The organism is Streptomyces sp. NPDC090032 (genome assembly GCF_044748025.1).
GTDB lineage: Bacteria > Actinomycetota > Actinomycetes > Streptomycetales > Streptomycetaceae > Streptomyces.
The window spans coordinates 509,825-567,495 of sequence record NZ_JBIVFF010000004.1 but is presented as its reverse complement, the minus strand read 5'-3'; the positions used below and the strand labels follow the sequence as shown (position 1 = coordinate 567,495).

The window sequence follows — 57,671 nt, the reverse complement described above, 5'->3', positions numbered from 1 at the left end:
GGCCTCGGCGGGGGTCGCGTGGCCACCTGTCCAGACGTCGTGCGTGCCCTCGGGCCAGGCGGCGGGGACGATCCGGTCGACCAGGTCGTGCTCGGGCGCCAGGACCATGTACGTGGCGCCGAACAGGGTGTCCTGACGGGTCGTGAAGACGGTGATGGCCTCGTCGCCGACGGGGAAGTCGACGCGGGCGCCTTCGGAGCGGCCGATCCAGTTCCGCTGCTGCAGCTTGATGGCCTCGGGCCAGTCCAGGGCGTCCAGGTCGTCCAGCAGGCGGTCCGCGTAGGCGGTGATGCGCATGTTCCACTGGCGCAGCTTGGCCTTGAAGACGGGGTAGTTGCCGCGCTCGGAACGGCCGTCGGCGGTGACTTCCTCGTTGGCCAGGACGGTGCCCAGACCGGGGCACCAGTTGACGGGCGCCTCGGAGGCGTACGCCAGCCGGTACTCGCTCAGTACGTCGGCCCGCTCGGCCGCGGTCAGCTCGTGCCACGCGCGCGTGGAGTCCGGTACGGCGCGCTCGCCGCTCTCGAACTGCGCGATCAGCTGGTCGATCGGACGGGCCTTCTTGGCCTCGTCGTCATACCAGGCGTTGAAGATCTGGACGAAGATCCACTGGGTCCACTTGTAGTACTCGGGGTCGATCGTGGCGAACGACCGGCGCTTGTCGTGGCCCAGACCCAGCCGGCGCAGCTGGGACTTCATGTTGACCATGTTGGCTTCGGTGGACGTGCGCGGGTGGGTGCCCGTCTGCACGGCGTACTGCTCGGCGGGCAGGCCGAAGGCGTCGAAGCCCAGGGTGTGCAGGACGTTGTGCCCGTTCATGCGCTGGAAGCGGGCGAAGACGTCCGTGGCGATGTAGCCCAGCGGGTGGCCGACGTGCAGGCCCGCACCCGAGGGGTACGGGAACATGTCCATGACGAACTTCTTGGGCTTCGCGGCCAGTGCCCTGTCCGCCTCGGTGTCGCCCGCCAGGTCACCGCTCGGGTTCGGCGCCTCGTACGTGCCGTCGGCGTCCCAGAAGTCCTGCCAGCGCGCCTCGATGTCGGCGGCCATCGCCGCCGTGTAGCGGTGCGGCGCGGCCACCTCGGAAGCGGCAGCGGAATTCGTCTCGCTCATGATCCTCAAAGCTCCATCGATCGTCTCTGCTTACGGAACTGACCGCGCTGGCCAAACAAAAATGCCCCTCGCACAGGAGGGGGCGCCGCGCCGATTCCGATCCGCGAATCCTCAGCGGTCGGGACTGATCAGCGCGGCTCACTAAGCAGAAGGCGTACGGCACGCATGGCGTCAGGGTACCGCAGGGCCCGCAGGGGCCGCGACGGGCTTCCCGGGGAGGGCCGCGGGACGGCTTCGGGAGGACCGAAGGAGGCCTTCGGAAGGTGCATGGGCCAAGGGTTACTCCGCGTACCGACCCCTATCGGGGCAACACAAAGTCCACACCTCCGATAGATAACAACGAGATAACTCAAACCTCGTACTGGCCGGTATGGGCGGACCTAGAGTGCGGCAGCGGGACCACTTTGCCGAACCATTCGGAGTCGCCCCCATGAACCCTCCACCGAACTCCCCGTTGAACTCCCCGTTCAACTCCCCGACGAACGGGCAGCCGCTGAATCCGTTCCCCCAGCTTCGAAACACCCGGCGCCCCCGCCGCAGGATCCGCCCGTCCCCCGCTCCCAGCCGGACGACCCGAGGGGCCCTGTGCGCGGCGGCACTGCTGCTGATACCCCTCGTGGTCCTCGTCGGGAGCGACGCATTCCGCGCCGCGCTCGACTTCACCACCGGGGTGCTGTCCCTGGTCTCCCTGACGGCGTCCGTCGTCTGGGGCCTGGTCGCCTCCGACCGGCTGTTCCTGACCTCGCGCCAGCGCCTGCTCTCCCAGGGCGTGCACCGGGCCACGGCGGTCGCCTCGATCGGCTTCCTGCTGCTGCACGTCACCGTCAAGCTGGCCCTCGACCACGTGTCCGTGGTCGGCGCGCTGATCCCCTTCGGTCTCGGCGTGACCGGCAGCGCGGGCCTGATCGGCCTCGGCTCGCTCGCCGGGCTCCTGATGGTGACCACCGGCGTCACCGGCGCCCTGCGCAAGGCCTTCGCGTCGCCCGCCCAGATCGCCTCCCGCTGGCGCGCCCTGCACACGCTGGCCTACCCCGCCTGGTGCTCCGCGCTGATCCACGGCCTGTACGCGGGCCGGCAGCCGAAGACCTACGTGGTCGTCCTCTACTGCCTGTGCCTGATCGCGGTGGGCGGTGCGGTCGCCCTGCGCGCGGCGCCCGGACCGGTCAAGCGCAAGGTCGCCGCCCGCGTCCTCGCGCTCCTCGACGGCGACGGCAGAACGCAGGGCACCCGCCGCAGGGACGTCACCCAGTCCCCGCTGCCCGGCGGCTCCGGCCGCCCCGCACCGTCCGACGCCCGCTTCGACGTGAACCGCGAGCCCCCGCCGCGACCGCGCGACAACCCGCTCCCGATGCCGTCCCCCGACATGCCACCGCTGTACGAGGCTCCGGCGCGCCCCGCGTTCGAGCCTCGCCCCTCCTTCGAGCCGCGCCCCGCCACCGCCGGCATCGGCTTCTCGGCCGCCTACCGCGCGGTCTCGGCCCCGGTGGATCCCCTCTTCGGCGACCCGCCCACAGGGGAGCGGCTGACCCTCCTGGACCTCCAGCCCACCGAGGCCCTCCCGTTCGTCGACCCCGAGCCCCCCGAGCGCTGGCCGGCCCCGTCCCCGCCGCCCCCCGCTCCGGCACCCCCCTCGGCGTACGACCCCACGCTCGACACCCCCTACGGCGGCATTCCGAGCTTCGAGGAAGAGTCCGCCACCGATACGCTGCCCGGCCCGTTCCAGGCCCCCGCCGCGGGTGAGCCCTGGAACACGCCGCCCGGAGGCATTCAGTGAACACCGCGCTGCCCGACGTCCCCGAAGTCCGCGTCGTCGGTCTCCCCCAGCTCACCTCGGGCTTCGACCTGGTCGAGCGACTCGACCTCGACATGCATCTGAAAGTGCACGGCCCGCTCGAACCGATGGGCGGCGAGCAACTGGCCGCGCTGGCCGGGCAGATATCCCTGCGCGGCCGCGGCGGCGCCGGCTTCCCCTTCGCCAAGAAGCTGCGCGCCGTCGCCCAGTCCGCGATACGCCGCGGGGTGCGCCCCGTCGTCGTGGTCAACGGCAGCGAGGACGAACCCGCCTGCCGCAAGGACACGGTGCTGATCAACCGCGCCCCGCACCTCATCCTCGACGGCGCGCTCCTGGTCGCCGAGGCGCTCGGCGCGCGCACCCTCGTGGTGGGCGTGACCCGCGACTCCACCGAGGCGTCCATGCAGGCCGCGCTCCTCGAAAGGGGCCTGTCCAACCGCCGTGGCGCCCCGCTACGCGCGCGCGTGCAGCGCAACCCCGTACGCATGGTCACCGGGGAGTCCTCCGCCCTGATCCGCTCGGCGGACGGCGGGCCCCCGGTGCCCCCGGGCCGCAAGGTGCGCGCCTCCGACTCCGGGGTGGGCGGCGCGCCCACGCTGCTGTCGAACGCCGAGACGTTCGCCCAGCTCGCCGTCGCCGCCCGCACGGGGCCCGAGCGCTACTGCCGCACGGGCCTGCGCGACGAGCCCGGCACGATCCTGCTGACCCTCTCCGGAGCCGTCGCCCGCCCGATGGTCCTCGAAGTACCGGCCGGGGTGCCCCTGCGGTACGTGCTCCAGCTCGCGGGCGCCCCGCCGATGCCCCAAGGCGTGCTCACGGGCGGCTACCACGGGAAGTGGCTCGACGCCTTCGCGGCGCAGGAGGCAGTGGTCTCCCGCGCCTCCCTGGATGCCGCCGGGGGCGCGCTCGGCGCGGGCGCGATCCTGCCGATCGGCCCGGACACCTGCCCGCTCGGCGAGGCGCTCCGGGTGGCGCAGTGGCTGGCCTCGGAGAGCGCGGGCCAGTGCGGGCCCTGCTATCTGGGTCTGCCGGCGGCGGCCCGCGGCCTGGAGGACGTCCTGAACGGCGGCGGCCCCACCGCCCTCGAAGCCCTCCAGCAGGTCACCAGGGCGGTGAAGCGGCGCGGCGCGTGCAAGCACCCGGACGGGTCGGCGGCGTTCCTGGAGTCGACGATCTCGGCGTTCACGGACGATCTCGCCGCGCACGTCCTGGGCGGCGGCTGCGGGCGTCCGGTGCAGGGCGTGCTGCCGCTGCACACTCAGGCACCGCAGGGCGAGTCCCCCAGCGGCCGGCGGCTCGCGGTGGACTGGACGCTGTGCGAGGGCCACGGCCTGTGTGCGGACATCATCCCGGAACTGATCCAGCTGGGCCCCGACGGCTATCCCTCGGTGGCGGAGGCCCCGGTGGCGCGCTATTCGGAGGCGCGCGCCGTACGGGCCGTGCGCCGGTGCCCCGCGCTGGCGCTGCGTATCGAGGAGGACCCGGCGGCGGCTCCGGCCCGCCCGGCCCTGCCGCCCGCGCTCCCGCCGGGCCGCGGGCGCCGAGCGCTGGGCAGCGGGCGCGGCTGACGGCATACGAAGACGGGCCACCCTGTTCGGGTGGCCCGTCTTCATGTCCATCTACTGTGGAGCTAAGGAGAATTGAACTCCTGACCTCCTGCATGCCATGCAGGCGCTCTACCAACTGAGCTATAGCCCCGCGCGTCCATGCGATCGATCCGCATGTTCACCGTGTCGCCCGGTTTCCCCGGCGGCGACGCCAACATTACCGGGCACCCGGTGCATCACCAAATCGTTTCCACCCTGGTCCGATTTGCCCGAATTCACGCCAGGCTCAGGCCGTGGCGAACGAATAGAACCGCTTGAGCGTGCAGTGCTCGTCGAGGAGCCGGCCGTAGATCGGCTCGCCCTCCAGCTCCCGATACGTCTCGATCGGATCGCCCTTTATGATCAGCGCCCGCGCGCACTCCTCGCACCAGTACTGGTAGTCGGGGTTGGCCGGCTCCATGTCCCTGACGATGGGCGTGCCGCTGCCGCACCAGTCGCACTTCCTCCTGTGTGCACCCATCGATCAGCTCCAGCTGTGGCCGCAGGCCGTGCACACGTACGAGATCCCGCCGTTGTCGCCGAGCATCTGCGCGACGTGGAAGGAGCCGCAGGACGGACAGTCGAGGAAAGAGAAAGAAGACGGAGAAGAGGAGGGGGAAGGAACGTGCTGCCCAAAATGGGCTGCTTCGGCCGGTCTCACTGTCACGCCGAGGGGGCGGTCGGCCGCCTCGGTGATGCGCGCGGGCATCGCGTTCTCCCTCCCGTCGGGCCGTCTTCGTCGATCGGACGCGACCCTCTACCGGCCGTCCGATTCTGCCACGGCCGGAGCGTCACGGTCAGCGACGCATGCGTACCGGTCCGGACACGGCGCCGAGTCCGCCCGCTCCGGCCAGCAGTTACGCACACACCCACACACGAGGACCACATCCGCAGACCTATACGCCCCGGGACACCAAGCGCCTCAAGGCAGTTGGAAAAAGTGTGCCGGGTAACAAAAAATCCCGCCCTTACCCGGACGGGATCTTTGTGAAGCGGACGCTTCGACTGTGGAGCTAAGGAGAATTGAACTCCTGACCTCCTGCATGCCATGCAGGCGCTCTACCAACTGAGCTATAGCCCCTTGCGTTCTCCCCGCTCTGCGCGGCTGCGAACAAGAAGAACTTTAGCCTGCGACCTGCCGGAAAGTGAAATCCGGCCGTCCGGCCCCTGTCGGGGGCTCAGTCGTCGTCGCCGAGCACCGGCTCCGGGAGCGTGCCCGCGTTGTGCTCCAGCAGCCGCCAGCCGCGTGCCCCCTGGCCGAGGACGGACCAGCAGCAGTTGGAGAGGCCGCCCAGACTTTCCCAGTGGTGGGACTCGAGACCGAGGAGGCGCCCGATGGTGGTGCGGATCGTGCCGCCGTGGCTGACCACGACGAGCGTGCCGTCCTGCGGCAGCTTCTCCGCATGGCCCAACACGACGGGAGCGGCCCGGTCGGCGACCTCCGTCTCGAGCTCGCCACCCCCGCGGCGCACCGGCTCGCCGCGCTTCCACGCGGCGTACTGGTCGCCGTAACGGGCGATGATCTCGTCGTGGGTGAGGCCCTGCCACTTCCCGGCGTACGTCTCGCGCAGGCCCTCGTCGTGCGTGACGTCGAGGCCCGTGAGCGCGGCCAGTTCGGCGGCCGTGGCGGCGGCCCTGCTGAGGTCGGACGCGACGATGGCGTCCGGCTTCAGCGAGGCGAGCAGCCGGGCGGCCCTGCGGGCCTGGGCGACGCCGGTCTCGGTCAGGCCGATGTCCGTGGAGCCCTGGAAGCGGCGCTCCAGGTTCCAGGCGGTCTGGCCGTGGCGCCACAGGATGACGCGCTGTCCGCGGGCCGGTCCCCCCGCCGGACCGGTGCCGGCGCCCGCGGCGGTCAACGCAGCTCTCCGCCCAGCTCGCGAAGCTCCACGGCCTCCTCCGCGGCCTGCGTCGCCTGGGCGTGCTCCGCCGCCTTGCCGCGGGTGGCCTTGGCGTCCGCGGGAAGCTCCAGCTCGGGGCAGTCCTTCCACAGGCGCTCAAGGGCGTAGAAGACCCGCTCCTCGCTGTGCTGGACGTGGACGACGATGTCGACGTAGTCGAGGAGGATCCAGCGGGCGTCGCGGTCGCCCTCGCGGCGGACCGGCTTGGCGCCGAGCTCCTTGTTCAGGCGCTCCTCGATCTCGTCGACGATCGACTTGACCTGGCGGTCGTTGGGCGCGGAGGCCAGCAGGAAGGCGTCGGTGATCGACAGCACATCGCTGACGTCGTACGCGATGATGTCGTGCGCGAGCTTGTCGGCAGCCGCCTGTGCGGCGGTGGTGATGAGCTCGATGGAGCGGTCAGTGGCGGTCACTACAAGGCTTTCCGTCGGCGGGCAGTAATCCCTTGAAGGGATACCCCAAGGGTCTCACGGACCGCCGACGGCCCTTACTGGATTGCCCGGCCGGGCAGGCGCGCCCCCACGGCCGGGCGTGCGCCTACTGTCCGCCCGTGTAGTTCTGACCGAGGACCACGGACACGTCCGCGTTCGCCACAGTCTTCCCCTTGCGCACGGCGCTCGTCGGCAGGCCCAGGGTCTTGGCGACCTCGACGGCGTCCGGCTTGCGGCCGTCGTCCTGGTACGTGACCTGCGACGCCGCCTGGACCGCGGTGCCCGTCCCGGCGTCGACGAAGGTGTAGCCGCCGTTGACCAGCGTGACCCTCGCCTTCTCCGTGCGGGCCTTCACGCCGGTGGCGTTCTGGATGCCGACGCGTACGGAGGCGTCCTTTCCGGCGTTCTTCACCGTGCCGCCGAGGACGTCCTTGACGACGCTGCCGGTGGCTTGTTCGGACAGCGTGCCGTCCCGCTGCACGGGCAGGAGCGCGGTCTTGTAGTCGCCGCCCTTGGCCCGGTCGGCGAGCTTGGCGAGGAACGCGCCGAGGTCCTTCTCGCCCAGCGAGGGGTCGAGGATCTGGGCGAGGGACTGGACGGTGACGGTGGCGGCGTGCGGGTCGGACGACAGCTTGCGCAGCACGCCCTGCATGACCTGTCCGAACCGCATGAGCTGCGCCGTGTCGGACTCGCCGGGCGCGCGGTAGGTGGCGTACGCGACGGCCATAGGGCCGCTCAGCGTCTGCTGCTTGCCCTTCTTGACCAGCGGGGACGTCGCCTTCTTCGCGTCCTTCCCGTTCTTCCCGGACTTGGCGGCCGGGTCGGGGACGTCGGCGTTGGTGTCGATGTCGATGTTGCCGACGAGTTCGACGAGGTTGTTGAGGTACGGGGTGTCGAGCCGCCACGTGCCCTCGACGTCCGTGCCGAGGACGGTGTCGATGGCGTCGCGCGTGCCGGAGGACCCGTCGTCGTCGACGGACTTGCCGAGCGTCGTCGTGCTGCCCTCGTCGTCCGTCAGGGCAAGGGAGTTGGGGAGCAGGACGGTGGTGCCCTGGTTGGTCGTGGTGTTGTTGACGAGCAGCGCGGTGGAGGTGCCGCCGCCCTTGGTGTTGTGCAGATGGACGACGATCACGTCGCGGTTCTGGGGGCCCGCGGTGTCGGCGGCGCCCTTTCCGGAGTCCGCGGGACCGAAGCCGGGCAGCTTGCCCGCGTACCAGAGGTAGCCGACGCCGCCGGTCACGCAGAGCACGAGGACGACGACGAGGGCGACGATGCGGCTGCGGCCGCGGCGGCGGGCCTCCTCGCGGCGCTCGGTGCGCGACTCGGTGAACTTCAGCCAGTCGATGACGTCTTCGGAGTTCTCGTCCGGCTCCTCGACGAAGGAGAACTGCTCGGTCCGGTACTCGGGCGCCCCGTCGCGCTCACGCGCCGCGGGCTCGGTGCGGGGGGCGGACTGCGCCGGGATGTGGGCGGTCGCGGTCTGCTCCTCGACCCGCTGCTGCTGCCCCGTTCCCGCGGCGGCCCCGTAGGGGTCGTAGGAGGTGGGCTGTCCCTGCTGGGGTCCCTGTTGCGCGGGCGCACCCGTCCCGTAGGGGTCGTACGTGTCGTACGAGGGCACCGGCGGCTGCTGGCCGGTGGCGTAAGGGTCGTAGCCCTGGCCCCCCTGGCCTCCGTGGACCGGGGTCTGCCGCGGGTACTCGTACTGCGCAGGCTGCTGGGGCACCTGCCGGTACACGGGCTGCCCGTACTCGTCGTAGCCGACGAGCTCGTACTGGTCGGACGTGTTGGACGCGTCCCCCGAGTAACTGCCCGAGTAACCGTCGTATCGGTCGTTCACCGGTGCCCCTCTCGGCTCACTCGCCGCGGTACAGCTCGCGCTTGTCGATGTAGCGCACCACACCGTCCGGGACCATGTACCAGACGGGGTCTCCCTTGGCGACCCTCGCACGGCAGTCCGTGGACGAGATGGCGAGGGCCGGAACCTCGACGAGCGAGACACCGCCCTCCGGCAGACCGGGGTCGGTCAGCGGGTGGCCCGGCCGGGTGACCCCGATGAAGTGCGCCAGGGAGAACAGTTCTTCCGTGTACCGCCAGGTGAGGATCTGGCCCAGGGCGTCGGCGCCCGTGATGAAGAAGAGGTCCGTGTCGGGATTGAGCGCGCGCAGATCGCGCAGCGTGTCCGTGGTGTACGTCGGCCCGCCGCGGTCGATGTCGATACGGCTCACCGAGAACTGCGGGTTCTCGGCGGTCGCGATGACCGTCATCAGATAGCGGTCCTCGGCCGGAGTGACCGTGCGGTCCGCCTTCTGCCACGGCTGCCCGGTGGGCACGAACACGACCTCGTCGAGGTGGAACTGCGCGGCGACCTCGCTGGCCGCCACCAGGTGTCCGTGATGGATCGGGTCGAACGTTCCGCCCATGACGCCGAGACGCCGCTTGGCGGTGCTGACCCGGGCCCGGTCCGGGCCGCCGGCCGGGCCGTTGACCGGGCCGGTAGGCATGTCCTGCTCTCCCATGCGTGCAGAGCCTACTGGCCCGGTCGGGGTGCCTTCGCCGTCAGGGGTCAGCGGTCCCGGTTGAAGCGGGTGACGACCCACAGCATCAGCAGCAGGAAGAACAGGGCGCCGCCGCCGGTGAGGTAGGGGCTGAGGCTCGGGTGGTTGCCGCCGTGCTCGCCGCCCTCGGCGGCGAGGGTGGCCAGCTGGGCAGCGGTGCTGTGGAGGCTCATCGTCAGCAGGACCTATCCGGGTGAGACGGGATGGGGAGTCGGGATCTGGGTGGTGACATGAGGTCTGGATAAAGACTTCCCGCTCATCGTATGCGGGGGTGTCCTCGGCGATCACGCCGACTCTGCCGTACGCGCGTCCGTCCCGCAGCCGCGTCAGTCGTCGCGCTTGTAGCCGCGCAGCAGGAACCAGCCGAGGAAGACGCTGCCGAGGACACCCACGACGATGACGGTGCGCAGCAGATTGCCCGCACCCTGCTGGTCGGAGGCGGCGGCGCTGACGACCTGGGTGAGCCAGGCGGCGTCGGGTGTGTGCTCCATGGCGTTTCGCTCCTTCAGTGTGCTGCCCCGCCACGGTATCTCCGCCTACTGTGGAGACCTCCTCGGGGGCACAACCGAACACGACGGCACACGAACATGGGGGACGCATGCCCGACGTCAACGATGGCAACGACGACCGGCGCGAGCACGTACCGAGCAGGCAGCGCAGGCGCTTCGAGGGGATCTCCTCGCGGGCGTACGAGCACCCGGCGGACCGCTCGGCGCTGGTCGCGCTGCGCAGGCTCACCGGTTTCGACACGGTGTTCAAGGCGCTCAGCGGTCTGCTGCCCGAGCGCAGCCTGCGCCTGCTGTTCCTGTCGGACTCGGTGCGGGTCTCCGACGACCAGTTCGCGCACCTCAACGACATGCTGCGGGACGCCTGTTACATCCTGGACCTGGAGAAGGTCCCGCCGATGTACGTCAACCAGGACCCCCAGCCGAACGCGATGTGCATCGGCCTGGACGAGCCCATCATCGTCGTCACGACGGGCCTGGTGGAGCTGCTCGACGAGGAGGAGATGCGGGCCGTCGTCGGCCACGAGGTGGGCCACGCGCTGTCCGGCCACTCGGTCTACCGGACGATACTGCTGTTCCTGACCAGCCTCGCGCTCCGCGTCGCGTGGATCCCGCTCGGCAACCTCGCGATCATGGCGATCGTCACGGCGCTGCGCGAGTGGTTCCGCAAGTCGGAGCTGTCGGCGGACCGCGCCGGCCTGCTGGTCGGCCAGGACCTCCAGGCGTCGATGCGCGGACTGATGAAGATCGCGGGCGGTAACCATCTGCACGAGATGAACGTGGACGCGTTCCTCAAGCAGGCCGACGAGTACGAGGCGGGGGGCGACCTGCGCGACTCCGTGCTGAAGATCCTCAACGTGATGCCGCGTACGCACCCCTTCACCACGGTCCGCGCGGCCGAGCTGAAGAAGTGGGCCGCGACCCGCGACTACCAGCGGATCATGGACGGCCACTTCCCGCGCCGCACCGAGGACAAGGACGCCTCGGTCACCGACTCGTTCCGCCAGTCGGCCTCGCACTATGCGGACAACATGCGCAACTCCAAGGACCCGCTGATGAAGCTGGTCACGGACATCGCGGGCGGCGCGGGCGACCTGGGCGGCAAGCTGCGCGGGAAGTTCGGCGGCGGCGGCAACGGCGGCGCGAACACCGGCAACCACGGGACGCCGGAGGACGGCGACCCGATCCCGTAAATCCGGTAGATCCCGCAGGACCCGTAGGTCCCGCGGGGCTCAGAGCGAAGGCTGGGCGCTCGGCGCGAGGGCACCGCACAGCGACGCGGTGCCGCCCGTGGCATACGGGTCGGTGCCGGCCGGGCCGCCCTCCTTCGGCGCCTGCCCCGCGAGCAGCGGGTGCAGATGGGCGGCCGAGTCGACGGAGCAGGACAGCGGACCGGCCTGCACATAGCTGACGAGCACCTCTGCCTGGTGCATGCGCAGGTCGTCCCGGTCGAAGCGGAAGTGCAGCTCGCGGCGGACGGTGAACAGGGACGCCTTCGCGTCGGAGCCGGCGCCGGCCGGGCGCAGCGCGTAGACGAAGGTGTGGTCGGAGACGACCTCCAAGGTGTCCGCGTCGGACTCCGTGGCGCGCAGGGTGCCCTGGACACGGATCCCGGTGTCGGCGAGCTCGGTCTGCTTCGGGTCGAAGCGGACGAGCCAGCCGGTGGCCTCGTGCCGTCCGTCGGCGGCGGGCCGGTCGAAGCTCCGGTCGAACTGGTCGAGCTGCTGCGGGTCGAGCAGGATCCGCACGGGCCGCACGGCCTTCCCGGTGAGCACGTCGGGGTCGAGCGAGGACTCGACGAGATAGTCCTTGGCGGTGGTCAGGGCGGCGTAGACCTGACTCTCGGAGAAGTGCGAAGTGTGCTGATCCGGGGGCAGGTTGATACCTCCGGCGGCCGTCCTGAACTCGGCGGCGGGGCTGTGTTCGTAGAGCTCGGACACCGAGGCGGCGCCTGGCACCTTGCCCTGCGGCGAGAGCGGGATGACGGTCATCCGCAGCGGTTCGGGCCGCCGGGCGGCGGTGGCGCCCTGGTACGGGTTGCGCACGCCCATGTAGATCGCGGTGCCGAACGCGACGACGATCAGAATGACGAGGATGACGGCCTGCCGGGTGAGGCCGCGGTGCAGACCGGGGCGTCGGCGCACGGCGGGCGCGTGGTCGGTGATGCGCTCCTGAGCGGAGAACTCCTGGAGCCGGGCAGCGCGGATGAACGACTCGTCGAAGACGACGGATCGGTACTCGTCCTCGCCACCACCGCCGGGAGCGCTCTCGGGGGTCCCCTCCGGTGGGTCTCCTGGCTCGCCCATACCTTCAGAGTAGGTCTGCTGGGGGTCCGGTAAACGCCCTGGTACACGACAAGTTCCGACAGGTTCTCAACCCTGTGCTCACGGGGTGTACCCGTCCGTGGTCAGGGGGTGCGGGGGGTCGCGGGGACCGGTGGCTGGGAGTAGTCGGCCGAGGCGCTGGGGGCGGTCGGGAAGCCCTTTTCCAGCTCGGTCGTCGCGGGCGGCGGAACCCGGTCCTGGCGGCCGCCGGACGCGGCGCCGCGGTAGACGGCGGTGAAGGCGAGCGCGACCATGCCGACGCCCATGACGAGGGCGAGCAGCCAGGCGACGGGGCGGCGCCAGCGCACCTTCGCGGCACCGGGGCGCGGGTAGCCGTCCTCGTCGACATCGGGGTCGTAGAGATCGTCGGCGTCCGGGCCGTGGCCGTAGCCGCCTCGCGGGTCGGGGCCGTACCCGTCGTCGTAGAGGTCGTCGTCCACCCCGGAGCCACGCGTGCGGGCCCTTCGTGCCTCGGCTTCCTGGGCCTCGGCGCGCGCCTGCGCCGCGGCGAGCAGCCGCTCGACCGCGGAGGGTTCATGGACCTCGGCGGCCTTCACGAAGTCCTCGTCGAAGACCACGGAGGCGAACTCTTCGTCCGCACTTCCGCGGTCGCGGTCGTCGTCGGGCTCCCAGCCGTCAGGGAACGGCGTGCCCCCCACGTCCTCCGGCACGCGTCCAGAGTAGACCTGGGGGGTCGTTTTGGGCAGTCGGTGGGGGATTTCCCTTTGTTCCCGTCCGCATACCCGCGGCTACCGGGTGTGGCCGTCGCCCGTGACGATGTACTTGGTGCTCGTCAGCTCCGGAAGCCCCATGGGGCCCCGGGCGTGCAGCTTCTGGGTGGAGATGCCGATCTCGGCGCCGAAGCCGAACTGGCCGCCGTCCGTGAAGCGCGTCGAGGCGTTCACGGCGACCGTCGTGGAGTCGACCAGTTGGGTGAAGCGGCGGGCCGCCTGCTGCGAGGTGGTGACGATGGCCTCGGTGTGGCCGGACGACCAGAGGCGGATGTGCTCCACGGCGGCGTCCAGGGAGTGCACGACGGCGGCCGCGATGTCGTACGAGAGGTACTCGGTCTCCCAGTCCTCCGCGGTCGCCTCGACGACGGTGGCCTTGGAGCCCTCGGCGTACGCGAGGACACGCTCGTCGGCGTGCACGGTGACGCCGGCCTCGGCGAGGGCCGCGAGGGCGCGGGGCACGAAGGCGTCGGCGATGTCCTGGTGGACGAGGAGGGTCTCGGCGGCGTTGCAGACGCTGGGGCGCTGCGCCTTGGAGTTGATCAGGATGTCGACGGCCATGTCGAGGTCCGCGTGGGCGTCGACGTAGACGTGGCAGTTGCCGGTGCCGGTCTCGATGACGGGGACGATCGAGTTCTCGACGACGTTCTTGATGAGCGAGGCGCCGCCGCGCGGGATGAGGACGTCGACGAGGCCGCGCGCCCGCATCAGCTCGGTGACGGAGTCGCGGCCCTCGCCCGGCACGAGCTGGATCGCGTCGGCGGGGAGCCCGGAGCCGCCGACCGCGTCGCGCAGCACCCGCACGAGGGCGGTGTTGGACTCGTACGCGGACGAACTGCCGCGCAGGAGAACGGCGTTGCCCGACTTGAGGCAGAGGGCGGCGGCGTCCACGGTCACGTTCGGGCGGGCCTCGTAGATGATGCCGACGACGCCGAGCGGGACGCGGACCTGGCGCAGGTCGATGCCGTTCGGGAGGGTGTTGCCGCGGACGACCGTGCCGACCGGGTCGGGCAGGGCGACGACGTCGCGCACGTCGGCGGCGATGGCGCGGACCCGCTCGGGCGTCAGCGTGAGGCGGTCGATGACCGACTCGCTGGTGCCGGCCTCACGGGCGCGGGCGACGTCCTTGGCGTTCGCCTCGACGATTTCGGCCGTGCGCACTTCGAGGGCGTCGGCGATCGCGGCGAGCGCGTCGTCCTTCGCGGCCCGCGGCAGCGGGGCGATCACACTGGCCGCGGACCTGGCGCGGTAGGCGGCCTGGGTGACGGGGGTCATCGAGTCGTACGGCGAGAGCGAGGTCATATCGGCAGGGTAATGGGCGCGCGCGGGCCGTCCGGCGGCTGTTCCGAACCCTGAGATGTGACCTAAAACGGGTGTACGCCGACCGGGGTGGCCGGCAGGGGCCCGTAGCCCTCGGCTATGCGCTGGTGGTACGTGTCGCGGTCGATGACCTCCAGGCCGACGATCTCCCACGGCGGGAGCTGGGAACTCTGGCGGTGCTCGCCCCACAGGCGCAGTGCCACGGCGGCCGCGTCGTGCAGGTCGCGGGCCTCTTCCCAGTAGCGGATCTCGGCGTGGTCGACGGCGTACCGGCTCGTCAGCAGAAAGGGGTGGTCGTGCGCCAGCTGTTCGAGTCCCCGCCGCACCTCGGCGAGGGGCGCGTCGGCGCCTGAGACGCTGAGAGTGACATGCCAGAGGCGGGGGCCTTCCTCCGTCACGACGCTCTCCTCCTGCCCGCTGCCCTGGTACGACTCGCCGGCCGCGACGCTGGTCAGTGCCCGCTCCGCCGACCCTCGGGACGTCGCCCCCGGGCGCGCTCGTCTCACGACGGCCTCCTTTGCGCAATGGTCGTGCGGAACTTCCTGAAACAAAGTTGAGCAGGCCAAGCGCCCTCGTGGGGCGGTTTTGGGGAAGGTCCTCCGGCGGAGGCCTGGCTTTCGGCCGTTTACACGGTTTACGACCGGTGCGGACGCTGGATCTTCACGAGTGCGCCGGGCGGTCAGCCGTGCAGCAGCACCAGATCGTCCCTGTGGACGACCTCTCGCTCGTACGCGGGTCCCAGCTCGCGGGCCAGCTCACGGGTGGAGCGGCCGATGAGCTGCGGGATCTCCTTGGCGTCGAAGTTCACCAGGCCGCGGGCGATCGCCCGCCCCGTGGTGTCGCGCAGTTCGACGGGGTCGCCCGCGCTGAACTCGCCCTCGACGGCCGCGATGCCCGCGGGAAGGAGCGACTTGCGGCCGTCGACGACCGCCTTCACCGCCCCGTCGTCCAGCGTGAGCGCACCCTGCGGCGTGGAGGCGTGCTGAAGCCACAGGAGGCGGTCGGCACTGCGCCGGCCCGTGCGGTGGAAGTACGTGCCCGTGTCGCGGGCGGCGAGCGCGTCGGTGGCGTGCACGGCGCTGGTGAGGACGACGGGGATGCCCGCGGCGGCGGCGATCCCGGCCGCCTCGACCTTGGTGACCATGCCGCCGGTGCCGACGCCCGCCTTGCCCGCGCTGCCGATCTTGACGTGCGCGATGTCGTCAGGGCCGCGGACCTCGGAGATCCGCGAGCTGCCGGGCTTGCTCGGGTCGCCGTCGTAGAGGCCGTCGACGTCGGAGAGGAGGACGAGGAGGTCGGCGTGGACGAGGTGGGCGACGAGGGCGGCGAGCCGGTCGTTGTCGCCGAAGCGGATCTCGTCCGTGGCCACGGTGTCGTTCTCGTTGACGACGGGCAGGGCGCCCATCGCGAGGAGCTGGTCGAGGGTGCGCGACGCGTTGCGGTGGTGGGCGCGGCGGGCCATGTCGTCGCTGGTGAGCAGGACCTGGCCGACGCGGACGCCGTAGCGCGCGAAGGAAGCGGTGTAGCGGGCCACCAGGAGGCCCTGGCCGACGCTGGCGGCCGCCTGCTGGCGGGCGAGGTCCTTGGGACGGCGGCGCAGGCCGAGCGGGGCGAGCCCGGCGGCGATGGCCCCGGACGAGACGAGCACGATCTCCTTCTCGCCGCCGCTGCGGACCTTGGCGAGTACGTCGACGAGGGCGTCGACCCGGTCGGCGTCGAGGCCGCCCTCGGCGGTGGTGAGCGAGGAGGAACCGACCTTGACCACGATCCTGCGGGCTTCCGCCACGCCCTGCCTCATGTCCTGCCCTGCCGCTGACACGTGCGTTCCCCATCAGTGCTGACCGGCCGCGGGCCTCGTTCCGGCCACGGCCCTGATCCTGCAATCTACGTGAGCGGCACGGCGCGGCGCCTCGGGGTTCCGAGGGGCGGACGGCAGGCTCGCGCGAGAGGGAATTCCACCCGAGACCACGAGAGGAATCCCCGCCCAGAGGTTGTGGGCCCTTTGCCCCTTTATCCGGTGATTGCCGTCACGAAGGATTGCTAGCGAGGGCGCGAAAGTCATACGGTCAGTGGTCGGCCTTCGTCGAAGAACGCCGACCACCCCCCGCAATTCTTTCCCCCCGCCATCCGACCCCCCTGCCAGGAGCCCCGCCCAGTGCCCTCCGCCGGCCTTGCCTCCCGCCGCGTCGTGCAGCTCTCCGCACTCGTCGCGATGTTCGCGCTCTACGCGGCCCAGCTCGTCAGCGCGCTGATTCCGTACGTCCCGGTATTCGTCGCCGCGAGCGCCGCGGGTCTCGCGCTCGACACGTATCTCCAGTACAAGCAGCCCGGCCTGCTCTCACTCCTCGGCAAGATCCGCTTCGATGTCACCGTCCGACAGCTGCTGCGCGACATGCTGATCCTGGTCGGTCTCCTGCGCATCGACGGCATCGAGCCGCTGGCCGAGCAGTCCCCCCTCACCATCGCGCTGCTCGCCTTCTATGCCCTGCACTTCGTGTGCCAGGCCGTGGCCGTCCTGGTGCGCCGCACGCGCGCGCTGCCCATCGTGACGCGGAACATCGACGCCTCCGAGCTGCGGCTCTCCGCGGCCCCGCCGCGCATCCTGGCCCGCCGCCAGGGTCACCGCCTGCTCACCTTCGCCGCCCCCGGCACCATCGGCCTGCTGATCACGGCGGCCACCACCGACGCGCTCTGGGGCGGCATCGGCCTCGGCGTCTCGCTCCTGCTGCTCGGCGGCGGCACGGGCTATCTCGCGACCTGGCTGCTCCCGAAGAAGCGCGCCCTCAGCGAGCAGAAGGTCATGGCCTGGCTCGACCGCTGGCTGGCCGACTACAAGCCGACCGTCGCGATGTACTTCTCGGGCGGCACGTCGTCCGCGTACCAGGCGAACATGTGGCTCTCCACGCTCTCCCAGGTCGACGGCAAGCCGCTGATCGTGCTGCGCGAGCGGTTCATGGTCCAGAAGATCGACGCGACCGACGTGCCGATCATCTGCTTCCCGAAGGTCGCCACGATGTTCTCCCTGGAGAACTCGACGCTGAAGATGGTGCTGCACCCGGCGAACGCCGCGAAGACCTCCCAGGTCCTGCGCATCCCGACGATCAAGCACGCCTTCATCAACCACGGCGAGAGCGACAAGCTGTCCTCCTGCAACCCGTACGCGAAGGCGTACGACGAGGTGTGGGTGGCCGGGCCCGCGGCCCGCGAGCGCTACCAGCTCGCCGACATCGGCGTCGAGGACAAGGACGTCGTGGAGGTGGGCCGCCCGCAGCTGTCGCCCATCAAGCGCTCCACCGGCGCGCCCGCGGGCAAGTACACGACCGTCCTGTACGCCCCCACGTGGGAGGGCTGGGACGGCAACCCGGGCAACACGTCGGTGCCGCTCGCCGGCGAGAACATCGTCAGGAACCTGCTCGCCGACGACTCCGTGCGCCTGCTCTACAAGCCGCACCCGATGACCGGCTCCGTCGACCCGCGCGCGGGCGCCGCGAACGAGCGCATCAAGGCGATGGTCCGCGAGGCGGCCGCGAAGCGCTCCGGCGCGCGGCCCGGCCCCGAGGCCGCCACCGAGCTGGCGCGCCGCGCCGCCGAGCTGGACCGGCTGACGTCCACCGCGTTCCGCTCCAGCGCGGACGAGATGGAGCGGATGCTGCTCCAGGGCATGCCCGACGGTGACCGGGAGGCCGCCGTCGCCGAGGCGACCGCCGCGTGGGAGGCCGCGTACTGGGCGTCCTTCCCGGAGTGGGAGCACCTGGTCGTCACGGACGCCCGCCCGGCGATCTTCACCTGCTTCAACCAGGCCGACGTCCTCATCAGCGACGTCTCCTCGGTCGTCTCGGACTGGCTGACGAGCGAGAAGCCGTACGCCGTCGCGAACACCTCCGGTATGTCCGAGGGCGATTTCCGCGCCGGGTTCCCGACGGTGAGCGCGGCGACGATCCTGACGCCCGAGGCAACGGAGGTACCCGCCCTTCTCGCGGCCGTACGCGCCCCGGAGACGGATTCCCACGCGGAGGCCCGCGCGGAGCTCAAGGAGCACCTCCTGGGCCCCTCCGACCCGCCGTCCCTGGACCGCTTCAACGGCGCGGTGCGCGCGCTGTGCGCCCGGGCCGACGAACGTCGCGTCCGCATGGAGTCCCGCCTCGCGGCGGAGATCCCCGGCCAGCGCGACACGGCCGACGAGTTCGCCGAAACGCTGGAATCCGAGCCGGAGCCGGGCGACACAGTCACGGCGTAGCGCTCCGCGCGCAGGCTGAACACGAGAAGGCCCCCGGGAGAATCTCCCGGGGGCCTTCTTCATCAGCTGGGGCGGGCCTCATGAGCGGGGCCAGAACTAGAACGGCTTGAAGTCGTCGTACTCCTGCTCCGCCTCGTCCCGCTCCGCCTGGCTGTCGCGGCGCCGCTGCGCGGCCGGGCGCGGGGCCTCGAAGCGGTGATCCTCGCCGCGGCGGCCGAGCATCTCGGCGCCTGCCTTGACCGTGGGCTCCCAGTCGAAGACGACCGCGTTGTCCTCGGGGCCGATGGCCACGCCGTCGCCCGTGACCGCGCCGGCCTTCATCAGGGCGTCCTCGATGCCGAGGCGGTTGAAGCGGTCGGCGAGGTAGCCGACGGCCTCGTCGTTGTTGAAGTCGGTCTGGCGCACCCAGCGCTCCGGCTTCTCGCCGCGCACGCGGAAGAGGCCGTCCGCCTCCTGCACGACCGTGAAGCCCGAGTCGTCGACCGCCTTCGGACGGATGACGATGCGGGTCGCCTCCTCCTTGGGCTTGGCGGCGCGCGCCGCGGCGATCATCTCGGCGAGGGCGAAGGACAGCTCCTTGAGGCCCTTGTGGGCCACGGCCGACACCTCGAAGACGCGGTAGCCGCGGGCCTCCAGGTCGGGGCGGACCAGGTCCGCGAGGTCCTGACCGTCCGGTACGTCGATCTTGTTGAGGACGACGAGCCGCGGCCGGTTGTCGAGGCCGCCGTACTGCTTGAGCTCCTCCTCGATGATGTCGAGGTCGGAGACCGGGTCGCGGTCCGATTCGAGGGTTGCCGTGTCGAGGACGTGGACCAGGACCGAGCAGCGCTCGACGTGGCGCAGGAACTCAAGGCCGAGGCCCTTGCCCTGGCTGGCGCCCGGGATGAGGCCCGGCACGTCGGCGATGGTGTAGACGGTCGAGCCGGCCGTCACGACGCCGAGGTTCGGGACGAGCGTCGTGAACGGGTAGTCGGCGATCTTCGGCTTCGCGGCCGACAGGACCGAGATGAGGGACGACTTCCCGGCGCTCGGGTAGCCGACGAGCGCGATGTCCGCGACCGTCTTGAGCTCGAGGACGATGTCCAGGACGTCACCGGGCACACCGAGGAGCGCGAAGCCGGGCGCCTTGCGGCGGGCCGAGGCCAGCGCCGCGTTGCCGAGGCCTCCGCGGCCGCCCTGGGCGGCGACGAACGTCGTGCCCTGGCCGACCAGGTCGGCCAGCACGTTGCCCGCCATGTCGAGGATGACGGTGCCGTCCGGCACGGGCAGGACGAGGTCCTGGCCTTCCTTGCCGGAGCGGTTCCCGCCCTCGCCCGGCTTGCCGTTCGTGGCCTTGCGGTGGGGCGAGTGGTGGTAGTCGAGGAGCGTCGTCACCGACTGGTCGACGACCAGGATGACGTCGCCGCCACGGCCGCCGTTGCCGCCGTCCGGGCCGCCGAGCGGCTTGAACTTCTCACGGTGAACGGAGGCACAGCCGTGGCCTCCGTTACCCGCGGCGACATGCAGTTCGACGCGGTCCACGAAGGTGGTCATGGTTCAGTGCCTCCTGGGGGTTCCCCCGGGGAAAGAGCCGGAGGAGTACGAAATGTCTTTGCTCTGCGTTTATTAGAAACACGCGAAGGGCGGACCTGCTTCCCGATCCGGAAGCCGAAGCTTCTGGCCGGGCAAGCAAGGTCCGCCCTCGCGAAAACGCTCTACGGAGCCTGAGTCCTAGGAACTAGGGGTTTCAGGCGACCGGAACGATGTTCACGACCTTGCGGCCGCGGTGCGTACCGAACTCCACCGCACCGGCGTTCAGCGCGAACAGGGTGTCGTCGCCACCGCGACCGACGCCCGTGCCGGGGTGGAAGTGGGTGCCGCGCTGGCGGACCAGGATCTCACCGGCGTTGACGGTCTGACCGCCGAAGCGCTTCACACCGAGCCGCTGAGCGTTGGAGTCGCGACCGTTCCGAGTGGACGATGCGCCCTTCTTGTGTGCCATCTTGTCTCAGTCCCTTACTTCGCAGCCGCGGGGATCTCAGTGACCTTGATCGCCGTGTACTGCTGGCGGTGGCCCTGACGACGGCGGTAGCCGGTCTTGTTCTTGTAGCGAAGGATGTCGATCTTCGCGCCCTTGTGGTGGTCCACGATCTCGGCCTGGACCTTGATGCCGGCCAGGACCCACGGGTCGCTGGTCACGGCTTCGCCGTCGACAACGAGCAGCGTAGAGAGCTCTACGGTGTCGCCAACCTTGGCGGTGGAAATCTTGTCAACCTCAACGATGTCGCCGACAGCAACCTTGTGCTGGCGACCACCGCTGCGCACGATGGCGTACACGCGGATCTCTCTTTCGCTCGGAACGAAACCCCTGAAGCCAGCCGTTCACACGCGCCCGAGGGCCCATGGTTTTCCGGAATGGACGAGCGGCCTCCCCCGGCGAACCGGGAGGTGAGGTGCTCAGGGGTGCGGCGCTCAACAGACGCCGACGGTCAAGGTTACGGGTCACCCGCCGAAAGGGTCAAACCAGCCCCCTTCCGCCGGGTGAACGCCGGCTACGCGGGCGGCTTCTCACCGTCCGGCGGCAGCGGCTTGACGCCCTTGCACAAGTCCGTGGAGTCGGCCGTGCCGGGCCAGGCGACGTTCCACACCCGGTTGAAGTGGTCGCGGTAGGCGTCGTGCACGGAGTCGTCGTCGACCTTGACGATCGCCTCGTCGTTCTCGCGCAGCGCGGGTCCCGTGTAGTTCTGCGACCCGGTGAAGGTGACCTTGTTCCGCTTGCCGTCGTACATGCCGTCCACCAGCAGGTACTTCGAGTGGATGATGTACGGCGTCGTGAGCTTCTTGCCGGGGTTCAGCGGGTCCCGGTCGTCGTTCAAGCAGCGCAGCGAGGGCCCGCCGGTGGAGTGCAGCCCCTCCCACGTCCCCTTGGTGCCGCCCAGGCTCTTGGCGCTGTCGGTCTCCGCGTACATGAGGCTGACGGAGCAGCCCTGCTTCTTCAGCGAGACCAGCTTGTCGGCGATCTGCTTGCGGGTGACCTTGAAGATCGCGGCCCGGATGACGGTCTTCTTCGCGGCGCCGGTCACCGGGTCCTTGTAGGAGCACGCGACGTTGTTGAGGACCGAGTACATCGTGTCGGACTCGTTGACCGTGCCGGCCCGCGGGAAGAAATACGCCTTGTACAGGCCGTTGCTGACGGTGCGGTAGTCCCACGTCGACCAGCTCTTGCCGGTCATGTCCGTGAAGTAGTCCGAGTACGCCTCGTACATGACGCCGTTGTTCGGCAGCAGCAGGGCGTCGTTGTAGAACTTCGTGTGCGCCGACGGCGTCGAGTTCGACGTGGTCTGCACGACGACGTTCGTGGCGCCCTCGACGGCGGAGAACAGCCAGAACTTGTTGTGCATGATCGACTGGCCGTACTTGGGGTCGCCCAGGCAGGACTTGTGCGCCGGACAGAGCGTCACGAAGGACGGGCTCGTCCTGCTGGTGCCGAGGGCGGTCTTCAGCGAGGCGTACGAGGTGTTGGTGGGGCGGTCGCTGACGCTGGACTCGTCGAGCAGTATCTGCACGTTCACGCCGCGGTTCTTGGCCGCGACGAGCGCGTCGACGACCGACTGCTCCCACACGTGGTAGACCGCGACCTTGATCACCGAACCGGGCAGCGCCGCGTTCGTCAGCTGGATCAGCCGGGTGCGGATCGCGTACTGCTGGTCCGTCGTGCCGTGCGGGTCGTTGAAGATCGGGCCCTCGGTCCACGTCGGGGTGTCCGCGGCGGCGGTCCCCGTGGACGCGGTGGCCTGGATCCCGGCCGCCGAGAGGACCGTGGCGAGGGCCACGGCCTGTCTGGCGCCCTTGACCGGCTTCACGGCACGGTGACGGCCCGTGCCTCTCAGGCGCGCGTGCGCCATTGTTACCCCTCCCCTGTTTCACGGGCCGCTTGTTCTCCCCAACGCGCGGCCGCGTGATCGTTCATGTTCACTCGTGCGACTCCATGAGTTTTACAGGTAGTTGGCCGGTCTCCAAGAGCAGGGTGCGGCTCGAGCGGCGCGACGTGACCTGTGACACGCCGACGCCCCCGTGCCGCACTGTGCGGCACGGGGGCGTCGGATCCGGATCTACCGCATCTGCGGCGTCACTCAGGCCTCGTCGGCCGCGGCGGAGACGGACGGCTGAGCCTGCTGCTCGGCCGCCACGGTCTTCTTCGCGGTCGCCTTCTTGGCGGCGGTCTTGGTCGCCGCCTTCTTGGCCGTCGTCTTCTTCGCGGCCGTCTTCTTGGCCGCGGTCTTCTTGGTGGCGGCCTTCTTCGCCGTCGCCTTCTTGGCCGTCTTACGGGCCGTCTTCTTGGCGGCGGGCGCCTCCTCGGCGGCCTCGGCCTCGGCCTGCTCCGGCTGGGACGGCTCGGGCTCGGCCTGTGCCTCCGTGGCCGACGGGACGACCATGACGGCCGCCTCCTCGGACGCGGTCGGCGCGGTGGCCTTGCGGACGGCGCGGCGGCGCGGGCGGGCCGGAGCCGCGCTCTCGACGGGCGCCTCGGCCTCAGCGGCCTTGGGCTCCTCGGCCACGACGGGCTCCGGCTCGAGCTTGGCGGGCGCCGTGACGGTCACCTCTGCCTCGGCGGCGGCCTTCGGCGAACCGGCCGGGGCCGTCGCCTTACGGGTCGCCCGACGGCGCGTACGTCCCTTGGGAGCGGCGTCGTCGACCGGGGCGGGCTCGGCCACGAGCTCCACCTCGGCCTGTGCAGTCTCAGCCTTGGGAGCCTCGACCTGCGGAGCCTCCGCCTCGGCGGTCTCCTTCGGAGCGGCCTCGCCCTTGGGCGCACCGGCCGGAGCCGATGCCCTGCGGGTCGCACGACGGCGCGAACGGCCACCACGTGCCGCGGCCTCTGCCTCGGCGGGGCTGCTGTACAGCTCCTCGTCGGGCACAAACTCCGGCTCGGCCAGCGCGACCGGCGCCGCGACCTCGGCAGCGACCTCTTCCTCGGTCTCCACCTCCGTCTCGAGCTCCGCCTGCTCGTGGTCGTGCTCGTGCGTGTGCTCCGCGCCGTTGCCGCCACGGCCGCGCTTCTTGCGCTTGCCGCCGCCACCGGCGGACGTGGGCTGCTCCATGTGGACGATGACGCCGCGGCCGTTGCAGTGGACGCAGGTCTCGGAGAAGGACTCCAGGAGGCCCTGGCCCACGCGCTTGCGGGTCATCTGGACCAGGCCGAGCGAGGTGACCTCGGCCACCTGGTGCTTCGTCCGGTCACGGCCCAGGCACTCCAGGAGCCGGCGCAGGACCAGGTCCCTGTTGGACTCCAGGACCATGTCGATGAAGTCGATGACGACGATGCCGCCCAGGTCGCGCAGCCGCAGCTGGCGCACGATCTCCTCGGCCGCTTCGAGGTTGTTCCTCGTCACGGTCTCTTCGAGGTTTCCGCCCTGGCCGGTGAACTTGCCGGTGTTGACGTCGACGACGATCATCGCCTCGGTCTTGTCGATCACCAGCGAGCCGCCGCTGGGCAGCCAGACCTTGCGGTCGAGCGCCTTGGCGAGCTGCTCGTCGATCCGGTACGTCGCGAAGACGTCGACCTCGGAGGTCCACCTCGAGAGGCGGTCGGCCAGGTCGGGCGCCACGTGGTTGACGTATCCGTGGATGGTCTCCCACGCGTCTTCACCGCTGACGATGACCTTGGAGAAGTCCTCGTTGAAGATGTCGCGCACGACGCGGACGGTCATGTCCGGCTCGCCGTACAGCAGGCTCGGCGAGCTCGTCGAGATCTGCTTCGACTTCTTCTGGATGTCCTCCCACTGGGCCTGCAGACGCTCGACGTCGCGGCTCAGCTCCTCCTCGCTCGCGCCCTCGGCGGCGGTGCGCACGATGACGCCCGCGTCCTCGGGGACGATCTTCTTGAGGATGGTCTTCAGGCGCGCGCGCTCGGTGTCGGGCAGCTTGCGGCTGATGCCGGTCATCGACCCCTCGGGGACGTAGACCAGGTAGCGGCCGGGCAGCGAGACCTGGCTGGTCAGGCGGGCGCCCTTGTGGCCGATCGGGTCCTTCGTGACCTGTACGAGGACGGACTGGCCGGACTTGAGGGCGGTCTCGATGCGGCGCGGCCCGTTGGCCATGCCGAGCGCCTCGAAGTTGACCTCACCGGCGTAGAGCACGGCGTTGCGGCCCTTGCCGATGTCGATGAAGGCAGCCTCCATGGACGGCAGCACGTTCTGGACCTTGCCCAGGTACACGTTGCCGACGTACGAGGTCGCCTGCTCCTTGTTGACGTAGTGCTCGACGAGGATGTCGTCCTCGAGCACGCCGATCTGGGTGCGCTCGCCGTTCTGGCGGACGACCATCACGCGCTCGACGGCCTCGCGGCGCGCCAGGAACTCGGCCTCGGTGATGATCGGCACACGGCGGCGGCCCTGCTCGCGGCCCTCGCGGCGGCGCTGCTTCTTGGCCTCCAGACGCGTCGAGCCCTTGATGGACTGCACCTCGTCGGCGCCGGTGCCCCGCTCCTCCTGCTTACGGGGTTCGCGGACCTTCACGACCGTGCGCTCGGGGTCGCTGGCGCCCGGCTCGCCGTCGGTGGACGAGTCGCCCGCGCGGCGGCGACGGCGACGGCGGCGACGGCTGCTGCTGGAGCCGGACGGGCCGGACTCCTCGCGCTCGTCGGCCTCGTCGTCCTCGTCGCTCTCGTCGGTGTGCTCGGCGCTCTCGTCGGTGGGCTCGGCCTCTTCGTCGGCCTGCTCGTCGGACTCGGCGTCCGCGGAGTCACCGCGACGGCGACGGCGGCCACCGCGACGCCGGCGGCGCGTGGGGCGGTCACCCTGCTCGTCGTGGTCCTCGTGGTCCTGGTCGCCCTCGTCGGTGCCCTCGGTGTCCTCGGCCTCGGCGGGCTCCTCGACGGCGGCCGGCCGCTGCGGCTCGGCGGCCGGGGCGGCGGGCTGCTCCTCGGCGGCGCGGCCACGGCGGCGGCGACGGCGCGGCGTCTCCTCCGCGACCACGTCGGCGACAGTCACGGGCTCGGTCGCGGCGGGGGCCTCGGCCTCGACCGGCTCCTCCTCCACCGCGGCCTCGGCGGCGGCCGCCGCGGCGGCGCGCTCCGGGGTCTGGAACATCGGCTCGGCGAAGACCGGCGCCTGGAAGACGGCGACGGACGGCCGCGCGGGACGGCGCGAGCCCTTCGTGCCCTTGGCCTCGTCGGCGGCGGGCTCGGCGGCGGCACGCGTGGCGGCCTTCCTGGCGGAGCGCTGCGCGGGCTCGGAGAAGCCGACCGCGGCCTTACGGGTGGCGCGGCGGCGGGGGCGGCGCCCACCTTCGGCGTCCTCGTCGGACGCGGCGGGGGCCTCGGCCTTGGCGGCCTCCGTCTTGGCGGCCTCCGTCTTGGAGGTCTCCGTCTTGGAGGTCTCCGCCTTCGGGGTCTCGGTCGCGGCGGGCGCGGCGGCGGCCACGGGTGCGGCCTGCTCCGTCTGCTCGGGCGCGCCGGCGGGGGCGGTGGAGCGGCGCGTGGCGCGGCGGCGCGGGCGCCCGGCGGGCGCGGCCTCCGGCTCGGCGGCGGGCTCTTCCGTGGTCACGGCGGGCGCGGCGGCGGGCTCGGTCTCCGCGGGGGCCTCTACCTGCTCGGGGGCGCCGGCGGGGGCGGAGGCGCGGCGCGTGGCGCGGCGGCGCGGGCGCCCGGCGGGCGCGGCCTCCGGCTCGGGCGCGGGCTCTTCCGCGACGACGGCGGGCACGGCGGCGGCAGCGGGCGCGGCCTCGGCGCTCTCGGCTGCGTCGGAAGTCTTGGGCGCGCCGGAGGGCGCGGAGGCGCGGCGGGTGGCGCGGCGGCGCGGGCGCCCGGCGGGTGCGGCGTCCTGCGCGGGGGCCTCGGCGGCCGTACTTGCCTCGGTCTCTTCGGCCTCGTCGGCGACGGGGGCGGCGGCCTTCACGGCCGGGGTGGTGTCAGCGGCGGCACCCGTGGGCGGGCCCGCGGGGCGCGAGGCCGCACGGCGCCGGCGGCGCGGCGGCAGGGTGTCGCTGGGGCTGTTGTTGTCGGTTCCCACGGACGACGACGTCTCGGTGGGTTCGGTCGGCTCAAGCATGCGGGTGGATCTCCCGTCAGGCTCCCGGGCGCCGCGCCTGGTCCGGTGACGTCCGCGGCTCGCGCGTTCATGCGCGGTGCCGCCGTCCGGGGCGCGGGCGCCGCACGGGAGCTCTCTGTCTGTTCTCGTCGGTTCCGTACGCCATGTGTGCGTACGGCCTGGCGAAAGTCCTTGGGTTCGTGCGCTGCCCGACCCAGGTGGCTCCCGAGTACAAGGGCGGCGCTTCGACGACCGTCCTTACGCGGAACCTGGCACCGGCGCCGTCGCGGTGGCAGCTGTGGCGCTCCCCCCGCTTGCGGGAGGTGCGGCCTCGACTGCCTCGCGGTCGGGCGCGAGCGGGTCGGTCACCGTGCCGGTCTCTTCATCGAAAAGCCCCTGCGCCAGCCTGGTCACCGCTGAGGGGACCGGCGGCGCCAGGTCGGCCACAGCTCGGAGACCGGACAGGACGTCGTCGGGTCGAACGGCAGGCGTCACGTGCCGAACAACCAGGCGCAGTATCGCACAGGCCTTGTCGGTCGGCCTATCAGCCCGGTCCTCGTGCACCTGCGGGGCCTCGGCGGCCTCGAGGCTCACGACGGCGGCGCGGGCGTCGAACGTCCGCATCCCGTTCTTCGTCCTTCGCTGGACCTCGACGGTCTCCGCCGCGACGAACGCGTCAGCGGCCGCCTTGGCAGCACTGGCCTCGACGCCGTCGAGCCGCAGCTCCCAGACGGATGCGGTGAGCCGGTCGGCGAGGCCCGAGGTGCGGGACTCGACGGCCTCGATGATGTCGAGCCCGGTGGGGAGCGACTCGTCGAGGAGCTCGCGCAGCGTTTCCGGATCGCGCGCTTCGGTGAGCGCGATCTCCAGATACTCGGCTTCGCTGCCCGTGCCGGTGGGTGCGGCATTGGCGTACGACACCTTCGGGTGCGGCGTGAACCCCGCCGAGTACGCCATGGGCACCTCGGCGCGGCGCAGCGCACGCTCGAAGGCGCGCTGGAAGTCACGGTGGCTGGTGAACCGGAGGCGGCCGCGCTTGGTGTAGCGCAGTCGGATGCGCTGCACCGCGGGTGCGGGCGGCGGGCCTTCGGGCTGTCGCTTGCCCAGTGTTCTAGTCCTTCGTGAGTGCGGTCGTACTGCTACCTACAGTACGTGCCTGAGGCGAGCCAGGTTCCCGCCGGTCCCTGACCAGCGGTTCGGGCTCCGCCCGTTTTGCTCCGAAGAGCGCCCTGCGGACGTCGGCCCTGGCCTGGCGCACGCTCTCGCGCGCCGCCGCGAGGGCCTGGCGCGCGGCGGCTCCCGCGTCCTTGACCGCGCGGGCCGCGGGCCGCCATACGGAGTCCCGCACGAGGTGCCCCAGCGGGGTGCACACGGATCTGTACGCCCAGCGCACCGGGTCCACGAAGATCCGCCGCAGGAGCCGGCCGAGGAAGCGTCCGACGGCGCGGGACACGTGTCCGGCGACACGCCACGCGTGCCCGAGCGCGTCACCGGTCTCCCGTACGAGGACGACGACCGCCCGCCCGACGGGCACGAGCACCCAGCGCCAGAGGGCGACGGCGGGCACCACGAAGATCCACCGTACGAGGGTGACGATGACGGTCCCGAGCCCGCGCCCGAACCACGCGAGTCCGGCCCACACGCCCCGGCCGCACCACGCCAGGCCTGCACCGACCGCTCGGCCGGCGAGGGCGAGACAGGCCCCAACCAGCTTGAGGAGAAGCACAGTTGCGCGTCCGACGGGTGCGAGTGCGTGGGTGTGGAGCCAGACCCAGGGCCAGACGAAGAGGGCCTTGGCCAGCCAGCTGACGGCGATCGCCGTACCGCGGCCGAGTGGGGCCAGGGCGTGTGCGTAGAGCCACACCGTGGGGACGACGACGAGGGCGCGCAGGAGCGCGGTGACGCCTGCCCCCAGGGCGCGGCCCGCCGCCGCGAGTCCCCGCGCCAGCCAGGCGATCCCGCCACCGAGAGGCGCGAGCACGCGCGCGTACAGCCACACCCACGGCCGGACGAACAACGCCCGCAGCAACCACCCGCCACCCACGCACAGGCCCCGCCCGGCCGCGGTGAGCCCGACACGGACGACAGAGGCGAGACGGGCGACACCTCGCCCCACGGAGGCGAGACCCGCCCCGATCTCCCGCGCCAACCACCCGATCCCTCGCCCCACCGCGACAACCCCGGACCACACGACGGAGGCGAGACGCCCCGCCCCTCGACCCGCAAAGGCGAGAGCCGCCCAAACCCCCCGAGCCAGCCACCCGATCCCGTGCCCGGCCGGTGTCATCACGCGCCGGTACCACCAGGCAACCGAGGCGACGACACCCTTCCACCACACCCAGAGGCCGACGGCCCGCACCCCGCGCCCGGCGGGCGCAAGAACATAGCGCCACAAAGCGACCATGGGCCAGACGAAGAGCGCCTTGCCGGACCACGTCAGCGCGACACCCAACACCCGCCCGACCGGGGCGAGTACGCGTCGCCACAACGCAACCCACGGCCACACGAACAACACCTTGCCGGACCACGTCAGCGCGACACCCAACACCCGCCCCACCGGAACCAGCACACGCCGCCACAACGCAACCCACGGCCACACGAACAACGCCTTGCCGAGCCACGTCAGCGCGACACCCAATGCCCGCCCGACCGGGGCGAGTACGCGTCGCCACAGCCACATCCACGGGACCACGAACAGCGCGCGGGCGAGCGGCACGAGGCCGCGGCGCCATACGACACGGCCGCCGGCGGCGAGGGCGTCCCAGGTCAGGCGGATCGGTACGACGAGGACCAGGACGACGATGCGCACCGGTATGCGGATCGCGGCCACGAGGCAGCCCTCGGGCTGCCGTTCAGCGGTCGCGGGCGCCGCGGGCGTCGGGTGCTTCTCCCAGTCCATGCCTCTTCAGACGCCCGAGCGCGGCATACGGATGCGCGTCATGGGAACTTCACGCACACCTCTGGCCACGGCCACTTCTGTCTCGTATTCATAACGGGTCTGGGCCAAACAGGCCGCTTGCAGAAGGACGTTGGAGGACACCCCCGATGAGCACGAGCTCACCGCACCCCGAGGACAGACCCGAACTCTCCCGCCGCACCCTCATCGGCGGCGCCGCTGCCGCAGGTGTGCTGGCCGCGCTGCCGCTGAGCCTGCGCACCGCGCTCGCCGCGCCGGGCAGGCCCGGCAAGCTGGAGGACATCCAGCACGTCGTGGTGTTCATGCAGGAGAACCGGTCGTTCGACCACTACTTCGGCACGATGCAGGGGATCCGGGGGTTCGGTGACCGCGCCGCCGTGCGCGGGATCAACGGCAAGCCCGTGTTCCACCAGCCCGACCCGTCGCGGGCGGAGGGCTGGCTCGCGCCGTTCGCGATGAACGCCGCGCACACCAGCGCGTACCAGCAGGGCGCCGCCGCCTTCGGGTTCGGCGACTCGATGAACGCACGCAACGACGGCATAGCCGACGGCTACGTCACCCGGCGCGGCAGCGGCTGGCTCGGCCAGGGCTACTACGAGCCCGCCGACATGCCCTTCTACAACGCGCTCGCCTCGGTCTTCACCATCTGCGACCACTACTACTGCTCGACCGAGACCAGCACCAACCCCAACCGCGAGCACCTCATGACCGGCACCAGCGGCGGTACGGTCCGCGACATCGCCGTCGTCGACAACCAGGAGCCCGGCTTCGAGTGGACGACCTACGCGGAGCGGCTGGAGGCGGCGGGGATCTCCTGGAAGACGTACCAGGCCCAGGAGAACTTCGACGACAACGCGCTCGCCTGGTTCAACACCTTCCGCGCCGCGAAGCCCGGTGAGGCGCTGTACGAGAAGGGCATGAAGAAGGTCGGCAACCCGGCGCAGACGAACGACCCGTGGGCGATGGGTGACGCACTGGTCGCCGCGTTCGCCGAGGACGTGAAGAACGACGCGCTGCCGCAGGTCTCCTGGCTCGTCGCGCCGGCCGCCCTGTCCGAGCACGCCAGCTACGCGCCGCCGCACGGGGAGGATCTGACGGCGCGTCTGCTGTCCGCGCTCGCCGACAACCCCGAGGTCTTCGCCAAGACCGCGTTCATCCTGAACTACGACGAGCACGGCGGCTTCTACGACCACCTGGTCGCGCCCGTGCCGCCGGTCGCCGAGGGCCGCGGCCGGTCGACCGTGACGCCCGACGGCGAGGTCGTGGTGCGGGTCAGCAAGGGCAGCTCGTCCTTCTACCGGCCCGTCAACCAGCAGGGCCAGTACCGCGTGAAGGGTGCCGACGGGTCGCTGACCTGGTCCGACACGCTGCCCGCCGGTGAGGCGAAGGTGGCGGGGCCCTTCCCGCTCGGCCTCGGCATGCGCGTACCGATGATCGTCGTGTCGCCGTGGACGCGCGGCGGCGCCGTGGCGTCGACGGTGTGCGACCACACCTCCGTCATCCAGTTCCTGGAGAAGCGCTTCGGGGTGCATGAACCCAACATCAGCCCCTGGCGCCGCGAGATCACCGGTGACCTGACCGACGTCTTCGACTTCTCCGGCAAGAACCCGTCGTGGCCGACGCTGCCCGACACCAGCGGCAACCGCCAGAAGGTCACCGACACCGGCAAGCTGCCCGCCCCCACCGTGCCCAAGCCGCAGCTCCTGCCCGAGCAGCAGCGCGGCAGCCGCACCGCCCGCCCCACCCCGTACGACCTGCGCGTCAGGCCCCGCGTGCGCGGCGGGAAGGTCACCCTCGACCTGGCCAACCGCGGCCGCCAAGGCGCCGTCCTCGCCGTGTACCCCGAGCCCGGCATCGCGCCCAAGCACTACACGCTGAGCCCCAAGTCGAAGCTGACCGACGTGTGGAGCCCCGGCGACAACGGCTACGACCTGCGCGTCCACGGGCCGAACGGCGCCCTGTGGGAGCTGCGCGGCGACGCGGCGGGCTCGTACGAGGCACACCTCGACCTCGCCGACGACGGCCGCGACGCCGACGTCGAGCTCACCAACCACACGCGCACCGCCCGCACGTTCCTCGTCGGCGACCTCGCCTACGGCGGCGGCACCCGCGAGTTCCGCGTCGGCGCGGGCGCGCACCGCACCGTCCGGATCCGCGTGCCGCGCGAGGGCTGGTACGACGTGGGCGTCACCGTCCGCGACGAGCCAGGCTTCCTGCGCCGGTACGCGGGCCGGGTCCCCGGCAAGCTCGAAGGCGTCACCGACCCCGCGATGGGTCTGGCCGACGCGCTCGGCGTCACGGTGTCCCTGGAGGCGGCGTCGACCACGATCGACGAGGCGATCCTGGTCCCCGGCAAGGCCGCCCGCGTGCGCGCACGGTTCGACGCGACGGCGGCAGTAGCCGCGATCGAGGCGCACCCGGTGGTGCCCAAGGGCTGGGCGGTGAAGGCGGTTTCGGCGCCGCCCGCCTCGCTCGCGGCGGGCGCGTCGGCGACCGCCGAGTGGGAGGTGCAGGTCCCGGAGGAACTGTCGGGCACGGCCGCGTACCGGCTGCTTGTGACGGCGCGGGGCCGGTCCGGCGAGCGGTTCGTCCTGGCCGACGGCGAGGTCTCGGCGCGTACCGCCCCGTCCATGGCGGGCCATCTGCTCGGCGAGGACTTCGAGTCGGTGGCGGATGCGCTGGAGCCGGTCTCGGGGGTCGTCGGCTGGACGGCGAAGGCCCCGAAGGGCTGGTCCGTGCTGAACGCGGCCGGTATGCCGCAGGGCACCGCCCGCCTCCAGGGCTGGACGTTCCACACCAAGCGGGCCTGGTCACCCGGGGGTCAGGACCGGGGCGGCTTCGGCCGTGCGCTCGGCGTCGTCGCGGTCGCCGACCCGGACGACTGGGACGACACGGGATCGCCGTCGACGAAGGGCAAGTTCGACTCGACGCTGGTCTCCCCCGCGGTCCCGGTCCCGTCCGGCACGTCGAAGCTGTACGTGGCCTTCGACTCGCACTACCGCCAGGAGGCCCCGCAGAAGGCCGCGGTGACGGCGGTCTTCGACACGGGCGAGGAGACGCGTCTCCTCTACTACAGCGCCGACGCGACGGGCAACGACAACGCGGGCCAGGACGCCGAGAACACCTTTGTGACGAAGGAACTCGCGGTGCCGGCGGGCGCGAAGACGGTCACCCTGAAGTTCCGCATGTACGACGCGGGCAACAACTGGTACTGGGCGATCGACCACGTCCGCGTGGACGACAAGCCGGTCACGGCGTGACATGAGCGAGGGGCCGGGACACCATCGGCGTCCCGGCCCCTCAACTCCCGCTGTTCGTAAGCTACTTGACGACCGTCAGCGGCAGCAGCTTCTGGCCCGTCGGGCCGACCTGGATGTGCGTGTCCATCTGCGGGCACACGCCACAGTCGAAGCACGGCGTCCAGCGGCAGTCCTCGACCTCGGTCTCGTCGAGCGAGTCCTGCCAGTCCTCCCAGAGCCAGTCCTTGTCGAGGCCCGAGTCCAGGTGGTCCCAGGGCAGGACCTCCTCGTACGTGCGCTCACGCGTCGTGTACCAGTCGACGTCCACGCCGAACTCGGGGAGCGTCTTCTCGGCGCAGGCCATCCAGCGGTCGTAGCTGAAGTGCTCGCGCCAGCCGTCGAAGCGGCCGCCGTCCTCGTAGACCGCGCGGATGACGGAGCCGAGGCGGCGGTCACCGCGGGAGAGCAGGCCCTCGACGATGCCGGGCTTGCCGTCGTGGTAGCGGAAGCCGATGGAGCGGCCGTACTTCTTGTCGCCGCGGATCTTGTCGCGGAGCTTCGCAAGGCGGGCGTCCGTCTCGGCGGACGACAGCTGCGGGGCCCACTGGAACGGCGTGTGCGGCTTGGGCACGAAACCGCCGATGGAGACCGTGCAGCGGATGTCGTTCTGGCCGGAGACCTCGCGGCCCTTCTGGATCACGTTCATCGCCATGTCGGCGATCTGGAGGACGTCCTCGTCGGTCTCGGTGGGCAGGCCGCACATGAAGTACAGCTTCACCTGGCGCCAGCCGTTGCCGTAGGCGGTGGCGACGGTCCGGATCAGGTCTTCTTCGCTCACCATCTTGTTGATGACCTTGCGCATGCGCTCGGAGCCGCCCTCGGGGGCGAAGGTCAGGCCGGAGCGGCGGCCGTTGCGCGTGAGCTCGTTCGCCAGGTCGACGTTGAACGCGTCGACGCGGGTGGAGGGGAGGGAGAGGCCGATCTTGTCGTCGGTGTACCGGTCGGCGAGGCCCTTCGCGATGTCACCGATCTCGGAGTGGTCCGCGGAGGAGAGCGAGAGGAGGCCGACCTCCTCGAAGCCCGTCGCCTTGAGACCCTTCTCGACCATGTCGCCGATGCCGGTGATGCTTCGCTCCCGCACGGGGCGCGTGATCATGCCGGCCTGGCAGAAACGGCAGCCGCGGGTGCAGCCGCGGAAGATCTCGACGGACATCCGCTCGTGGACGGTCTCGGCGAGGGGGACGAGGGGCTGCTTGGGGTAGGGCCACTCGTCGAGGTCCATGACGGTGTGCTTGCTGACGCGCCACGGCACGCCGGACCTGTTCGGCACGACGCGGCCGATGCGGCCGTCCGGCAGGTACTCGACGTCGTAGAACCCGGGGACGTAGACGCCGCCCGTCTTCGCGAGGCGGAACAGCACCTCCTCGCGGCCGCCGGGGCACCCCTCGGCCTTCCAGGCGCGGATGATCTCCGTCATGTCGAGGACGGCCTGCTCACCGTCGCCGATGACGGCGCAGTCGATGAACTCGGCGATCGGCTCGGGGTTGAAGGCCGCGTGGCCGCCCGCGAGGACGATCGGGTCGTCGATCGTGCGGTCCTTGGCCGCCAGCGGGATGCCGGCGAGGTCCAGGGCCGTGAGCATGTTCGTGTAGCCGAGCTCGGTGGAGAAGGAGAGCCCGAACACGTCGAACGCCTTGAGCGGCCGGTGCGAGTCCACGGTGAACTGCGGCACCTTGTGCTCGCGCATCAGCGCTTCCATGTCCGGCCACACGCTGTACGTGCGCTCGGCGAGGACGCCCTCGCGCTCGTTCAGCACCTCGTAGAGGATCATGACGCCCTGGTTCGGGAGCCCGACCTCGTAGGCGTCCGGGTACATCAGCGCCCAGCGGACGTCGGAACTCTCCCACGGCTTGACGGTGGAATTGAGCTCACCGCCCACGTACTGGATCGGCTTCTGCACATGCGGGAGCAAAGCTTCGAGCTGTGGAAAAACCGACTCTGCGGCTTCGGCAGGCATACCCGGGACCTTCGTGAGCTGACAGGGGGGACTGTCAAGCCTAACGCGGCCAGGAGACCGCCTTCGCCCACAGCGGCGGCAGCTCCGCCTCGGCCCCCTCGGCGCGGGCCTCCTCCCGCCCGTACAGCAGCCCGTACGTGAAGGCGCTCTCCCCCGCCGCATGGGCCTGCGCCGCCAGGTCGCGCAGCGCCTCGCGCGCCATCACGCTGTCCTGGTGCTCGCCGAGCAGGGACTGGATCGCCTTCGCGTGCTTGCCGACGTCCTTCGCCCGGTCGCCGAGCGCGGGCGCGGCGAGCTCGGCCGCGTACCGGGCGCGCTTGGCGGCCTTGCGGGCGTCGTGCAGGGCGTGGTCGCGCGCCGGGCCGGGATCCTCGGCGAGCGCCTCGTCGACACGCCCCGCGAGCCGCTTGTAGTCCCGCAGCACGGCCTTGGCCAGGGCGTTCTTCGACTGCTTGGCGCGCAGCGGAGGCTCGTCGACGAGTGCGTCGAGGGCGGCGAGGAGCGCGAGGTAGCGCTTGCCGTCGAGTACGGCGATCAGATGGCCGCGCGATCCGGAGCGCCGGGCCCGCGACCAGGTCCGCAGCCGGGCGCGGACGGGGCCCGTCGACAGCTCGCGGGGCAGCTCGTCGAGGGCCGCGGTCAGCCGCTCGGCCAGGACCTCCTGGTCGCGGTCGGCCCCGAGCTCCGCGGCGATCCACTTCAGCTCGTCGCCGATCGGGTCCGTCACGGCCCGGTCGAGGACCTTGCGGTACGAGCGCAGGGCGCTGCGCAGCCGGCGGGTGGCGACGCGCATCTGGTGCACCGAGTCGGGCAGGTCGCGCCGGACGGCGGGGTCGAGGTCGACGATCGCGTCGCGCTGGGCCCTGAGGTAGGCGAGGACGTGGTCGGCGGGGGTCTCGGGGTCGGCTGCGGGCCGGGGCGGGCGCGGGCCGATGCCGGTCTCCGTGAGCGCCCGCGCGAGCTTCGACGCGGAGGCCGAGCGGCTCACGCCCGCCTTGCGGAGCTTCTTCTCGACCTTGCCGAGGAACGCCGGGTCGCCGCCGTCCGCCAGCTCGACCTCGATCTCGGTCCAGGCGGTGGTGCCGGCCCCTCCGGTGAGTCGCTCGGCGCGTACGCCGTCGATGCTGACCTCGGCGAGGAGCGCGCCGTCGGCGCCGGTGAGATCGCGGACGTCACGCGAGGAGCGCAGCCGCATCAGGGGGACGAGATCGGCCTCGCGCACCCGGGAGCGCACGAGGCCGGTGAGGTCGGGGGGCACGTCGTCGGAGAGCGGGGCCCGGATCTCGTCCCGTACGCCCTCGGCGAGGGAGACGGGGAGCTTGAGGTGCCAGCCCGCGTCGACGCCGCCGGTGCGGCGCCGCAGTGTGATCGCGGCGGCCGCGAGGCGCTGGTCGGCCGTGTCGTAGTAGACGGCGTCGAGGTCGACGACGCCTTTGTCGATGACGGCGAAGACCCCGGCGACGCGGCTCAGATCCGGCAGCCCGAAGCCTTCGCCGACCACGGGCGCCTCGTACTTCCGCTCGATCTCCCGCTTCGTCTCCGCCATGAACCGAATTTAGTCGCGAATCCGGATTCTGGGCAGCCCCCGTGGCGGACCACCGGCAAACCGGGCCCTTCCCTACGCCGACATGGGCCTCTGCACACGGATCGACTGGAGCAGCCCGATCGCCACCCAGACGGCGAACATGGACGATCCTCCGTACGACACGAACGGCAGGGGCAGGCCCGCCACCGGCATGATGCCGAGCGTCATGCCGATGTTCTCGAAGGCCTGGAAGGCGAACCAGGCGATGATCCCGGCGGCGACGATCGTGCCGTAGAGCTCGGTCGTCTCGCGGGCGATGCGGCAGGCGCGCCACAGGACGACGGCGAGCAGGAACAGGATCAGGCCGGCTCCGGCGAAGCCGAGTTCCTCGCCGGCGACGGTGAAGACGAAGTCGGTCTGCTGCTCGGGGACGAACTGGCCGGTGGTCTGGGAGCCGTGGAAGAGGCCGGTGCCGGTCAGGCCGCCCGAGCCGATCGCGATGCGGGCCTGGTTGGTGTTGTAGCCGACGCCGGCCGGGTCGAGCGCCGGGTTGGCGAAGGCCGCGAAACGGGCGATCTGGTACTCGTCGAGGACGTGCAGCCGCCAGACGGAGATCGCGCCGAGCACACCCGCGCCGAGCAGGCCGAACACCCAGCGGTTGGGGGCGCCGGAGGCGAGCAGCACACCGAGCACGATGATGGCCGCGACCATGATCGTGCCGAGGTCGGGCATGAGCAGCACGACGAGCATCGGGACGGCAGCGAGGCCCAGCGCCTGCACCACCGTGCGGTGGTCGGGGTACTGCTTGTCGCCCGCGTCGACCCGTGAGGCCAGCAGCATCGCCATGCCCAGGATGATCGTGATCTTGGCGAACTCGGCGGGCTGGAGCGACACTCCGCCCGCGGACAGCCAGTTCCGCTGTCCGTTGATCGTGTCGCCGAGCGGGGTCAGCACCAGCAGCATCAGGAAGACCGAGGCGCCGTAGAGGATCGGCACGGCCGTGCGCAGGGTGCGGTGGCCGAGCCAGATCGTGCCGATCATCAGGGCAATGCCGATGCCGGTGTTCATGAGGTGCCGGAAGAGGAAGAAGTACGGGTCGCCCTGGTTGATCACGGTGCGGTTGCGGGTCGCCGAGTAGACGAGCGCCGAGCCGATGAGGGACAGGGCGAGCGACGACAGGAGGATCGGCCAGTCGAGGCGGCGCAGCACCGAGTCCCTGGCCATGAGCCGGGACAGCGTGGAGCGCTCGGGTCCGTACCCGGAGACGGAGAAACCGTTGGTACCGGCCATGGTGTCAGTGCCGCCTTCCGGTCACCGGGGTGCCGAGGACCGCCGCCAGTTGCTCCGTGGGGGACGGGCTCGGCTTGGCGGGCCTGTAGGGCTTGATGGTCGGCGCGTCGATCGAGCCGTCGCGCTGGATCTTCGGCAGGTTCTTCTCCGGCTCGGGCAGCAGGGCCTTCTTCTTGTCGATCTTGCCGTCGTCGGTGACGCCGTACAGCGCGTTGTAGATCTTGCGGACGGCCTCACCGGAGGCTCCCGAGCCCGTACCGGCCTGGGAGATCGTCATGATGACCGAGTAGTCCTTGGAGTACGTGGCCAGCCATGACGTGGTCTGCTTGCCGTAGACCTCGGCGGTGCCGGTCTTGGCGTGCAGCGGGATCTTGTCCTGGGGCCAGCCGCCGAACTTCCAGGCGGCGGTGCCGCGGGTGACGACGCCGGCGAGGGCGTCGTTCATGCCCTTGAGGGTCGCCTTGGTGATCGGGAGCTTGGCCTTGACCTGGGGCTTGATCTCCCTGACCTTCTTGCCGTCGGCGCTGATGATCGCCTTGCCGATGGTCGGGACGTACTCGGTGCCGCCGTTGGCGAGGGCCCCGTAGATCATGGCCTCCTGAATCGGCGTGAGGAGGGTGTCACCCTGGCCGATGGAGTAGTTGATCGAGTCGCCCTCGCGCATCTTGTTGCCCTCGAGGCAGTTCTCGTAGGCGATCTTCTCGACGTAGCTGCCGCCCTTCTTACCGGTCTTGCACCAGCTGTCCTTGTTGGCCTTCCAGAAGTCCTTCTTCCACTGGCGGTCGGGGACGCGGCCCGTGACCTCGTTGGGAAGGTCGATGCCGGTGGTCTTGCCGAGGCCGAACTGGTGGGCGGCCTTGTAGAAGTAGTCCTTCGGGGTCCCCTTCGGGTTGATGCCGCCGTCCTTCTTCCACTCCCGGTCGGCGAGGCCGTAGAAGACGGTGTCGCAGGAGACTTCCAGCGCGCGGCCGAGAGAGATGGGGCCGAAGTTCTCCCCCTCGAAGTTCTTGAAGACCTGGCCGCCCACCGAGTAGGAGCTGGTGCAGGGGTAGCCGCCGTTCCACTTGTAGCCGGCTTCGGCCGCGGCGGCCGTGGAGATCACCTTGAACGTCGAACCGGGCGCGGACTGACCCTGAATGGCCCTGTTGAGCAGCGGGTAGTCGGAGCCCTTGCCGGTGAGCTTCTTGTAGTCCTTGGCGGAGATGCCGCCGACCCAGGCGTTCGGGTCGTACGACGGTGCGGACGCCATGGAGACGATCCGGCCGGTCTTGGCCTCCATGACGATGACCGCGCCGGAGTCGGCCTTGTAGTTCTCGCCGGTGATCTTGTCGAACTGCTGGCGGGCCGCCTTCATCGCCTCGTTCAGCTCGTACTCGGCGACGCCCTGCACGCGCGAGTCGATCGAGGTGACGACGCTCGCCCCGGTCTCGGCCTTGTCGCTCTTCGCGCGTCCGATGACGCGGCCGAGGTTGTCGACCTCGTAACGGGTGACGCCGGCCTTGCCGCGCAGCTCCTTGTCGTAGGTGCGCTCGAGGCCGGAGCGGCCGACCTGGTCGGAGCGCAGATACGGCGACGCGGTGTCCTTGGCCTTCTCGATCTCGGCGTCGGTGACGGGCGAGAGGTACCCGAGGACCTGCGCGGTGTTGGAGCCGCCCGGTCCCGCGTAGCGGCGTACGGCCTCGGGCTCGGCGGTGATGCCGGGGAAGTCCTCGGAGCGCTCGCGGATCTGGAGGGCCTGCTTGGGCGTGGCCTCGTCCGTGATCGGGATGGGCTGGTAGGGCGAGCCGTTCCAGCAGGGCTGCGGCGTCTTGGCGTCGCAGAGCCGGACCTTCTCCGTGACGTCCGCGGGCTTCATCCCGAGGACGTCGGCGAGTCTGGCCAGTACGGCCTTGCCGTCGTCGGACATCTTCATCAGGTCCGTGCGGGACGCGGAGACGACGAGGCGGGTCTCGTTGTCGGCGATCGGCACACCGCGGGCGTCCAGGATCGAGCCGCGCACGGCGGGGCTGACGACCTGCTGGACGTGGTTGCCGGAGGCCTCCTTGGCGTACTCGGCACCGTTGCGGATCTGGAGATACCAGAGGCGGCCGCCGAGGGTGAGCAGGAGGGACAGGACCAGGATCTGGATGATGACGAGCCGGATCTGGACGCGTGGGGTCCGCCCGGTCTCGGGAATGTTGGTCATGCGGCCTCCCCCTCAGTGCGTGTACGCGGTGGTGTGCGCGGCGGTCACAGGCGCTTGACCCCCTTGATGCGGCCGGCCCGCGCGGAGCGCGACCTGGCGGCCTTCAGGCGGAGTCCGCTGCGCTGGTTGCCGATGCGCAGGCCGGTGCCGGAGGAGAGCCAGCCGGCGGTGACGTCGGTGGCCTTGCCGGAGCCGGGAGAGGACTCGGCGAGTGGATCAGGGTCGGCGCGTCTGGCCAGGGCGATGATGAACGGGACCGTGAACGGCGCGAGGAGGAGGTCGTAGAGCGCGGCCGTGAACAGCAGGCTGCCGATGCCCACATGGCGGGCGGCGGTGTCGCCGACGAGCGCGCCGACGCCCGCGTAGAGCAGGGTCGAGCCGATGGCCGCCGCGACGACCACGACCATCGGGCCGAAGGCGGACCTGAGCTGGCCGTTGTCCGGCTTGGCGAGGCCGACGAGGTAGCCGACGACGCACAGCACGAGGGCGTAGCGCCCGGCGGCGTGGTCGGCGGGCGGCGCGAGGTCGGCGAGCAGACCCGCGCCGAACCCGATGAACGCGCCGCCGACATGGCCGTACACGAGGGCGAGGCCGACGACGGTCAGGAGCACGAGGTCCGGCACGGCGCCGGGCAGTTGGAGACGGGCGAGTACGCACACCTGGACGACCAGGGCGACGACCACGAGGGTGGCGGAGAGCAGCAACCGGTTGAAGCGCATGGGATCCAGCTCCTACTGCTCGTAGCTGCCGTTGGCGTCGGCCGGGGGCCCGGACGGCGTGGCCGTGACGGTCACGGTGGGCGTCGGCTTGGGCTTGGCCGGCTTGGTCGGCAGCACCTCGTCGCGCGGATCGGTGCGCGGGGCCTGTACGACCACGCCGACGACGTCGAGCTTGGTGAATCCGACGTACGGCTTCACATAGATCGTCCGGGTCAGGTCACCGCCGGACGGATCGACGCGCACCACCTGCCCGACGGGCACCCCGGGCACGAACGGCTTGTCGGCCTGGGACCCGAAGGTCACCAGACGGTCGCCCTTCTTCACCTTGGCCTTGCCGTTGAGGAGCTGTACGCGCAGCGGCTGGTCGCCCTGTCCGGAGGCGAAGCCGAGCTCGTCGGTCCGCTCCATGCGGGTGCCGACGGTGAAGTCGGGGTCGTTGGCGAGCAGGACGGTCGCGGTGTTCGGTCCGACGGTGGTGACGCGCCCCACGAGTCCGTCCCCGTTCAGAACGGTCATGTCGCGCTTGAGACCGTCGCCGGCACCGGCGTCGATGGTGACGGTCCAGGAGAACCCCTGGGCTGCTCCTATGGCGATGACCTGGGCCCCCTTGATGCCGTACTGGCCTGCGCCGGCTGTCTTCAGCATGGAGTCGAGCTGGCGGATCTTGCTGCGGTTGCGGTCGTCGCTGCCGAGCTTCGCCTTCAAAGCGGCGTTCTCGCGCTCCAGTTCGCTGACGCGGCTGTGCCGCTCACCGGAGTCCTTGACGGCAGCTATGGCGTTGCCGATCGGGTCGACTGCGCTGGAGACGCCGTTCTCCACGGGGCCGAAGACCGTGGCGGCGGCCCGGCGGGCACCGTCGACCGGCGAGCCCTCCCCACCGCGGATGTCCACCGTGATCAGTGCGAACGCGATGGCGATCAGCAGCACCAGGAGCAGCCGGCTCTCTCGTGTGTCCCTCACGTGCGGCGGCCGTGCCTTCCTCAATCGGATTCTGCGGATACCCAGAGGTTCTGCAGGTTATGGGGAATTCTTACGCCTTGCCTATATATCAACGATCCGCCGTACGAAGTGGCAGGCACTCGTACGGCGGACGTTTCGCGTCAGGTCATCTGCGCGGCGATGCGTCCAGCACCTGCTGGAGCGCCTCGAACTCCTCGACGCACTTGCCGGAGCCGAGGGCCACGCTGTCGAGGGGGTCCTCGGCGATGTGGATCGGCATGCCCGTCTCACGGCGCAGCCGCTCGTCGAGACCCCGCAGCAGGGCGCCGCCACCGGTGAGGACGATGCCCCGGTCCATGACGTCGCCCGACAGCTCGGGCGGGCACTTGTCCAGCGTCGTCTTGACGGCGTCGACGATCGCGTTGACCGGTTCCTCGATCGCCTTGCGCACCTCGGCGGCCGAGATGACGACGGTCTTCGGAAGTCCGGACACGAGGTCGCGCCCACGGATTTCGGTGTGTTCGTCGGAGTCGAGGTCGTACGCGGAGCCAATCGTGATCTTGATCTGCTCGGCAGTCCGCTCACCGAGGAGGAGCGAGTACTCCTTCTTGATGTGCTGGATGATCGCGTTGTCCAGCTCGTCCCCGGCGACCCGGATGGACTGTGCTGTGACGATTCCGCCGAGCGAGATCACCGCGACCTCGGTGGTGCCGCCGCCGATGTCGACCACCATGTTCCCCGTGGCCTCGTGGACCGGGAGGCCGGATCCGATGGCCGCGGCCATGGGCTCCTCGATGATGTGCACCTGGCGGGCACCGGCCTGCGAGGAGGCCTCGATGACCGCGCGGCGCTCGACTCCGGTGATACCGGAGGGCACACACACCACGACACGGGGACGAGCGAGGTAGCGCCGCTTGTGGATCTTCAGGATGAAGTAGCGGAGCATGCGCTCGGTGATCTCGAAGTCGGCGATCACGCCGTCCTTCAGCGGTCGCACGGCGACGATGTTGCCCGGAGTGCGGCCGATCATCTTCTTGGCTTCGGCACCGACGGCGAGGATGCCGCCGGTGTTGGTGTTGATCGCGACGACGGACGGCTCGTTGAGTACGATCCCGCGACCCCTGACGTACACCAGCGTGTTGGCGGTCCCGAGGTCGACAGCCATGTCACGGCCGATGAACGACATTGAGTTCCCCATCAGGATTCGTCTGGCCTTCCCAAGTGGAGCGTTTGATGGCTTGTTAGGTAGGCGAGGTGGGTGCGAGTGGCGTGGAGGCTTACATCGTAGTCTCGCCTGCACGAACACGGCGCGAGGGTCTTCGCCATTGTCAGCAGATGAATCCCCGCCCCGCTATTGGGGACGTGCCGACGGAGTGTCGCGTTCCCCCAATGGGGGCGCATATGCCAAAAGGCGGCCGAATTTCTCCGGCCGCCCCTGCCCGGCAGCGCTCCGTGACTGACGCAGTGTCAGAAAAAGAACTTTCCGGTCTCACGGACCGGACTACACCTGTCCAGGGAAGAAGATCTTCAGCTCCCGCTCGGCCGATTCCTCCGAGTCCGAGGCGTGGATCAGGTTCTCGCGCACGATGGTGCCGAAGTCGCCGCGGATGGATCCGGGAGCGGCGGCGATCGGGTCGGTCGGGCCGGCCAGCTGACGCACACCCTCGATGACCCGCTCCCCCTCGACGACGAGAGCCACGACGGGCCCGGACGCCATGAAGGCGACCAGCGGCTCGTAGAAGGGCTTGCCCTTGTGCTCGCCGTAGTGCTGCTCCAGCGTGTCCTGGTCCAGGTTCCGCAGCTCCAGCGCGCTGATCGTCCAGCCGGCCTTGCGCTCGATCCGGCCGATGATCTCGCCGACGAGCCCGCGGCGGACGGCGTCGGGCTTGAGAAGGACAAGGGTGCGCTGAGTCATGGTGCGGCTCCAAAATCTTCGTGGGATGCCCGCACGATACCGGGCACGGCTACGCGGTGTTACCTCCGGCCTCGGCCTGGGCGGCCCACCGGGCCTTGGCCTCGTCGATCTTGCGCCCGAAGTGGACGGAGGCCCACCAGAGCCCGGCGAAGCAGAGTCCCAGGATGAACATCATCGGCACGACGAACCCGCTGGCGACGAGCGCCGCCTGAAGCACCCACCCCGCCTCGATGCCGCCGCGCCGCCCGAGCATCCCGCACAGCAGCACGGACAGCAGCATGGCGACACCGCACACGCCCCACACGACCCCGTCCGACAGATCGGGGTCCTTCATGGCGACGAGCCCGGCGAAGCCGATGATGAAGAACTCGCCGATCAGGGTCGACGAACACAGCATGCGCACAGCGGATCAGCCCTTCCCCAACAACAGCCGGGCCTCGCCGACCGTGATCACGGACCCGGTGACGAGCACACCGCCGCCGGAGAACTCGCCCTCTTCCTCGGCCAGCGTGATGGCGGCCTCGAGAGCGTCGTCGAGGCGGGGCTCGACCTGTACGCGCTCGTCACCGAAGACCTCGACCGCGATGGCGGCCAGCTCGTCGGCGTCCATGGCGCGGTGGCTGGAGTTCTGGGTGACGACGACCTCGGCGAAGATCGGCTCGAAGGCCTCGAGCACCCCGCGCACGTTCTTGTCGCCACTCGCCCCCACGACGCCCACCAGCCGGCTGAAGTCGAAGACCTCGCTGATGGCTTCGGCGGTGACGCGGGCGCCGGCGGGGTTGTGCGCGGCGTCGAGCACCACGGTGGGCGAACGCCGCACGACCTCCAGCCGGCCGGGGGACGTGGCACCGGCGAAGGCCTTGCGGACGGTGTCGATGTCGAGCAGCCGGGACTGCTCGGCGCCGATCCCGAAGAAGGCTTCCACGGCGGCCAGTGCGACAGCCGCGTTGTGCGCCTGGTGGGCACCGTGCAGCGGAAGGAAGATCCCGTCGTACTCCCCGCCGAGCCCGCGCAGGGTCAGCAGCTGACCGCCCACGGCGACCTGCCGGGAGACGACGCCGAACTCGAGCCCTTCGCGGGCCACCGTCGCGTCCGCTTCGACGGCCTTCTTCAGGAGCACCTGAGCGGCGTCGACCGGCTGCTGCGCCATGATCACCGTGGCACCCTGCTTGATGATCCCGGCCTTCTCCTGCGCGATCTCACCAGGAGTGGCGCCCAGCCGGTCCGTGTGATCGAGATCGATGGGCGTCACCACGGCCACCGAAGCGTCGATCACATTGGTGGCATCCCAGCTGCCGCCCATTCCGACCTCGACGACAGCGGCATCGACCGGTGCGTCGGCGAAGGCTGCGTACGCCATCCCCGTGAGCACCTCGAAAAAGGAAAGCCGGAATTCCTCTTTCTGGTCGACCATCTCCACATACGGCGCGATGTCCCGATAGGTCTCGATGAACCGCTCGTAGTCGATGGGCGCGCCGTCGAGACTGATGCGCTCGGTGATCGACTGAACGTGCGGCGACGTATAACGCCCGGTACGCAACTCGAATGCGCCGAGAAGGGCCTCGATCATGCGGGCCGTGGACGTCTTGCCGTTCGTCCCCGTGATGTGGATCGAGGGATAGGCGCGCTGCGGCTCGCCGAGCACGTCCATCAGAGCCGCGATACGCGAGACGGACGGCTCCAGCTTGGTCTCGCCCCACCGCCCCGCGAGCTCGGTCTCGACCTCTCGCAGGGCCTCGGCGACCTCAGGGTCCTGCGGCCGGGCGGGCACGCCGTCCCCCTGCGGAGCACCCCCCTGCGTGCGGAGGGTACGGCTGCCGGCCTCGATCAGTGCCAGATCGGGGTCACGCTCGGTCTCGGCGTCCACGATGTCGTCGAAGCCGTCGGATTCGCCGCTGTCGCGCGGGGGGAGCTCACTCACACCGGCCAGTCTACGGAGAACCACCGGCGTGGCCCGGCCCGCACCCCACTCGCCAGGTCAGGGACTTTCGGCCCGTCCGTTTCGGGACCTTGGTCCATCCGGACCGCAGCATCACCCTGCAAACTTGGCGATCATGGACATAGGGATCGATCTCGGCACCGCCAACACTCTTCTCTACGTACGCGGCAAGGGGATCGTGCTCAATGAGCCATCAGTGGTGGCGGTGAAACAGAACAGGACGACCGTCGCCGTGGGCACGGAAGCCAAGGAGACGATCGGCCGGACCCCCGGCTCCATCACTGCGATCCGCCCGCTGCGCGACGGCGTGATCAGCGACTACGAGGCGGCGGAGGAGATGCTCCGCCACTTCGTGCGCAAGGCGGTCCCGGGCCGCCGCCCCAGGACCCGCATGGTCATCTGCGTGCCCGGCGGAGTCACACCGGTGGAGCGCCGGGCGATCGTTCACGCGGCGCAACGAGCCGGAGCCCGGGCCGTCCACGTCATCGAAGAGCCCATGGCCGCGGCGATCGGCGCGGGCCTCCCGGTGGCCGAGGCGCGCGGCTCGATGGTGGTGGACATCGGCGGCGGCACCACGGAGGTGGCGGTGATCTCGCTGGGCGGCATCGTCACCGCGCAGTCCCTGCGCGTCGGGGGCGACCGCATGGACGAGGTGATCACGGACCACGTGCGCAAGGAACACGGCCTGCTGATCGGCGAACGCACCGCGGAGGCCGTCAAACTGGCCATCGGCTCCGCGGCCCCGGCCGAGGAACTCTCCGAGACAGGCACCTTCACGGTACGAGGCCGCCAAAGAATCGCAGGCCTCCCCCACACCGCCACCCTCACCACGCGCGAGATCCGAGAAGCCCTCAACTCCCCCGTCGAAGCGATCATTTCGGCGCTCAGGGCAACCCTCGAGGAGTGCCCGCCGGAGCTCTCCGGCGATGTCATGGAGCACGGCATCGTGCTGACGGGCGGCGGCGCGCTGCTTCCGGGCCTGGACGTACGCATGACGGAGGCGACCGGCATCCCGGTCTTCGCGGCAGAGGCCCCCCTGGACAGCGTGGCGCTGGGCTGCGGCAAGTGCGTGGAGGACTTCGACTCGCTCCAACGCCTGCTGAAGGCGGCGTAAGTGGCCTGAACGGAAAGGCGGGTGGGAACCGGAAAGGCTGACCCGAACCGGGGACGCGGGCAGACCTCCCGGCGCGGTGCGCCCCCACCCCCGTACGGAGAAGGTCCAATCGGACCATGTGGTACGCACACAACCCCGGCCGCCGCGCACGCCAACTCCTGGGCGACGGCGCCGCCCTGCTGTGGACGGCGCTGTGGGCAGCGGCGGCGCTGGCCGCGCACCAGCTGGTGCAGCCGGCCTCCCAGCCGGCCGCGCACCGTCCCCGTATCCCGCTCCTGGGCAGTTCGGTGGACGGAGCGCTGCGGGGCGTGGCCCACGCGGGCAACAGGATCGTGAACGCGGCGCCGGCCCCGCAGGGCCCCGCGGCCGCACAGGCCCTGGCGGTCCTGGGCGCGGTGGCGCTCTTCGTGATCCCGGTGGGCCTGATGCTCACGGTCTGGCTGCCCCGCCGCATCCGGTGGACGCGACAGGCGGCGGCAGCGCAGGACCTGGCGGCGACGGAGGACGGCCGCGAACTACTGGCGCTGAGGGCGCTGTTGCGCCCCTTGGACGAACTGGCGGCGACGGCGGAACTGCTCCCCACCCAACCCGACGGAACCCCGGATCATGACCAGGACGCGGACCAGGACCCGGACCCGGACCTTGACCTGGATCTTGACCTGGACGTACTCCCCATGCCTGGCCCGGGTTCCCTCGCGAAGGGCTGGCGAGAGGCGGACCCGGTGGTGCTGGACGCGTTGGCGGACGCGGAGCTGCAACGCCTGGGGCTGCGTGCGTAAGAGCCCCCCGAGAAGACCACGAACCGCGAAGGCCCCCCGGAACCCACAGGATTCCGGGGGGCCTTCAGGGCCTTCAGGGCCTTCACCAAGAACTCAGCCCTGAGGCAGCCGCTCCAGCTGCTGCTGAATGCGAGCGATGTCCTCGTCCGCCTTGGCGAGCCGGCCACGGATCTTGTCGACGACGGCGTCCGGCGCCTTCGCGAGGAAGCCCTCGTTGCCGAGCTTGCCCGTGGCCTGCGCCTTCTCCTTCTCGGCTGCGGCCAGATCCTTGGCGAGCCGCTTGCGCTCGGCCGCCACATCGATCGTGCCGGACAGGTCGAGCGCGACCTGCGCACCGGCGACCGGCAGCGTCGCGGTGGCCGAGAACGCGTCGCCTTCGGGCTGCAGCCGCAGAAGCTGCCGGATGGCGGCCTCGTGCGGGGCGAGCGCGGTCCCGTCGAGGTCGAGCCGGGCCGGCACGCGCTGACCGGGCTGCAGGCCCTGGTCGGCACGGAAGCGCCGGACCTCGGTGATGACCTGCTGGAGCGTCTCGATCTCGCTCTCGGCGGCGGCGTCACGGAAGCCGCTGTCCTTCGGCCAGTCGGCGATCACGAGCGTCTCGCCACCGGTCAGCGTCGTCCAGAGCGTCTCGGTGACGAACGGGACGATCGGGTGCAGCAGACGCAGCGTCACGTCGAGGACTTCACCGAGGACGCGGCCGGAGACCTTCGCCTGCTCGCCGCCCTCGAAGAACGTCGTCTTCGACAGCTCGACGTACCAGTCGAAGACCTCGTCCCACGCGAAGTGGTAGAGGGCGTCGGAGAGCTTGGCGAACTGGAAGTCGTCGTAGAAGGCGTCGACTTCGGCGACGGTCTTGTTCAGACGGGACAGGATCCAGCGGTCCGTCGCCGTCATCGCCTCGGGCGCGGGCAGCGGTCCCTCGACCGTCGCGCCGTTCATCAGCGCGAAGCGCGTCGCGTTCCAGATCTTGTTGGCGAAGTTACGGGAGGCCTTGACCCAGTCCTCGCCGATCGGCACGTCGGCACCCGGGTTGGCGCCGGTGGCCAGGGTGAAGCGAACGGCGTCGGAGCCGTACGCGTCCATCCACTCGATCGGGTCCACGGCGTTCGGGTTCGACTTCGACATCTTCTTGCCGAACTCGTCGCGGACCAGACCGGTGAGGGCGACGGTCTTGAACGGGACCTGGTCCTCCATCGCGTACAGGCCGAACATCATCATCCGGACGACCCAGAAGAAGATGATGTCGTGGCCGGTCAGCAGGACGTCGGTCGAGTAGAACTTCTCGAGGTCCGGGGTCTTCTCCGGCCAGCCGAGCGTGGAGAACGGCCACAGGCCGGACGAGAACCAGGTGTCGAGGACGTCCTCGTCCTGGGTCCAGCCCTCGGCCTCCGTGCCGGGGACCGCGTCGTCGGGGCCGACGCACACGACTTCGCCGTTCGGCCCGTACCAGACGGGGATCCGGTGACCCCACCACAACTGGCGTGAGATGCACCAGTCGTTGAGGTTGTCGACCCAGTCGAAGTACCGCTTCTCCATGTCCTTCGGGTGGAGCGCGACGCGCCCGTCGCGGACCGCGTCACCGGCGGCCTGGGCGAGGGTGTCGACCTTGACCCACCACTGGAGCGACAGGCGCGGCTCGACGGTGGTCTTGCAGCGCGAGCAGTGGCCCACGGAGTGGACGTACGGGCGCTTCTCGGCGACGACGCGGCCCTGCTCGCGCAGTGCGGCGACGATCGCTGAGCGCGCCTCGAAGCGGTCGAGGCCCTGGAAGGGGCCGTGCACGGTGATGACACCGCGCTCGTCCATGATCGTCATGGACTCCAGGCCGTGCCGCTGGCCGATCGCGAAGTCGTTCGGGTCGTGGGCGGGCGTCACCTTGACGGCGCCGGTGCCGAACTCGGGGTCGACGTGCGTGTCGGCGACGACCGGGATGGTCCGGTCGGTGAGCGGCAGCTTGATGCGCTTGCCGATCAGGTGCGCGTACCGCTCGTCGTCGGGGTGCACGGCGACGGCGGTGTCACCGAGCATGGTCTCGACGCGGGTCGTGGCGACGACCACGGTCTCGTCGCCCTCGCCGTACTTGAGCGAGACGAGCTCGCCGTCGTCGTCCTGGTAGTCGACCTCGATGTCCGAGATCGCGGTCAGGCAGCGCGGGCACCAGTTGATGATGCGCTCGGCGCGGTAGATGAGCCCGTCGTCGTACAGGTTCTTGAAGATGGTCTGGACGGCCTTCGACAGGCCCTCGTCCATCGTGAAGCGCTCACGCGACCAGTCGAGGCCCGCGCCGAGACGGCGCAGCTGGCCGAGGATCCGGCCGCCGTACTCGTCCTTCCACTGCCACACGCGGTCGGTGAACGCCTCACGGCCCAGGTCCTGGCGGGACTTGCCCTCCTCGGCGAGCTGCTGCTCGACCTTGTTCTGGGTCGCGATGCCCGCGTGGTCCATGCCGGGCAGCCACAGCGTCTCGTAGCCCTGCATGCGCTTGCGGCGCGTGAGGGCGTCCATGAGCGTGACCTGGAAGGCGTGGCCCAGGTGGAGCGCGCCCGTGACGTTCGGCGGGGGGATGACGATCGTGTACGGCTCCTTCTCGCTGTTCGCGTCAGCGGTGAAGTAACCCCGGTCCACCCAGCGCTCGTACAGCGCCCCCTCTACCTCGGCCGGCGCGTACTGGGTCGGCAGTTCGGTGGTGGGCGCTGGATTCTGCTGCTGAGTGTTCTCGGTCACGGGGCCAGTTTAGAGGCGCGTGAGGGGTGCCCCGAAACCGGATTCCCGCGCGACGGCGGTGCCGGCCCCGCTGTCTGGAACAACCTTTCAACAACATGGCACCGATCCGCCCTCGGGTTCCCCACACACGGCCGCCTTCCGCCAGGATGTTCGGAACGCATAAGCATCGGGAGGGAACCCCAGAAATGAGCTACAACCAGCCGGGCCCGTACGGCGGGCAGCAGCCTCAGCAGCCCGGACCCTACGGCCAGCAGCAGCCGGGCCCCTACGGCCAGCAGCCCCCGGCCGCGCCCCAGCCCGGCTACGGGTACCCACAGCAGGCCCCGCAGGGCGTGCCGCCGCAGCAGCCCCAGTACGGCCAGCCGGGCGGCTACAGCCAGCCCCAGCAGCCTGGCCCTTACGGGCAGCAGCCCCAGGCCCCCTACGGCCAGGTCCCCCCGCCCCCCGGCCCGCCCCAGGGCGGCAAGAAGAAGACGGGCCTGGTCATCGGCGCGGTGGCCGTGGTCGCGGCGCTCGGCGTGGCCGCGTACTTCGTGTTCGGCGGTGGCGGCTCCTCCGTCGCGGACGACGGCCCCCACAAGCTGACGACTCCGGCGACGGTGATGGGCGACTACAAGCGCATAACCGAGGACAAGGGCGCCCAGGACGCCACCTCGGGCGACGCCAAGGTCCTCGCGCAGAGCGGGGTCACGAACGCGAAGGCCGTCAGCGCCGTCTACTCGACGCTCGACGTCAGCGACCCTGCCGCGCAGCCGTCGGCGGCGGATGTCGCCACGTCGAAGGCGGTGTCCTTCATGGGCATCTACGGCACGGTGAAGGACCCCGAGGCGGCGATCGACTCCACCTTCGCCGGCATGAAGAAGGAGCAGGCGAAGAAGTCGAAGCCGACCATGACCTTCATCGGCGACGCGAAGACGGTCGAGCCGGACGGCCTCGACGGCGCAGTGATGAAGTGCCAGCAGGCGCAGGCCAAGAACATCGCGACAGGCAAGCTCGACACGCAGTACATGTGCCTGTGGGCGGACCACAGCACGATCGGCATGGGCGTCCCGGCGGCAGGCGGTAAGGGCGTCGGTCTCGAGGACTCCGCGAAGGTCACTGCCGACCTCCGCAAGGACGTCCGCGTCAAGTCCTGACCCCCTCGCCGGCCGCAAAAGCAGGCCCCGATCGAATGATTCGATCGGGGCCTCCCCTCATGCGTCTGTGAGCCCAATCCACTCCGGCAACGACGCCCGCCAGTAGCGGGAGCAGACAGCGATGACCTCATCCGCGGACGCCCCGCCCCAGCCAGGTTCGGGATGGATTACAACTGACCCTGGTCATACACGCAGTTGAGGCCCCGGCGAAGAGAAGTTCCCGCCGGGGCCTCAAGTGCGTACAGGCGTATGCGCTACGCCGACTTCTGCTCGCCGCTGCCCGAGCCGCGCGCGTCCCGCGGGATCAGCGTCGGGTTCACGTTCGAGAGGACGGCCTCTGCCGTGATGACGACCCGGGCCACGTCCTTGCGGGAGGGGACCTCGTACATCACGGACTGGAGGACTTCCTCCATGATCGCGCGCAGGCCGCGCGCGCCGGTGCGGCGCAGGATGGCCTGGTCCGCGATGGCCTCCAGGGCCTCGCGCTCGAAGTCCAGCTCCACGCCGTCGAGTTCGAAGAGGCGCTGGTACTGCTTCACCAGGGCGTTGCGCGGCTCCAGGAGGATCTGGAGGAGCGCCTCGCGGTCCAGGTTGTGGACCGAGGTGATGACGGGGAGACGGCCGATGAACTCGGGGATCATCCCGAACTTCACCAGGTCCTCCGGCATGACCTCCTGAAACTGGTCCTTCTCCTCCAGCTCGCGCTTGGAGTGGATCGTCGCGCCGAAGCCGATGCCCTTGGCACCCGCCCGCGACTCGATGATCTTCTCCAGGCCGGCGAACGCGCCGCCCACGATGAACAGCACGTTCGTCGTGTCGATCTGGATGAACTCCTGATGGGGGTGCTTGCGGCCGCCCTGGGGCGGGACGGAAGCCGTGGTCCCTTCGAGGATCTTGAGCAGAGCCTGCTGGACGCCCTCACCGGACACGTCGCGCGTGATCGACGGGTTCTCGCTCTTGCGGGCGACCTTGTCGATCTCGTCGATGTAGATGATCCCGGTCTCGGCCTTCTTGACGTCGTAGTCGGCCGCCTGGATCAGCTTCAGGAGGATGTTCTCGACGTCCTCACCCACATAGCCGGCCTCCGTGAGCGCCGTCGCGTCGGCGATGGCGAACGGAACGTTCAGCATACGGGCCAGGGTCTGGGCCAGGAGGGTCTTGCCCGAGCCCGTGGGGCCCAGGAGCAGGATGTTGGACTTCGACAGCTCGATCGCGTCGTCGCGTCCCTGGGCTCCGCCGTTCTCACCGGCCTGGACCCGCTTGTAATGGTTGTACACAGCGACCGAGAGGGCTTTCTTCGCAGCCTCCTGGCCGACGACATAGCCCTCGAGGAACTCGTAGATCTCGCGAGGCTTGGGAAGTTCTTCCCAGCGAACCTCGCTCGTCTCCGCGAGCTCTTCCTCGATGATCTCGTTGCAGAGGTCGATGCACTCGTCGCAGATGTACACACCGGGGCCTGCGATGAGCTTCTTGACCTGCTTCTGGCTCTTTCCGCAGAACGAGCACTTGAGCAGATCGCCGCCGTCACCGATGCGTGCCACGAGGTGCTTCCCCTTCGCCTGGGAGACGCTCGCGTAAGCGACTCCTGGTGCCTGTATCCGACGGTACCTTGCCGGGCCCCCCGTTCGGGCCCCCCTTGGCACGGTTCACTTTGACGTGAACCGTGCCAAGGAACGGCAGACGATACAGCGGTACGTCACGCGATAGCGTCGCTGTTCATCTTCCGGGTGGAGATGATCTGGTCGATCAGGCCGTACGCCAGGGCGTCCTCGGCCGTGAGGATCTTGTCGCGCTCGATGTCGTCGCGGATCTTCTCGATCGGCGTCGTGGAGTGCTTGGCCAGCATCTCCTCGAGCTGCTCACGCATCCGGAGGATCTCGTTGGCGGCGATCTCCAGGTCGGAGAGCTGCTCACGGCCGGTGCCACCGGAGGGCTGGTGGATCAGGACGCGGGCGTTCGGCAGCGCCATGCGCTTGCCCGGCGTACCGGCGGCGAGGAGCACGGCGGCCGCGGAGGACGCCTGGCCCATGCAGACCGTCTGGATGTCCGGCTTCACGAACTGCATCGTGTCGTAGATGGCCGTGAGGGCCGTGAACGAGCCGCCGGGGCTGTTGATGTAGATGGAGATGTCACGGTCCGGGTCCATCGACTCCAGGCACAGGAGCTGCGCCATGACGTCGTTGGCGGACGCGTCGTCGATCTGCACGCCGAGGAAGATCACGCGCTCCTCGAAGAGCTTCGCGTACGGGTCGTACTCACGCACGCCCTGCGAGGTGCGCTCGACGAAGCGCGGGATGACGTAGCGGTTGTCGACCTGCGGGCCGGTGTACAGACCGCTGCCGGGGATGTTGTTCATGGTCGGTGTTCCGTCCTGGTGAGGTGGGCTGGGTTGACCGCGTAACCGGGGATTCAGGCCCCGGTGCCGCCGCCGCCCGGAACACCCGTAGCGGCACTGATGATCTCGTCGATAAGGCCGTACTCCTTGGCCTCTTCGGCGGTGTACCAGCGGTCGCGGTCACCGTCACGGATGATCGTCTCGACGGTCTGCCCGGAGTGCCGGGCCGTGATCTCCGCCATGCGCTTCTTCGTACGCAGCAGGTACTCGGCCTGGATCTTGACGTCCGAAGCCGTACCGCCGATGCCGGCGGAGCCCTGGTGCATCAGGATGTCCGTGTTCGGCAGCGCGAAGCGCTTGCCCGGGGTGCCGCCGGTCAGCAGGAACTGGCCCATGGAGGCGGCCATGCCCATGCCGATGGTGACGACGTCGTTCTGGATGTACTGCATGGTGTCGTAGACCGCCATGCCTGCCGTCACAGAACCGCCGGGGCTGTTGATGTAGAGGTAGATGTCCTTGTCCTGGTCGGCAGCGGCCAGGAGGAGCATCTGGGCAGTGATCTTGTTGGCGATCTCGTCGTCGACCTGCTGGCCCAGGAAGATGATGCGGTCGTTGAGCAGTCGACTGTAGACCTGGTCACCGAGGCCACCACCGAGGGACGGCTCACCGGCGGCGGAAGGCATCAGATTCGTCACGTATCCACCTGCTCGTCTCTGACGGCAACGCGCCGTCTCGCGTCTTATCCGGAGGGCCGGGGAGCCGCACCTGCGCACCGCCGTTCGGCGGCGGCACGGGGACTCATCTGCCCTCGTATTCATGGACCCTAACGCGCGGGTCCCTTCGGTGAATCCCGCAAGGGGAACTGTTCGCTGTGAGCGCATGTCGCGCCCCGCCCCCACAGGTACGACTGGGCCCCGGGACGATGTCGTCCCGGGGCCCAGCTGCACAGATGAGATCAGACCGAGGCTCAGGCCTCGTTCTTCTCCTCGGCGTCGGCGGAGGCGTCCGCCTCGACGGCCTCGACGGTCTCGCCGGCGGCAGCCGACTCGTCCTCGTCGTCCTCGAGGTCGACGATCTCGCCGTTCGTGTCCTTGACCGTGGCGGCCTCGACGACGACCGCGAGGGCCTTGCCGCGGGCGACCTCGCCGACGAGCATCGGAACCTGGCCGCCTTCGACGACGGCCTGGGCGAACTGGTCGGGGGACATGCCGGAGGACTGCGCGCGCCGCATGAGGTGCTCGGTGAGCTCCTCCTGGTTGACGTTCAGCTTCTCCTTGTTGACGAGCTCGTCGAGGACGAACTGCGTCTTGATGCCCTTGACGGCCTGCTCGGCGGTCTCGGCATCGAACTCCTCGACCGTCTTGCCCTGGATCTCGAGGTACTTCTCGAGGTCGAGGCCCATCTGGCCGAGCTGGTGGTGCTCGAGGTTGTGCTTGCGGGTCTGGACCTCGTCCGCGAGCAGCTTCTCGGGAACGGGGACCTCGACCAGCTCGAGCAGCTTCTCCAGGACGCGCTCCTGGGCCTGCGTGGCCTGGTCGTACTGCTTCATGTTCTCGAGGCGCTTGCGGCTGTCGGCCTTGAGCTCGTCGAGGGTGTCGAACTCGGAGGCGAGCTGCGCGAACTCGTCGTCCAGGGACGGCAGTTCACGAGCGGCGACCTGGGTGACCTTGACGGAGACCTCGGCCTCCTTGCCCTCGGCGGAGCCGCCCTTGAGCTCGGAGGTGAAGGTGGCCTCGCCACCGGCCTCCAGGCCCTTCACGGCCTCGTCGATGCCTTCGAGGAGCTCGCCGGAGCCGATGGTGTACGAGACGCCGGACGCGATGCCGTCCTCGAGCACCTCGCCGTCGACCTTGGCCTCGAGGTCGATCGTGACGACGTCGCCGTCCTCGGCGGCCCGCTCGACGGGGGAGGTGGAGGCGAAGCGCTCACGGAGCTGCTCCACCGACTTGTCCACGTCCTCGTCGGAGACCTCGATGGCGTCGACCTCGACCTCGATGCCGGAGTAGTCCGGAATCACGATCTCGGGACGGATGTCGACCTCGGCGGTGAAGTTCAGCGTCTCGCCGTCCTTCAGCTCCGTGATGTCGACCTCGGGCTGGCCCAGCACGTTGAGCTCGGCCTCGTTGACCGCTTCGGTGTAGAACTTCGGGAGCGCGTCGTTGACCGCCTCCTCCAGAACCGCACCGCGGCCGAACCGCTGGTCGATGACTCGGGCCGGGATCTTGCCCTTGCGGAAGCCCTTCACCGTGACCTGCTGGTTGATCTTCTTGTACGCCGCGTCGAGGCTGTCCTTGAGCTCCTCGAAGGGCACCTCGATGCTGAGCCGAACCCGGGTCGGGTTCAGGGTCTCCACGGCGCTCTTCACGGTTCGGTCTCCTTGGGGGCTGACTTCTGGGTTCCTGCCCGGTTAAGAGACACACGGGCACGCAGCTTGCATAGTAACGGCAAGCCGGAGCCGACCCACAACGCGATCTTGAGGAGACGTTTAACTGCGAGACGCTGCTGTTGCGACGCTGGTCGGGGTGGCGGGATTTGAACCCACGGCCTTCCGCTCCCAAAGCGGACGCGCTACCAAGCTGCGCCACACCCCGTCGGTGCGACACGTAGGGTACATGCACGCGGCCGGTGCGGCTCCCGCATTACGAACGGTGTGAATGCGGTGTGCGGCGAGGGGCTCCGACCCGCTACGATGCTTCCCGTTGCCGTGGTCACCGACCTGCGGTGCGAACTGTGCGGGCGTAGCTCAATGGTAGAGCCCTAGTCTTCCAAACTAGCTACGCGGGTTCGATTCCCGTCGCCCGCTCTTGTGGCCCCGGGCCCGGTTCTCACGAACCGGGCCCGGGGTTTTTCACGTCCAGAGCCGGACAGTCTCTTGAGCGGTCAGAACTGGATCGAGTTGATCGTGTCCGCTATCGAGTTCAGGAACCTCTGGATGTCGTCGGCCATTCCGGTCGAGGCCAGGAAGAACCCGAACAGGACCGCCACTACGGCAGGCCCGGCCTTGATCGACCCTCCCCGGATCAGCACCACGAGAATGATCGCCAACAGCAGTACGACTGACAGCGAAATGGCCACACTGATCACACCCTAGGTCGGTCCGCTCTCCCGGCCCGGGGGGTACGACCCCGCACACCCCCGCCAGAACCATCGTGCCACCAACACGGCCCCCGTATGCGGCGGGTGACGCATCGTCGGCCACTCCGGTGCGGCGGCCCGTCGGCCGCGCAGCCTTGGGGCACATGATCGGCACGTGTTCCCCGGGCAATTTCACGGGCGACCGTGGCCAGTAATTCGGCCTGATCGTTTCCATGCACACACAGCATGTCCACATGGCGGGCACGCAGGTCACGCATGTGTTGTTCGCCGTGAATTCGAATTGTCGCGGGGGCCACATCCCGGGGTGGTCGAGTGCGGCCGATATGCACTATTTAATCCGGATGAGAGTGGTCATAACGGACTCATCTGGATGCCTCCCGAAGTCCCGCCGGAAGACCTGCGAAAACTTCGCCATCGCTATGCCGACTTCTCCGAATCGGGGGTACACGCGCGGTAAGGAGGATTTGACGTGAGGGTTTTACGAAATACAGCGGGCGCCGCTAAGGTGCCTCAGATGTTCCGCGCTGCCCCCACCCGAGCCCCGCTCCCTGCGGCACAGACGGCCCCCGCCCATCAGCCACCGAACACGGCAGCCGCTCCCCCCACACCGGCCGCCAAGCCCGCGAAACAGCGGGACGCGTTCTTCGACAACGCCAAGTACCTGGCCATTGTGCTCGTCGCGATGGGCCACTCCTGGGAACCGCTGACGGATCACAGCCGCGTCGCCGAGGCGCTCTACATGACCGTCTACACGTTCCACATGCCGGCGTTCATCGTCATCTCCGGCTACTTCTCCCGCAGTTTCGACATGCGGCCCGACCGGCTCCGGCGGCTCATCACCGGGGTCGCCGTGCCGTACGTGATCTTCGAGGTCGCGTACACCTTCTTCAAGCGCTGGGCGGACGACGACCCGACGCAGCCGTTCAGCCTGCTCGACCCCTGGTATCTGACCTGGTTCCTGGTCGCCCTGTTCGTGTGGCGGCTGACCACCCCGCTGTGGAAGATCGTCCGCTGGCCGGTGCCGCTCGCGGTCGCGATCGCCGTACTCGCCTCCGTCTCCCCCGACATCGGCGACGATCTCGACCTCCAGCGCGTGCTTCAGTTCCTCCCCTTCTTCGTGGTCGGCCTGTTCCTGAAGCCCGAGCACTTCCAGCTGGTGCGCCGGCGTGAGGTGCGGATCCTGTCCGTGCCGATCTTCGCGGCGGCCCTGGTGCTGGCCTACTGGGCCGCTCCGCGGATGACGTCGGCGTGGTTCTACCACCGCGACAGCGCGCAGGAGCTGGGTGCGCCGTGGTGGGCC

Annotated in this window: 46 protein-coding genes and 4 tRNA genes (2 of these 50 running past the window's edge); 10 read left to right on the top strand and 40 right to left on the bottom strand. The window is 70.1% G+C overall.

Annotated features, from left to right (window positions below; all coding sequences use genetic code 11):
• Positions 1–1,113 carry the 5' end (the start) of a leucine--tRNA ligase gene (leuS, locus tag ACIPWY_RS12455; protein ID WP_393701981.1) on the bottom strand. It extends 1,782 nt beyond the left edge of the window, so only the first 1,113 of its 2,895 coding nucleotides appear in the window; the start codon lies at positions 1,111–1,113; its stop codon lies beyond the left edge, outside the window.
• Positions 1,114–1,543: 430 nt separating this feature from the next.
• On the opposite strand from leuS, the gene ACIPWY_RS12450 reads away from it, so the two are divergent.
• Both ACIPWY_RS12450 and ACIPWY_RS12445 read left to right on the top strand, forming a co-directional pair.
• On the top strand, positions 1,544–2,887 hold the full coding sequence (locus ACIPWY_RS12450; protein ID WP_362902568.1) for a cytochrome b/b6 domain-containing protein: 1,344 nt from the start codon (positions 1,544–1,546) through the stop codon (positions 2,885–2,887).
• The gene (locus tag ACIPWY_RS12445) at positions 2,884–4,473 is read left to right on the top strand and encodes an NADH-ubiquinone oxidoreductase-F iron-sulfur binding region domain-containing protein (protein ID WP_393701979.1); all 1,590 of its coding nucleotides are present in this window, start codon (positions 2,884–2,886) and stop codon (positions 4,471–4,473) included. Before ACIPWY_RS12450 ends, ACIPWY_RS12445 begins: the two co-directional genes overlap by 4 nt.
• Before the next feature lie 57 nt (positions 4,474–4,530).
• On the opposite strand, the gene ACIPWY_RS12440 is transcribed toward ACIPWY_RS12445, so the two are convergent.
• The 10 genes from ACIPWY_RS12440 to ACIPWY_RS12395 form a co-directional block, all read right to left on the bottom strand.
• Positions 4,531–4,603, bottom strand: a tRNA-Ala gene (locus ACIPWY_RS12440).
• Between the two features lie 135 nt (positions 4,604–4,738).
• Positions 4,739–4,972, bottom strand: coding sequence for a hypothetical protein (locus ACIPWY_RS12435; RefSeq protein ID WP_362902564.1), 234 nt, complete (start codon positions 4,970–4,972; stop codon positions 4,739–4,741).
• A gap of 3 nt (positions 4,973–4,975) precedes the next feature.
• Positions 4,976–5,200, bottom strand: a complete 225-nt coding sequence (locus ACIPWY_RS12430) for a hypothetical protein (protein ID WP_362902562.1) — start codon at positions 5,198–5,200, stop codon at positions 4,976–4,978.
• Between the two features lie 299 nt (positions 5,201–5,499).
• Positions 5,500–5,572: transfer RNA gene (locus tag ACIPWY_RS12425), tRNA-Ala, on the bottom strand.
• Positions 5,573–5,669: 97 nt separating this feature from the next.
• Positions 5,670–6,347 (bottom strand): histidine phosphatase family protein, encoded by a 678-nt coding sequence (locus ACIPWY_RS12420; RefSeq protein WP_362902560.1) that lies wholly within the window; start codon positions 6,345–6,347, stop codon positions 5,670–5,672.
• Positions 6,344–6,802: a ribosome silencing factor gene (gene rsfS, locus ACIPWY_RS12415; RefSeq protein WP_362902558.1), complete on the bottom strand. Its 459-nt coding sequence runs from the start codon at positions 6,800–6,802 to the stop codon at positions 6,344–6,346. Before rsfS ends, ACIPWY_RS12420 begins: the two co-directional genes overlap by 4 nt.
• Positions 6,803–6,926: 124 nt before the next feature.
• The gene (locus ACIPWY_RS12410; RefSeq protein WP_393701975.1) at positions 6,927–8,657 is read right to left on the bottom strand and encodes an LCP family protein; all 1,731 of its coding nucleotides are present in this window, start codon (positions 8,655–8,657) and stop codon (positions 6,927–6,929) included.
• Positions 8,658–8,673: 16 nt separating this feature from the next.
• The gene (gene nadD, locus ACIPWY_RS12405; protein WP_362902554.1) at positions 8,674–9,336 is read right to left on the bottom strand and encodes a nicotinate-nucleotide adenylyltransferase; all 663 of its coding nucleotides are present in this window, start codon (positions 9,334–9,336) and stop codon (positions 8,674–8,676) included.
• A 47-nt stretch (positions 9,337–9,383) separates the two neighbouring features.
• Complete coding sequence (locus tag ACIPWY_RS12400) at positions 9,384–9,548, bottom strand: hypothetical protein (RefSeq protein ID WP_362902552.1); 165 nt, start codon at positions 9,546–9,548, stop codon at positions 9,384–9,386.
• A gap of 153 nt (positions 9,549–9,701) precedes the next feature.
• On the bottom strand, positions 9,702–9,866 hold the full coding sequence (locus tag ACIPWY_RS12395) for a hypothetical protein (RefSeq protein WP_227294630.1): 165 nt from the start codon (positions 9,864–9,866) through the stop codon (positions 9,702–9,704).
• 107 nt (positions 9,867–9,973) lie between these two features.
• On the opposite strand from ACIPWY_RS12395, the gene ACIPWY_RS12390 reads away from it, so the two are divergent.
• Positions 9,974–11,074 (top strand): M48 family metallopeptidase, encoded by a 1,101-nt coding sequence (locus ACIPWY_RS12390; RefSeq protein ID WP_393701971.1) that lies wholly within the window; start codon positions 9,974–9,976, stop codon positions 11,072–11,074.
• Between the two features lie 39 nt (positions 11,075–11,113).
• Here the strand turns inward: ACIPWY_RS12390 and ACIPWY_RS12385 are convergent, their stop codons facing one another.
• The 5 genes from ACIPWY_RS12385 to proB form a co-directional block, all read right to left on the bottom strand.
• Positions 11,114–12,187 (bottom strand): hypothetical protein, encoded by a 1,074-nt coding sequence (locus tag ACIPWY_RS12385; RefSeq protein WP_362902548.1) that lies wholly within the window; start codon positions 12,185–12,187, stop codon positions 11,114–11,116.
• Positions 12,188–12,288: 101 nt separating this feature from the next.
• Positions 12,289–12,876, bottom strand: a complete 588-nt coding sequence (locus tag ACIPWY_RS12380) for a hypothetical protein (RefSeq protein WP_362902547.1) — start codon at positions 12,874–12,876, stop codon at positions 12,289–12,291.
• A gap of 78 nt (positions 12,877–12,954) precedes the next feature.
• Entirely contained in the window at positions 12,955–14,238 is a 1,284-nt protein-coding gene (locus ACIPWY_RS12375; RefSeq protein WP_362902545.1) for a glutamate-5-semialdehyde dehydrogenase, read from the bottom strand.
• Between the two features lie 62 nt (positions 14,239–14,300).
• Positions 14,301–14,762, bottom strand: coding sequence for a hypothetical protein (locus ACIPWY_RS12370; RefSeq protein ID WP_116513011.1), 462 nt, complete (start codon positions 14,760–14,762; stop codon positions 14,301–14,303).
• Between the two features lie 173 nt (positions 14,763–14,935).
• Complete coding sequence (gene proB, locus ACIPWY_RS12365) at positions 14,936–16,042, bottom strand: glutamate 5-kinase (RefSeq protein WP_362902702.1); 1,107 nt, start codon at positions 16,040–16,042, stop codon at positions 14,936–14,938.
• Between the two features lie 369 nt (positions 16,043–16,411).
• Here proB and ACIPWY_RS12360 point away from each other — a divergent pair, with 369 nt between their 5' ends.
• Positions 16,412–18,493 carry a hypothetical protein gene (locus tag ACIPWY_RS12360; RefSeq protein WP_362902543.1) on the top strand — a complete coding sequence of 694 codons (2,082 nt, stop codon included), beginning with the start codon at positions 16,412–16,414 and terminating at the stop codon, positions 18,491–18,493.
• A gap of 96 nt (positions 18,494–18,589) precedes the next feature.
• Here ACIPWY_RS12360 and obgE read toward each other — a convergent pair whose 3' ends face one another.
• From obgE to ACIPWY_RS12325, 7 genes are all read right to left on the bottom strand, one after another.
• Complete coding sequence (obgE, locus tag ACIPWY_RS12355) at positions 18,590–20,026, bottom strand: GTPase ObgE (RefSeq protein WP_401533026.1); 1,437 nt, start codon at positions 20,024–20,026, stop codon at positions 18,590–18,592.
• 193 nt (positions 20,027–20,219) lie between these two features.
• Entirely contained in the window at positions 20,220–20,474 is a 255-nt protein-coding gene (rpmA, locus tag ACIPWY_RS12350) for a 50S ribosomal protein L27 (RefSeq protein WP_100594223.1), read from the bottom strand.
• Between the two features lie 14 nt (positions 20,475–20,488).
• On the bottom strand, positions 20,489–20,809 hold the full coding sequence (rplU, locus tag ACIPWY_RS12345) for a 50S ribosomal protein L21 (protein ID WP_362902539.1): 321 nt from the start codon (positions 20,807–20,809) through the stop codon (positions 20,489–20,491).
• 215 nt (positions 20,810–21,024) lie between these two features.
• Complete coding sequence (locus ACIPWY_RS12340) at positions 21,025–22,377, bottom strand: phospholipase D-like domain-containing protein (RefSeq protein WP_401533023.1); 1,353 nt, start codon at positions 22,375–22,377, stop codon at positions 21,025–21,027.
• A gap of 228 nt (positions 22,378–22,605) precedes the next feature.
• Positions 22,606–26,523 carry an Rne/Rng family ribonuclease gene (locus ACIPWY_RS12335; protein ID WP_401533021.1) on the bottom strand — a complete coding sequence of 1,306 codons (3,918 nt, stop codon included), beginning with the start codon at positions 26,521–26,523 and terminating at the stop codon, positions 22,606–22,608.
• A gap of 237 nt (positions 26,524–26,760) precedes the next feature.
• A complete protein-coding gene (locus ACIPWY_RS12330; protein WP_401533019.1) occupies positions 26,761–27,567 on the bottom strand; it encodes a TIGR03936 family radical SAM-associated protein in 807 nt (268 codons plus the stop codon).
• A gap of 46 nt (positions 27,568–27,613) precedes the next feature.
• Positions 27,614–29,401 (bottom strand): hypothetical protein, encoded by a 1,788-nt coding sequence (locus ACIPWY_RS12325; protein ID WP_401533017.1) that lies wholly within the window; start codon positions 29,399–29,401, stop codon positions 27,614–27,616.
• 146 nt (positions 29,402–29,547) lie between these two features.
• Here ACIPWY_RS12325 and ACIPWY_RS12320 point away from each other — a divergent pair, with 146 nt between their 5' ends.
• Positions 29,548–32,679 (top strand): phosphocholine-specific phospholipase C, encoded by a 3,132-nt coding sequence (locus tag ACIPWY_RS12320; RefSeq protein WP_401533015.1) that lies wholly within the window; start codon positions 29,548–29,550, stop codon positions 32,677–32,679.
• Positions 32,680–32,740: 61 nt separating this feature from the next.
• Here ACIPWY_RS12320 and ACIPWY_RS12315 read toward each other — a convergent pair whose 3' ends face one another.
• The 10 genes from ACIPWY_RS12315 to ACIPWY_RS12270 all read right to left on the bottom strand — a co-directional run bounded on the left by ACIPWY_RS12315 (position 32,741) and on the right by ACIPWY_RS12270 (position 45,169).
• Complete coding sequence (locus ACIPWY_RS12315) at positions 32,741–34,675, bottom strand: TIGR03960 family B12-binding radical SAM protein (protein ID WP_401533013.1); 1,935 nt, start codon at positions 34,673–34,675, stop codon at positions 32,741–32,743.
• Between the two features lie 40 nt (positions 34,676–34,715).
• A complete protein-coding gene (locus ACIPWY_RS12310; protein WP_401533011.1) occupies positions 34,716–36,221 on the bottom strand; it encodes a CHAD domain-containing protein in 1,506 nt (501 codons plus the stop codon).
• Between the two features lie 72 nt (positions 36,222–36,293).
• Complete coding sequence (gene rodA, locus ACIPWY_RS12305; RefSeq protein WP_362902523.1) at positions 36,294–37,490, bottom strand: rod shape-determining protein RodA; 1,197 nt, start codon at positions 37,488–37,490, stop codon at positions 36,294–36,296.
• A 4-nt stretch (positions 37,491–37,494) separates the two neighbouring features.
• On the bottom strand, positions 37,495–39,675 hold the full coding sequence (gene mrdA, locus ACIPWY_RS12300; protein WP_362902521.1) for a penicillin-binding protein 2: 2,181 nt from the start codon (positions 39,673–39,675) through the stop codon (positions 37,495–37,497).
• A 44-nt stretch (positions 39,676–39,719) separates the two neighbouring features.
• On the bottom strand, positions 39,720–40,394 hold the full coding sequence (mreD, locus tag ACIPWY_RS12295) for a rod shape-determining protein MreD (RefSeq protein ID WP_362902519.1): 675 nt from the start codon (positions 40,392–40,394) through the stop codon (positions 39,720–39,722).
• A gap of 12 nt (positions 40,395–40,406) precedes the next feature.
• The gene (gene mreC, locus ACIPWY_RS12290) at positions 40,407–41,354 is read right to left on the bottom strand and encodes a rod shape-determining protein MreC (RefSeq protein ID WP_362902517.1); all 948 of its coding nucleotides are present in this window, start codon (positions 41,352–41,354) and stop codon (positions 40,407–40,409) included.
• Between the two features lie 145 nt (positions 41,355–41,499).
• Positions 41,500–42,519, bottom strand: coding sequence for a rod shape-determining protein (locus ACIPWY_RS12285; RefSeq protein WP_018531437.1), 1,020 nt, complete (start codon positions 42,517–42,519; stop codon positions 41,500–41,502).
• 315 nt (positions 42,520–42,834) lie between these two features.
• Positions 42,835–43,248, bottom strand: a complete 414-nt coding sequence (gene ndk / locus ACIPWY_RS12280; protein ID WP_362902515.1) for a nucleoside-diphosphate kinase — start codon at positions 43,246–43,248, stop codon at positions 42,835–42,837.
• 49 nt (positions 43,249–43,297) lie between these two features.
• Positions 43,298–43,651 carry a DUF4233 domain-containing protein gene (locus ACIPWY_RS12275; RefSeq protein WP_362902513.1) on the bottom strand — a complete coding sequence of 118 codons (354 nt, stop codon included), beginning with the start codon at positions 43,649–43,651 and terminating at the stop codon, positions 43,298–43,300.
• 6 nt (positions 43,652–43,657) lie between these two features.
• The gene (locus tag ACIPWY_RS12270; protein ID WP_393701950.1) at positions 43,658–45,169 is read right to left on the bottom strand and encodes a bifunctional folylpolyglutamate synthase/dihydrofolate synthase; all 1,512 of its coding nucleotides are present in this window, start codon (positions 45,167–45,169) and stop codon (positions 43,658–43,660) included.
• Between the two features lie 133 nt (positions 45,170–45,302).
• Here ACIPWY_RS12270 and ACIPWY_RS12265 point away from each other — a divergent pair, with 133 nt between their 5' ends.
• Both ACIPWY_RS12265 and ACIPWY_RS12260 read left to right on the top strand, forming a co-directional pair.
• A complete protein-coding gene (locus ACIPWY_RS12265; protein ID WP_389542856.1) occupies positions 45,303–46,301 on the top strand; it encodes a rod shape-determining protein in 999 nt (332 codons plus the stop codon).
• A gap of 116 nt (positions 46,302–46,417) precedes the next feature.
• Positions 46,418–47,080 carry a hypothetical protein gene (locus ACIPWY_RS12260; RefSeq protein WP_401533006.1) on the top strand — a complete coding sequence of 221 codons (663 nt, stop codon included), beginning with the start codon at positions 46,418–46,420 and terminating at the stop codon, positions 47,078–47,080.
• A 93-nt stretch (positions 47,081–47,173) separates the two neighbouring features.
• Here the strand turns inward: ACIPWY_RS12260 and ACIPWY_RS12255 are convergent, their stop codons facing one another.
• Entirely contained in the window at positions 47,174–49,804 is a 2,631-nt protein-coding gene (locus ACIPWY_RS12255) for a valine--tRNA ligase (protein WP_383884868.1), read from the bottom strand.
• Between the two features lie 185 nt (positions 49,805–49,989).
• Here ACIPWY_RS12255 and ACIPWY_RS12250 point away from each other — a divergent pair, with 185 nt between their 5' ends.
• Complete coding sequence (locus tag ACIPWY_RS12250; protein WP_401533004.1) at positions 49,990–50,940, top strand: hypothetical protein; 951 nt, start codon at positions 49,990–49,992, stop codon at positions 50,938–50,940.
• A 254-nt stretch (positions 50,941–51,194) separates the two neighbouring features.
• On the opposite strand, the gene clpX is transcribed toward ACIPWY_RS12250, so the two are convergent.
• The 5 genes from clpX to ACIPWY_RS12225 all read right to left on the bottom strand — a co-directional run bounded on the left by clpX (position 51,195) and on the right by ACIPWY_RS12225 (position 55,866).
• Positions 51,195–52,481, bottom strand: a complete 1,287-nt coding sequence (gene clpX / locus ACIPWY_RS12245; RefSeq protein ID WP_362902503.1) for an ATP-dependent Clp protease ATP-binding subunit ClpX — start codon at positions 52,479–52,481, stop codon at positions 51,195–51,197.
• A 155-nt stretch (positions 52,482–52,636) separates the two neighbouring features.
• On the bottom strand, positions 52,637–53,296 hold the full coding sequence (locus ACIPWY_RS12240; RefSeq protein ID WP_100594205.1) for an ATP-dependent Clp protease proteolytic subunit: 660 nt from the start codon (positions 53,294–53,296) through the stop codon (positions 52,637–52,639).
• A 53-nt stretch (positions 53,297–53,349) separates the two neighbouring features.
• A complete protein-coding gene (locus tag ACIPWY_RS12235; RefSeq protein WP_116513663.1) occupies positions 53,350–53,958 on the bottom strand; it encodes an ATP-dependent Clp protease proteolytic subunit in 609 nt (202 codons plus the stop codon).
• A gap of 284 nt (positions 53,959–54,242) precedes the next feature.
• Positions 54,243–55,640: a trigger factor gene (gene tig, locus ACIPWY_RS12230; protein ID WP_362902501.1), complete on the bottom strand. Its 1,398-nt coding sequence runs from the start codon at positions 55,638–55,640 to the stop codon at positions 54,243–54,245.
• Positions 55,641–55,789: 149 nt separating this feature from the next.
• Positions 55,790–55,866: transfer RNA gene (locus ACIPWY_RS12225), tRNA-Pro, on the bottom strand.
• A gap of 141 nt (positions 55,867–56,007) precedes the next feature.
• On the opposite strand from ACIPWY_RS12225, the gene ACIPWY_RS12220 reads away from it, so the two are divergent.
• Positions 56,008–56,078: transfer RNA gene (locus ACIPWY_RS12220), tRNA-Gly, on the top strand.
• 77 nt (positions 56,079–56,155) lie between these two features.
• Here ACIPWY_RS12220 and ACIPWY_RS12215 read toward each other — a convergent pair.
• Positions 56,156–56,350, bottom strand: coding sequence for a hypothetical protein (locus ACIPWY_RS12215; RefSeq protein ID WP_100594330.1), 195 nt, complete (start codon positions 56,348–56,350; stop codon positions 56,156–56,158).
• Between the two features lie 535 nt (positions 56,351–56,885).
• Between ACIPWY_RS12215 and ACIPWY_RS12210 the strand changes: the two genes are divergently transcribed.
• Positions 56,886–57,671: the 5' portion of an acyltransferase family protein gene (locus ACIPWY_RS12210; protein ID WP_401532999.1), read on the top strand. The gene runs 363 nt beyond the window's last position; only the first 786 of its 1,149 coding nucleotides appear in the window; it begins with the start codon at positions 56,886–56,888; its stop codon lies beyond the right edge, outside the window.

What these genes read in the sequence shown, in the direction of transcription:
- ACIPWY_RS12285 (WP_018531437.1), bottom strand. Translation starts at nt 42,519, where the DNA reads ATGTCGTTCATCGGCCGTGACATGGCTGTCGACCTCGGGACCGCCAAC.
- ACIPWY_RS12340 (WP_401533023.1), bottom strand. Translation starts at nt 22,377, where the DNA reads ATGGCGCACGCGCGCCTGAGAGGCACGGGCCGTCACCGTGCCGTGAAG.
- ACIPWY_RS12335 (WP_401533021.1), bottom strand. Translation starts at nt 26,523, where the DNA reads ATGCTTGAGCCGACCGAACCCACCGAGACGTCGTCGTCCGTGGGAACC.
- ACIPWY_RS12315 (WP_401533013.1), bottom strand. Translation starts at nt 34,675, where the DNA reads ATGCCTGCCGAAGCCGCAGAGTCGGTTTTTCCACAGCTCGAAGCTTTG.
- ACIPWY_RS12375 (WP_362902545.1), bottom strand. Translation starts at nt 14,238, where the DNA reads ATGACCTCGCTCTCGCCGTACGACTCGATGACCCCCGTCACCCAGGCC.
- ACIPWY_RS12435 (WP_362902564.1), bottom strand. Translation starts at nt 4,972, where the DNA reads ATGGGTGCACACAGGAGGAAGTGCGACTGGTGCGGCAGCGGCACGCCC.
- rpmA (WP_100594223.1), bottom strand. Translation starts at nt 20,474, where the DNA reads ATGGCACACAAGAAGGGCGCATCGTCCACTCGGAACGGTCGCGACTCC.
- rodA (WP_362902523.1), bottom strand. Translation starts at nt 37,490, where the DNA reads ATGGCCGGTACCAACGGTTTCTCCGTCTCCGGGTACGGACCCGAGCGC.
- ACIPWY_RS12250 (WP_401533004.1), top strand. Translation starts at nt 49,990, where the DNA reads ATGAGCTACAACCAGCCGGGCCCGTACGGCGGGCAGCAGCCTCAGCAG.
- mrdA (WP_362902521.1), bottom strand. Translation starts at nt 39,675, where the DNA reads ATGACCAACATTCCCGAGACCGGGCGGACCCCACGCGTCCAGATCCGG.
- nadD (WP_362902554.1), bottom strand. Translation starts at nt 9,336, where the DNA reads ATGGGAGAGCAGGACATGCCTACCGGCCCGGTCAACGGCCCGGCCGGC.
- ACIPWY_RS12385 (WP_362902548.1), bottom strand. Translation starts at nt 12,187, where the DNA reads ATGGGCGAGCCAGGAGACCCACCGGAGGGGACCCCCGAGAGCGCTCCC.
- ACIPWY_RS12325 (WP_401533017.1), bottom strand. Translation starts at nt 29,401, where the DNA reads ATGGACTGGGAGAAGCACCCGACGCCCGCGGCGCCCGCGACCGCTGAA.
- ACIPWY_RS12400 (WP_362902552.1), bottom strand. Translation starts at nt 9,548, where the DNA reads ATGAGCCTCCACAGCACCGCTGCCCAGCTGGCCACCCTCGCCGCCGAG.
- ACIPWY_RS12235 (WP_116513663.1), bottom strand. Translation starts at nt 53,958, where the DNA reads ATGCCTTCCGCCGCCGGTGAGCCGTCCCTCGGTGGTGGCCTCGGTGAC.
- ndk (WP_362902515.1), bottom strand. Translation starts at nt 43,248, where the DNA reads ATGACTCAGCGCACCCTTGTCCTTCTCAAGCCCGACGCCGTCCGCCGC.
- ACIPWY_RS12450 (WP_362902568.1), top strand. Translation starts at nt 1,544, where the DNA reads ATGAACCCTCCACCGAACTCCCCGTTGAACTCCCCGTTCAACTCCCCG.
- ACIPWY_RS12395 (WP_227294630.1), bottom strand. Translation starts at nt 9,866, where the DNA reads ATGGAGCACACACCCGACGCCGCCTGGCTCACCCAGGTCGTCAGCGCC.
- ACIPWY_RS12390 (WP_393701971.1), top strand. Translation starts at nt 9,974, where the DNA reads ATGCCCGACGTCAACGATGGCAACGACGACCGGCGCGAGCACGTACCG.
- mreD (WP_362902519.1), bottom strand. Translation starts at nt 40,394, where the DNA reads ATGCGCTTCAACCGGTTGCTGCTCTCCGCCACCCTCGTGGTCGTCGCC.
- ACIPWY_RS12320 (WP_401533015.1), top strand. Translation starts at nt 29,548, where the DNA reads ATGAGCACGAGCTCACCGCACCCCGAGGACAGACCCGAACTCTCCCGC.
- ACIPWY_RS12430 (WP_362902562.1), bottom strand. Translation starts at nt 5,200, where the DNA reads ATGCCCGCGCGCATCACCGAGGCGGCCGACCGCCCCCTCGGCGTGACA.
- ACIPWY_RS12310 (WP_401533011.1), bottom strand. Translation starts at nt 36,221, where the DNA reads ATGGCGGAGACGAAGCGGGAGATCGAGCGGAAGTACGAGGCGCCCGTG.
- ACIPWY_RS12240 (WP_100594205.1), bottom strand. Translation starts at nt 53,296, where the DNA reads ATGAACAACATCCCCGGCAGCGGTCTGTACACCGGCCCGCAGGTCGAC.
- ACIPWY_RS12265 (WP_389542856.1), top strand. Translation starts at nt 45,303, where the DNA reads ATGGACATAGGGATCGATCTCGGCACCGCCAACACTCTTCTCTACGTA.
- ACIPWY_RS12260 (WP_401533006.1), top strand. Translation starts at nt 46,418, where the DNA reads ATGTGGTACGCACACAACCCCGGCCGCCGCGCACGCCAACTCCTGGGC.
- obgE (WP_401533026.1), bottom strand. Translation starts at nt 20,026, where the DNA reads ATGACCACCTTCGTGGACCGCGTCGAACTGCATGTCGCCGCGGGTAAC.